Below are 54316 nucleotides of genomic sequence, written 5' to 3' on the forward strand. Positions count from 1 at the left end.
TGGTCGCCTGCGCCATGGCTTCGGCGCGGATATGCTCCTGCTCGGCCGTCCTGCGACGCTGTTCTTCCGACTGAGACCGCTGTGCATTTGCTTCCTGCTCCAGTCGACGATTTTCCAGCGCGTTGGTGCGAAAGACCTCCACGGCCGCGGCCATCTCGCCGATCTCGTCCGTGCGACCAGCATAGGGGATCACCGTATCAGCATCACCGCCTGCGAGCCTCTTCATTGACGCGGTAATCGCCTGAATCGGCCGGATCATAGTCGCCGAGAGCAGCACCAGCGACGTTGCTATAATAATGATGGTAGCCGTAATGCCGACAACAATGCTCCAGAAGGTCCGGCTGGCCGCATCCGCAGAAGCCGCGGCGCGCGCATCGAGCAGCGAGGCTTCTTCGTCGGAGATCTGCTTTGCGATTGCTCGGATAGAATCCATGTGTAGTTTGCCGGCACCTGATATCTCCATGGCGCGAGCCTGTTCAACAGTGGCGGCATTTCGCATCAAGGCGATTTCCTTGGCCAACACGTCTGTGCTCCAGGCCTTCACCTCGGCATCGAGGTCCGCAAGCCGCTGCTGTTGCTTGACATTGTCAGACGTCAAGCTTTTGGCCAGATTGAAGGCTGCCTGGAACTGCGCCTCTCCAGCCCTCTGAGGCTCGAGGAATTTCTCGTCTCCCGCCAACAAGTAGCCGCGCAGGCCGGTCTCCTGGTTGACCATTCCCGAGATCATGTCGTCGACCGCTCGAAGAACTCTGAATGTGTGCTCGGTCCAGCGAGTGGCCTCCTGCTGGTGGGTGGAGGAGTTGACGCTGATAAGGTTGACTGCAATGCCAACAAGAAGGATCACGCTGAACGTAATGACAAGTTTTGTCATCGTTCGAAGATTTGCAATTAGGCCGAGCACCGACTTTTCTCCTATGTCTGAAAGATGCTCTTTGAGAGCTTCAGAAGATCTGTCGGCAGACTACCTGCGAACCCTATTCCCCTCTTTGCGTTCAAAGACGCAGATAACCTATCTCGCGTGCATTAATTTATAGTTTAGTGGAGCGGCATATAGGCGAGCGCCGCTCCACGTGCCGGTGAGACGCTCCGAGACCTCCTCCGGAAGGGCGGCAAAGACCGAACTGCCGCCAGAGGCATGTGCGTGCCTGGCTTCATTGGCAGACAGGTCCACTTGCCGAAGCAGCGTAAACCGGACCCGGGTCGACAGAATCTTGAAGCACCGCAGCAACGAAGTCAGCCGTAGCCGGGCGCTCGGTGGAACGAGGCGGGGGGCGAAGGCGTATAGGTGGGGCGGAGAACGCGGCATGTCGCATTGCCGTGATCGGCAAGGCATGAATGCTCGGACCTCAGGGCCGACAGGTATGTCCAAGGCCTAGCTTGAGAGGACTGATAGATGACTGTCGTGCTTGCAACCGTGTGCCAAGATGGAGTGGTACTCGGCTCGGATTCCCAGATCACCGACAAGGGACGAGGTATGACCTATCCCGCCGAGAAGCTTCACCCACTGGGAAAGACGGCCGCATGGGGCGGCAGTGGCGCACGATCCGTGCTGACGGACGTAAAGCGGTGTTTCAATGAAAAAAGCGCTGCGATCCTGGAAGCCCCCGACATCGGTCGCGCCCTGCAGGAACAGGTCCTGCCCATCCTTCGTCATCACTACGAGACCTTTATCCCTGACGTGCCGGGCGAGGAGGGCGGCGGGACGCCATCGGCCTATGTGATGGCCGCCGGATGGCGAGATGGGGAGCCTTGGATCATCGAAATAACGCCCTCCGGCATGATCGGGCACTACGCCGATATCGGCTTCCACGCTATTGGAAGCGGCGCGCCTATGGCACAACAGGCTGGCTCGCTGCTGTCCCACTTCCACCTGGCCAAGCGGTCAGTGCGTTTCGGCTGCGCCGCGGTGCTGCGCGTCCTGCACGCGCTTGACCTCACCTCCGCCAGCGTCGGCAAGCCGTTCAGCTTGTGTCGGATCGACGCGGAAGGGGCCCACCACCTCAGTGAGGAAGAAATCAAGGAAGTGGGCGATGTGGTGAGCCGATGGGAAGACGCAGAACAGGCGGTCATCGCCAAGATATTCGATTGATCGCGACCGGCCGAGAACCGGCTGCGCCCCGTCGCATCTTCAGCGCCTGCGGCTTGAACCTCGGGGTGGGCTTTGCTGGTTTCATGGGAAAGGCCGCAAGTCCAAAGGCGCGCCCGCTTGCGGGCAGAGGCGGGTGATTACGCCGAGAATTCATCTGGACGAGATTCGCCCGGATCGAAACGCAGCGCAGGATGGACATTGGCGGTCATCAACAGGTTCCCATCCGGGTCGTTGAACGTGAAGAACGCACCATCGACTATCGGGGTGACGTTAGCAGCCCCTATGCTCAGGGCATGGCTGCGAGCTCCGCCGAGATCACTGGTGTTGAAATGGAAGATAGGTTTGCCGGCATGGGGTCCTTTGAAGTCCTTGCTATCCAGCAGCAACCCCGTGCTGCCTTTCATGGAGAGCACATATAGATGCCCAAAAAGGACATCTCCTGCGGGCGGCCGGCTCAAGAGACGGCAGTACCAGTCCCGTGCAGCTTCGATATCCCGGACCGGAATAAAAACACCGCCAATTTCACTCTCAATCACATAGCCCACGGACGACCTCCTTTCGAATCCAGCCCTCAAGCACAGCAGGCTCGCCTATAATAGATTATGAGGTGAGCGAAAACGGTATGACAGCTCGATGTGTGAACTGGAGGAGGTGTCAGCTCTCGCAAGCCTGAGACCTGTCTTTGGCCACAGCCGCGCCCCCAAGCCTTGCCCGGGTTTCGGCAGCTTTGACCGCCAGCCTTGGCATGGCGGCTCGAATGGTCGAAGGCAAACCACCTCAATTTCATGTTCTCGACCGAAGGACGCAGATCTGCCAGCCGATGGGATCATTGAGCTTGCGGTTGATATGGCCCATCTTGGGATAGATATTCTTATCCTGCGCTGGGGATGGAGCAGGTCTGGTGCGGCTCATCACTGATCGTATTGTGGGATGTAACCGATCCCGGCGGGCGAAAAGCAGCTCCTTCGGTGGTGGGCGGTCGCAATGTCGACCATATTTGCATAGCGACCACTCCTTTCGACCACGAAGCACTGCGTACGCATCTGGAAGACCACGGCGTCACGATAATTCAGGAAGCCTATCATGGTGGTGCTCGGGGTATGGGGCACTCGTTCTATATCCATGACCCTTTCGGCAATAAGATCGAGATCAAAGGTCCCGTGGATTACCCCGATGGACGTTCGAGAGATTGACACAACCCATCCCAAGACGGATCCGCCGGCACCATCCTGTCACCATCGATCCAGACATGGTTGGAGGTGTAGCATTGGGCGGCGATATTGATTTCGTCGACACCCATGTGTCGTGGGGAACAGGCGAAGGCAGACAGGCTCTCGCCGAACGGCACCGTCTGGATCGGAGGTGCCGCGGCTGACCTTGAAGCAATCGAGGTGATCACTCGCGTTGAACGGTAATCATGCTCGACCGCGATCAACAGGCCCAAGAGTGCCTGTCTCACACGAAATTCGCGGAATACTTCAAGGGTTGCAGTATGATGTCTATCAGCGCAGATTTCCCGACCTGGAAGGCGGCTTGATATTCCGGATCGTCGACCATCGCCTTGAAGGCTGTTCGGTTCGGATATTGCACCAGCAAGACCGTATCCCATCCCTTTGTATCGCCCACCGTCAGGACAGGAAGGCCGTCGCCACGGAAGAGGATTTTTGCACCGAAGCGATCCAAAATGGGTTCAGCCATTTCCAGATATTCAAGATGGCGTTCACGACCGCCATCGGGATCGAACCGCAACAGGTTCAGCATCACGATGGCGGAGTCATCGTTGGCGGTAAGGAAATCGGCGAACGCGGCAGGTGAAAATGCAATCATTGAATCATCCTCTGATATGGCACGGAAAGTGAGTGCTTCATCAAAGCTAGCGTCCCGTTGCGTCAGAATCTGTCAGCAGCGAACGCCAGTCACGATCCTGCTCTTGCCAGCGCTTCATGAGAGAATGGCGGCGCTCTGGATAGCGCTCCTCCAGTAGGTTGATACCCCGGACACGATCCACCCGGAAGTGGCGGAAAGCCGACCTGAGTTCGCACCAGGCTGCGAGAATGCGCACATCATCAAAATAGACGAGGGCAAACGGCCAGATGGTTCGGCTCGACAGGGAGCCAGACGCGTCCTCGTAGTCGATGATAGCCTTCCGTTGCCGACGGATAGCGTCTCTCATTGGCGTGACATGCCCTGGATCCTTTCGCTGGGACGCCGTGGCGGCCATCAACAGAGGCGGTGCTGCGGCACCGGACAAGGCGCCGCCAGCCCTTGCCGAAAAAATCTTGGCCAAAGCGCTGCTGCCGCTTTGAGCCAAAGCAGGATCGGCTCGCTGCTGCACCCATTCCAAACCGAGGACGAGGGCATCCAGTTCGTCTGCCGAAAAAGCAAAATGGGGAAGGAAAAATCCTTCCTTCAGACGATAGCCAACGCCCGCCTGTCCGTCGAGAGGCGCTCCGAGGAGCCGCAAGGTCTCGATATCTCGGTACACACTTCGCGGAGATATCCCAAGTTCCGACGCCAGGTCGGTGGCGGTTACCGGTACGCGTCTTGCGCGAAGCACACTCAGCATTTCAAAAAGTCGACTCGTTCTCGACATCTACAAGTCCTCACTCGACACCGTCGAAGGTTGATAGCCCGCCTCTCTCGAGTTCGCCGCTTGCAGGCAACGACGGCGATGGCGGTCGCCGGCAAGTGCGGCAGGCAATTCCCAGCCCACGACCGGCGACGGTGGACAGGAGTCATGGCTGCGACAACCCTCGCAAAGTCTGTCAGCAGCCATCCGATCGTGGCGTGCGCCCAAGGGTTCGCTTGAAGGCATGCGAAAAGGCGCTTTGCGAGTTATAGCCGACTGCGGTGGCAACTGACGCGACGGTCTGGCCCGTGTTCAGCTTTCGCTGCGCCAGAACCATGCGCCAGCGGGTCAGGTAGTCGAGAGGTGGGCGGCCGACACGCTCCGTGAAGCGCTGCGCGAAGGCCGAGCGTGACATGCCGACCTCCGACGCCAGCATTGGAACTGTCCAACGGTAAGCGACATCGGCGTGCAACAGTCTGAGGGCCTTGCCGATCCGTGGGTCGGCCAGTGCGGTGATCCACCCGACACTGGTGGTCGGACTGGTGGCGACGAAAGCTCGGACGGCTGCGATGACAAGGATTTCCGCCAGTCGCTCGGCCATGAGCGATCCGCCAAGTTCCGCGCTAGCGACCTCCGACCTCAGGACTTTCAGCGTCCTTGCGACAGCCTCGGCGGTGGACGAGGTCCGGTCGACGCGCAGAAAGCTCGGAAGCGCATCCAGAACGAACGCGGCGCTGCCATCCGCAAAGCCGCTGCCGCCGCCCATCAAGGCCGTCTCGTCTCCAGTGCCGAGGCGCACCATGTCGTGTCCTGGCAAAGCGTAGAGCGGCATGCCATCGATCGGTTCGATCGCCGGGTCACTCGCCACCGTGTAGCGCGTGTTGCTGATGAGAACGACATCGCCTTCCACAAGCACAGTCGGAGAATGATCCGGAAGCAGAAGCCAGCATCGGCCTTTCGTGACGGCGACGAACTTCAATCGCGTTCGCCCATCGAAGGCGAGTGCCCACTCTCCCGCCGCTTCGAGGCCGGTGCCGCGAACGCTTCGCGCGCCGAGCGCGGCAAGAACCTCGGAGAAGGGATCGGGAGTGATTTCGGCGGATTGCGACAAAGACATGGTCATTCAGGTATAGAACATCCGGCCTGCGTCCCATAGGTCTGGCTTTTCATTCAGAAGATGGAGCCATATCGTGACCATAGAGAACAAGATCGTTGCCATCACCGGAGCCGGGCGGGGCATCGGGCGGGCAACCGCTCTTCATCTGGCGGCGCGCGGTGCGCGGCTTGTGCTTGGTGCGCGAAGCGAAGCGGAGATCGCCGCTGTGGCAGGAGAGATCGAAGCGGCGGGCGGCGAAGCCATATATCTGGCAACCGACGTCACCAGACGCGCGGATCTGGACAGGCTGGTCAACTCTGCCTGCGAGCGTTTCGGGCGGCTCGATGTCATCATCAACAATGCGGGCATCGGGCCGCTCTCGCGTTTCGACGCTCTGAAGGTCGATGACTGGGAAGCCATGATCGACGTGAACCTGAAGGGCGCGCTCTACGGCATCGCTGCAGCCTTGCCCGTGTTTGGTCGTCAGACCAGCGGGCACGTCATCAACATCATATCAACGGCCGGCATCAAAATCGTACCGACGATGGGCGTCTACGCTGCGACCAAGAATGCGTTGCGGACAGCCACCGAAGCACTGCGGCAGGAATCGGGTCAGAACCTGCGCGTGACGGAAATATCGCCAGGTTTCATCGACACGACCTTCGCGGATGCCGCCATAGCCGATCCGGACATCAGGGCAGCGATCCTAAAGCGCAAGGAAGAGCTTGCCATTTCACCTGATGCGATTGCACGGGCGATAGCCTTCGCAATCGAACAACCCAACGGCGTCGAAATCGGCAGCATCGTCGTGCGCCCGACCGCACAGGATTGACGAATTATTCTTGCCGCTTGCCGAAGGCAATTGCAGTGCTGGCTCAACGCTGCCGTAGCCCGCTTTTGCACCCAAGCCGTGGTTAAATTATTGATCTGCATGTTGGAGATGGGGAAGAGCAGGCCGGAAGCTGAAGCCCGATATGCTTGTCCCCCTCCGACGCCAGCCACTCACTCAAACGTAGAATACAGACCGATCTTCCCAGACCCTGCCTTTGAGACAGAAGAAGGTCCGACGCATGCAGTCTCGAAGGGTTCACGAGGGCCCATGTCGGCATGAGCCTTGCCAGCGCGGTGAAGGCCGCATATATATGTGAAGCAAACGAAGGGTTGCTCGATGTTGAAGAACACGACCATGAACCTACCAGATGAATTGGTTGCCAAGGTTCGAGCTTACGCTGCGCAAAATCGAACAACTATGACGGCGATCGTGCGCGAGCATTTTGAAGCAATCACTGAACCAGACAGGGAAATCTCCGACGAGGACCCACTTCTGGCTTACTCAAAAGGGCTGCTCTCCAGACGAGAGGCTGTTCGCCGCCTCGGTCTGAGGGACTACGCCGACCTGCTCGTCGCGCTGGGTGATGCTGACCTTCCCATGCCGCTCCCTCCGGCACACGAAATCGAAAACCAGGCTGCCACCTTCGCGAAGCTTTGGAGGGCTGGATGAGGAGATGCACGATCATCCTACCCGATGCCGGTCCAATCAATAGCCTGTGGGTGGCTGGTCGACTTGATCTCCTACTCGAGCTGGACATGCAGATTGTTATCGTTGATGCAGTCTACGACGAACTCACCAGCGATCTTTCCTACCTCAAAGACGCCGAAGTGAAAGATTTCATCGATGGCAACTCTCCACCTTTCCTGATCGAGCGGACGGACATAGGTGAGGACGAACGGCAAAAGCGGCGGCTTGGCCAAAAGCTCAAGAAAAACGCAGGAGAACTCGCGATGGTCGACTTCGTCTCCGACGAAGGAGGCCTCGAACGCTATCTCAAGGCCAATGAACCTGTCGCGATCCTATTCGAGGACGCTGGCCTGAGGGTGTTCAACAGACCGCCGAATCTCCACCTGATCTCAACGGTGGGGCTGCTCCGTGGATTGGAAAATCTGGGCATCATCGCATCAGCTGACGAGGTGATCGAGGAAATGCTTCATCCCACCAAACCCGGCAGAAGGCTTGAGGATGCGCGAAGGTTCACCGATCTTCCTGACGGAGTCGATGAACCCGCAGCGATTGGCAGCTCTTGGAAACCGTGATTGAGAGCCCCCCGTGCTTTATCGCCACATTGCGGGTCAGCATTTTCGTTAATCTTGCTATCTTGCCTACCAATTCTCGGGTTATGCCTACTATGGAAGCAAGCTCGGATGGGTGACCGTTGTGTCACAACCCGACCCAGGAATGCCGCCTATGGGTCGTGCACGAGGGAGAAATGACGGCGGCGAAACAGGTTGCGGTGGGGGAGTTTCCCGACGCTGAGTCCTGCCTCAAAGCCGTTCCAGCCGATCTCTCGTCAGACGAGCGCCTCCTATGGATGAACTGGGAGCGAATACAGAAAGACGCCGAAGCGGAAGTCTGCATGTTCCGCCTGCTGGGCTCATACCAGGATTTATCGCATGCAACAGCATGGTTCGAAGTCCAAGGGTTTGAGGTCCATGAGCAGTTTAGCAGCGCCAATCCCAGTGTCGAGAGAGATGGCAAGAAGAGGGTGGCAGCCCAATATTCTATCCGCAAGAATGGTCCAAAGTTTCCGGCCCGAGGCGCCGTCCGGCGAATGTTTCGATCAATTTCTTACAGCATGAGCATCAATTCGACATGGTCACCGGACGGTAAGCAGCTATTGGGCGTAACCGTCAGTTACTTGACCCTTTAACGCCGGATGTCCGAACCGGGTCTATCTGCCGGCACTGGCGTTTGTCGCCGACAGTTGTCTGTTAGAAGCGGATATCAGGCTTCATCAGCATCAGCCATAATATCCCGGTCACTGCCAAGAATGCCGGAAAGCCGCAAGCAAACCAAATTCGATAGAGATGGTACCAGTGCTCCGGCAGACGCTCCCCACGGGCGGCAGCCACGCGAGCCATGTCCCGCAATCGGATTTGTATCAAGACGACTGGCAACCAGAAAAAACCGGTGACGATATAGAGGATGAGCGACAGTACGATCCACCCTTCCGTCAGCGACCAGCCGACCGACTGGGCCAGAAGATACCCGGTGATTGGCTGAACGATAACAGTCGTCGCTGTAAACACCGTGTCAGCGACGACAACGGTGCCAGAGACATGGGCGATCAGGGACGGGTCATTGGTTCGGCGTGCCATGACCATGAAAAAGGCAATGCCGGCCCCGGTACCGAGTAGCACCGTCGCTCCCAGAACGTGAATTAGGCGCAGCCATTCTCCAAACGCCATTACCGTTCGTCCAGTGTGGCAAGTGCAACGAGGCACAGGGGCAGGAATGGCAGGACTTTCACGAGAGGACCTAAGGGGTCGAGCCAGAGGTCGGGTTGCAACAGCGTGCCTCCAAGCAGGTACGACAACGCCACCGCAAGCATCCCGATCAGCGCGTTTCTGGTGAAGGGCCGGACAAGAACGAGCAGTCCCAGCGCGATGTCCACCGCGCACGTGGCGAGTGTCAGCGCTATGGACGTAGACGGCGTCATGAAAGGCAGGAAGTGCGCTGCAGCACGGGAAGCGTCTAGCAGCGGGATCAACCCTGAGAGCAGCCAAAACGCCGAAAGACTGGCGATAACGACCGGCTTCAATAGGTACAACCGAGCAAACCACAGGTCTTGGACACCGGCTGGGTGTGCATCAAGCGCCTGCCGAGCCGTCTGAAGCGTCGGCCCTGCGGTGGCGTCGCCAGTTCTTGGTTGGCTGATTACCCCCTGCTCCATAACCACCATTGCCGTCGAGCGCAGCGGGGATCGCCAACCGAGCCGACCTGCGAGATCGGCCAGCAGCGTGCAGACGCGGCCTATGCTTGATGGAACGCGGAAGACGGTCGCAGACGGGAGCCCAAGCCATTGGCGGTGTAGTTGCACCAGTTGCGCCAGTGTCAGGCGCTCCGATGCCGCCAAATCGACGTCGGCTCCGCTTGTGATATTGCCCTCAACCGCCTCGAGGACTTGTTGAGCGACGTCGTCAACAGCGACCGTTTGTACAAGGCTGTCGGCATGGATAAGCGGAAGGACGAAAGGCGCGCTGGCCAAAGCGCGGATCAGGGCGCTGCCCCCATGGGCGTTCCTTCCAAGGACAAGTGCTGGCCTCAGGATGACATATTCAACGCCGCTTGACTTCAAAGCATCATCAGCGCGGCGTTTGGTCGCCAAGAATGGCAGGTAGTCGAGCTTGGGGACGGCGGGGGCCGAGATTTGCACGATCCGTTTGCCGCCCGCCAATAAGGCACTCTCGTACAGCGCGCGCATGGACCTCTCCTGCGTCGCCGCAAGATCATCTGCAGGTCCGTCCTGGAGAGCGCCGGCGCAGTTGACGATGACGGCGTGGTCCTCAACCAGTTCTTGCCAGTCCGCGATGCCCGTCAAGGTGGCGAGATCGCGCTTCAGCCACCTCGCTGCGGGCCATCTGAGCGCTGCGCGATCTGGATTTCTCGAAAGCCCGGTAACCTCATGTCCAGCCGACATCAGGCGCATGAGGATCGAGGAGCCGATGAAGCCGTTCGCGCCCAAAAGGAGAATTTTCATCGACAAGCTTCAACTCTGTTACCGCATCCGCTGTATAGACCAAAGCCACCTCGGCACCGCAAGCGGAGAATGTCGCAAAGTCGACGGTTCGGCATCAGCTTGGTGGCGACCCCGTCAGGATGTGGCAGTTCCAACCGCCGGTTCCCCTTACGTTTGTTGCCGACCTTGCGGATGAATGTTTGTCGGCGCGTCGAAACCCGTTACAACATCGTACGATGGCAACGATCAACACAGCAACCACGTCTGCCGGCCCCATCATTCTGTTCGACGCCGAATGCGTGTTGTGCTCGGCCAACGCTCGTTTCGTTCTGGAGCGGGATCATGCCGCGATTTTCCGACTGGCATCTATGCAGGGCGACATCGGGCAGGCTCTCTATCGCAAGCACGGGATGGACCCGAACGAACCGACAAGCATGCTGGTTGTGGAGGGCGATCGAACGTCGCGACAGCGATGCCGTTATCAGCATCTATGAGCGGCTTGGGTTTCCTTGGTCGCTCGTCTGGATATTCCGCAGTGTGCCCCCCTCGCTACGTGATCCCATCTACCGCTTGGTGGCAAGAAACCGGTATCGTTTGTTCGGTCGACGCGACAGTTGCTGGATAGCCCCAGAGCAGTACAGAGACCGCATCCTTTGACCGGAACGGCTCATCAATCCGATGGTTACGTGGGACAGAAGCGTCCCCGGATGAGGGTCATGATCCTGGGTGGGTACGGTGTGTTCGGTGGGCGGCTGATCGAACTTCTGAGTGACATCGATGAACTCGTGCTTGTCGTCTGCGGCCGCAGCCTGGAGCCCGCACGGGAGTTCTGCGCCCTTTATGGAGGTGCGGCGCGGGTTGAGCCTCTGGCCCTCGACGATTCTAATCTCTCGAAGGCACCTCGGGCAAACGAGCGCAGACTTGGTCGCAGACGCCTCAAGACCATTAAGCTCCGCTTCGCGGGGTCGATCGCAAGGATATGCACCTGTGTCATCTGCCCTTCCTCCGTGAGCGCCACCATGGCTCTAGGCAGGCACCATAGGCCGATGCCGCCGGAGGGGGCATCCACCCCCTCAGTTCAGACCGTAGTCCTGGATCCTCTTAACAGAAGAGTCGCGAACAGCGTCGGCTTGTGATAGGTTACATGTAACCTGCTGTGATGGGGCCTGCCATGCCCTCTGTTTCCAATCCCAAGCCTTCCCGCGTGAAGGTGAGCGAGTATCGAGCGCGTCTGCGTGCGCAAGGCCTGCGCCCAATTCAAATCTGGGTGCCAGACGTCCGTGCACCGTCATTCAAGACGGAAGCACATCGGCAGTCGCTCGCCGTGGCGACAAGTGATGATGCATTGAGTGATCAGGCGTTTATTGATGCGGTGTCCGACATCGATTTCGAACATGGCGATGATGCATGAGGCGCGGCGACATATGGACTGTCTCTGGTGGCAAGGATTAGGCGGGCAAACCTCGCCCTGTTGTCGTTGTGCAAGACGAGGCATTTGACGCCACGGATTCCATCACTGTCTGCGCCTTCACCACGGACGAGACTGACGCGCCCCTGTTCCGTCTGCCCGTGGAGCCGAACGAGCGCAATAGCTTGCATTCGCCGCGCCGGTTGATGGTGGACAAGATCACGACGGTTCCCAAATCCAAGCTGGGAACAAGAGTCGGCCGGCTGGACGATGAGGATATCGTACGGCTCAATCAGGCGGTTCTCGTGTTTCTTGGTCTGGCAGGTTCACCAAAGGCGAAGACGTAGCAGGCGAAGATTTCCGCCGTCCCTTCGACGCTTCGCGACAGGCTGCGACAGTCGATAATTTCCTGCTTTTCCTCGTCTTGTCTCCGGTTCTTATGGTCTTTCCATCCTGGAAAGGCAGGTCAACATGGACGGAGCGAGAAAGAGCAGGGAGCGGCAAACGGCAATGAACGCCCTGCGGACGCTGGATGCGGTGCCGAAGAGCCGCGCCGCTCTACGGGCGACCACCTCGATCGAGTTGGCGGTTGCGTCGTGAACCTCATTGGTAAGAGCAGGAGACTTGTAACGCACTTACGCCAGTCGGCCCAAGGAGAGGGACAACCCACTAAGCGCCAGGCGCTTCGAGCGCGGGCTATTGACCGGGACCTGATCCGCGGAGAGCATTTTGGCCAGCGGCGTATTTCTGCGCCGCATCCAAAGGCGGGACACAGGGCAGCTCCGACCAGCAACCTGCACAAAGTCGAAACCTCTTGCCAAACCGGAGCCGTCCAAACATGGCGCTTGTGACCCATGACGGAGCCGGCCCAAAGGCGGTTCAAAGTTTGAGTGGCTCAAACACGGTGGATGGCTGTACCAATTCGTCCTGGGCCTCCACCATCAACAATTCTTTCGAAGAGGCCTCGAAGGTGCGCCGGAGCAGTCCGTAGACGGAGGATCCCGCGGCCCGGAGCGCTGCCGCCGCCGAGCCCGTCCGCTTCAAGTGCAGGAAGAACAGGGCGGCGATAGCATCCCCGGCTCCATTTAGCGATACATCTAGACGCGGTGTGCGTAGCAGGAAGCGGCCGTCCGGTCCGGAGGCGACAAGATCGATAGAGGCTACAGGCGTCTCGTCCGTGAGAACAGAGGTGACGAGAATCACCTTCGGCCCCTTGGCGTGCAGGCGCTCGCAGGCAGCCAGAACATCCGTTTGCGAGACGACGGTATGTCCCGTGAGGAATTCCAGCTCGAACTGGTTGGGTGTCACGATGTCGGCCGCCGGGACCGCTGCATCACGCATAAATTCGGGGATGCCGGGACGTACGAAGACGCCGCGACCCACATCCCCGATCACCGGATCGCAGCAATAATCCGCACGTGGATTCGCCACCCGCACTCGCCCCACTGCGTTGAGGATTGCGGCGCCGGTTTCCGCCGAGCCCATATAGCCCGACAGCACTCCGTCGCAGGCGACGAGACGCCCGCGATCCTCAATTCCCTCGACCAGTTCTCCGATCAATGAGGCCTCGAACACCTGGCCGCGCCATGCCCCATAGCCGGTATGGTTGGAGAACTGCACCGTATGGATTGGCCAAACCTCCACCCCGAGCCGCTGGAGCGGGAAGACGGCGGACGAATTGCCCACATGCCCGTAGGCAACATGCGACTGGATCGACAAAAGGTTCATGGTCGACCGTATAGCATCCGTTCGGGCGTGACGAAAGCGATGGCTTGTGGGAGAAACGTCTTAGCGAGTTGCTCCTAACCCCGAGGTTTTTCTGCTCTTGTTGCAACCGCTCGCGGCCGGCGCCCGGCGTTATCGGCTCGTGGCCATGAGGGGGCTGGGCCGGTTGGCTTCGATCATTTTTCCAACCGGCTTGCCCGTAGAAGCGCACCGCCTCGCAGGCGGCGTAAACTTCTGATGTCTTTATGTGGCGCGTCCGGGCAGTCCACTCGACAGCGTGCGTGATAGTTCGCTCCAGCCCTTGCTGCTGTCGCTTTGGGACAATCGCAACCATGCGGACCACGGGACGCCAGTTTTCGACGTTGTCGAGACGAACTGCGCCAACGGGATGCGTCTTGCCGACAAAGGATCAAAGGAGGGTTCGACGGTCGACGGTCATCAAGGTGCAGGTCGTCGGACCAGCCACTCCGGAAATTTCAAACGATCCGTGCCGCCACATCTGATGACAGGCCTCTCTTCAGATTGGTTTGATAGCGGTGCGAGCTCCATGAGCAGCTGATGGCATGAGGGTGATCATAAGGATCGCCGGCGCTGTTTGCACTATCACGGCTGGCGCTGTCCAGCGGAGGCAGCTGTCGACGCAACTTCAGCTTTCTGCCGTCCGTATAGGAATGCAATCACCGCCAGAAACTGGATCGCTGCCGCGACTATGAAGACGGCGGGATCAGAGACCGTTCGGACAAGCCCGAAAATTGCCGGTGCAAGGGCATATGTCGCCTGGCTGAGGGCCACGATCAGCGGCACCACGCGGGAGACATCGGCTTTGTCGAATTCCACCTGGGCGATGAGAGGCGGAAGCGACGTGGCGTTGCCAATGCCGAGCCCGAAAAGCAGCACCCCGCCGATCATGGCAGCGGCACTGTCTCCACCCGCTACCAGCAGCATCAGGGCGCCGATGATCTGAACGCCGTAGCTTGCAGACGCAATCAGGCGGCGGTCTGCCGAGATCGGCATCAGCCAGCCGATGCCGGTGCGCCCGACGATTGCCGAGAGGGTAGCACCACCCATCAGCAGGCCCGTTGTCTGCGATCCGAAGGCCGGAACCATGATCGAAAACAGATGAGCGAGCAGTCCGATCTGCGCAAACAAACCGGCCGCCATGCCTGCTGCGAGCGTGAGGAAGCGGCGGTCGTGCCATAGCGAACCGCGTCGTGCGGGCGCCGCGAGTGCGGGAGGCGTCAGTGGCGCCGCTGAATCTGGCTGTGCTCCGTCCGGAGATTGTCCCAAGCCCTCGGGAGATTTGGAAAATGCCACAACAGACAGAGCGACCACGGTGGTGACCATCGTGATACCGATGAGGGTGGCTGCCTGTGAGAACCCGCTCGTGGCAATGAGCATGACCCATAGGGGCGAAAAGACCACGCCACCCACACTCGCCCCATTGTAGGCCATGGACAGTGCTGCCGGGCGGGCGCGAACAAACCAGGGCGCGATAATTGTATTCACCGCCGCCGCGCCCATCGCGACCCAGCCCGTTCCACTCAGGAGAGCGGCGGTAAACAGCTGCCAGGGCTGATCAGCGAGAGACCACGCGGCGACACCGATGGCGAGAAGAACCGCACCAGTGATGGTGACATACGGGATCCCCGCAACCCGATAGAGTCGAGGAAGATTGGCAACCGCTGCCGCGCCGACAAGAAAATGCAGCGTCACGGCAGTCGAGACGAGCGCAACGGACCATCCCGTCCGCTGGACCACCATTTGCAGGTAGATCGGCGGTCCATAAAACCCCACGCCCCAGCCAAACACGGCCAGCACAAAGGTTGCAGCGACCACATGCCAGCCGAAGAAGGCGGCCGTCCTGAATGATGGGCAAGATGTCAAGACTCGGAGCTCCGATGGCGATACGCCGTTATGACAGCTGGCTGGGAGCAAAGCTTCGGTTACGATCGAAGTGTGGGCGTTTTGGCTCTTCCGCAGCCGCGCCGGCGATGGTGGCTATGGCAAGCACCATCGAACAGGGGGTGAACCCGGTCATGCCGGGGATGGCAAGGAATGCCTCTCCTGCGCAGATGAAACTATTGAGCTATCGCCGCTTCCAGGAAAGACCTGTAGTACCTAAAGGGCGTTCGAATGACTGCCCGGTCGGGCGCAATTCATTTGCCGCTTGCAACAAACTCGGGGTTGTCTCGTTACGGCTGCACTACAGAAGTTCACATTGAACAGGATCCGAGACTTCAGTTTCACCGCGACGCGAGAATGCACATGTTCAAACCCGGCGGGGGCAAAGGCCGGCGCAAGAGCCTCAGCGAGGCCCGGCTTGCCGCGATTGTCGACAGCTCGTCAGATGCCATCATCAGTCTGGATCTGACTGGCGCCATCGTCAGTTGGAACTTGGCCGCGCAAAAGCTGTTTGGCCACACCGCCGATCAGATGATTGGAAATTTGATCTTCATTCTCATTCCAGAAGAGCGGCATGCAGACGAGGTGAAGATCCTTCGACGCCTGGAGTTGGGTGAGAGGATTGAGACTTTCGAGACGACACGCCGCACCCGCGACGGCACTCTGGTTCATGTCTCCATCACCATCTCACCCATCAGGGACAAGCGAGGCGGCATCATCGGTGCTTCAAATATCGCGCGAGAAATCACCGAGAGCAGGGAAAAGGAACGGCGTCTGAAGCTGTTGCTGAGGGAGATCAATCACCGGGTCAAGAACCAGTATGCGGTCATACTTGCTGTCATTGGCCAGACAGCTGCGCGCGAGCAGGACATCAAGATATTCGAGACGCGTGTCCGCGAAAGGATCATGGCGCTGTCGCACTCGCAGGACCTGCTGTCATCCGTCGATTGGGCCGGGGTTGACCTGAGGCATCTGATCTCCCATCAGCTCAAGGGAGCTGGTTCGGACGAACTGGTTTCGATGTCAGGTCCTGAAATTCTGCTTAACGCCAACGCCGTTTTGAACCTCGGCATGGCGCTGCATGAACTGGTGGTAAATCGCATTAAGTTCTCTGGACCGCACCAATCTGATGTTGAGCTGTCGTGGGCGATAGACCCTCTGTCCGACGGCGCGCAATTTCAGATCACCTGGAGCGAGACCTGCATGAAAGAGCCTGACCTTCTCGCGCACGAAAATGGATTTGGTGCGCTGGTCTTGAAGCGCATCGTTGCTGCAGCTCTGCGGGGCTCAAGCTCCTGGACCGCGCGTGAAGGACGGATCGTCTGGACATTGGCCGCACCGCTGTCGCACGTTCAATTCTGACCAGGCTCACCACCCGGCTACCCCGACGGGCACACCGGGCATCTAGGCGCCCTGGATGGGCGCCGTTACCACTGTCCTCAGCCCAGGATGGTTGTCTTCCTCATCGATGTGCCCACCCAATCGCTCCACGATGGCCGCCAGCATCCGAGATCCAAAGCCATAACCTGCGGCCGTCTCGACGGCCTTGCCATTGCCACGATCGGAGACGCTCAGTCGCAGCGATGCTCTATGCTGCTCCAGATCAATGGCAAGGGGTCCGGGATTTCCATCATAGGCGTATTTGTTGGCATTGATGATGAGTTCGGTAAGGATCAACCCAATATTGATGGCGCGGTCCGTGGCAACGAGAATGGGTGCCAGATTAAGTTCAATTTGGTGTGCCCAACCGTCGTCCATGGTTGACAGTGTTTCGTTGCAGAGATCCGCGAGATACCGGCCGAGATCAATGACTTCCGAGCTGTCGTCCTTGTAGAGCCTGCGGTGGACAAGCGCGACAGCAGTCAGGCGTTTTTGCGCTTCATCCAGATGTGCCTTTGACGGCGCGTCGTTTGCGCTTCTTGCCTGAAGGCGCAGGAACGCCGATACAAGTTGCAGGCTGTTCTGCACCCGGTGGTTGACCTCCTTCAAAAGGAAGTCCTTCTGAAGCATCAGCGCCTCGTTCTCTTTCAGCGTCGTCGCCAACTCGCGGTTCAGCTCGCGCATGCGACGATTGTTGCGATAGTCCAGCATGAGGCGAACGACGCGCGCGGCGGCTTCGGTTTCAGCGAGCGTCCAGGGTCTTGACTTGCCTTTGACCGTTTCCGTCCAATCCGCAAATGACGTCCGTGGCGTAAGCGGTGATCCATCGCCCGGATTGCCCTTGTGGGGGTTGCCCGCCCATGTGACCACCTCGAGATGCTCGGCCCTGAACCATAGCAAAATCGTTGGCACCTCGGTCGACATCGTCACGGCCAGCAGCCCGCTGGCAAGGTTGGCGTAGACGGCCGCCTCTGGATAGCTGGTCTGCAGAGACTGTGTGGCCATGGGCTGGACAGCCGCCGGGACACGGACATGCTCAGCAATCGCTCTGATATCGATCTTGTCGGGCACTTTGCCGAATGTGTAGAGATCCTGCCCCTGAATCGCTGCAAAGCCGTCGGCGCTGACGAGCCGGGCAAGCTCACCCCCACTTCTTTCAAAGAACGCCATCAAAGACTTGTCCGTGCCGAGGCGGCTCATGACAGCATCTTCCTGAGACCGCAGTCGCAGACGCTCTCGATAGAATTCGCCGTCCGTTTTTCCCTTGATCTGCCGGGCAAGCGAGGAAGCGAGCGCCTGTACTGCCACCTGGACACTGCGGGGAATGTGCTTGGGGGTCGGGTTGTGGCAGGCAATCAGTCCCCACAGGATCCCGTCCCTGACAATGGAGATCGATGCCGAGGCTCCAACCCCCATATTCCTCAGATACTGGATATGGATCGGCGAGACGCTCCGCAGTGTGGAGTCGCTGAGATCGAGAGCAGCGAGCTCTTCCTTGAACGGCCTGATCGGTGCCGGCTGATAGTCGACATCAGCAATCACACGCACTCGGTTGCGAATGTAGAGCGCCCTGGCCTGACGGGGGATATCGGAGGCCGGGAAGTGATGGTTCAGAAAACTGTCGGACTGCACGTCCGTGCTCTCGGCAATGACCACGCCGGAGTCATCATCGAGAAACCTGTAGACCATGATCCGCGCATACCCGGTCATCTCCCGGAACCGATGCGCCGCTGTAAAACACAGGTCCGACAGCGTCGACGCGCGCTCAAACTCGGTGGCGGCCATATCAAGGTCGTAGACATAGGTGAAGTCGATGTCGTCTTCGCGCGTGCGCGGCTCCAGCTCGATGATCACGTAGTCACCGCTGCGATAGGCTACCGCGTTCATCTCTCGGGTCTTGCCTTGCACGCGGCCGAGCGATGTCAGCCTGCCCGTGGTGATCGTTTCCCACAGGTCATCAAGGTTCACCCCCAGGAGACCGCCTGCAGACGCCCCCTGCCAGCTGCCGCCAAAATGGTCTTCGACCGGACCTGCGCCCGCGACGATCGTCCTGCTATCGCTGGCTGTGACCAGCATCACGCCGTAGGGCTGTATCGAGCCGGGTGTGTGGATAGGCTCTCTTTCACACGCAGCAAGCGCCGGATCAATGCTCATCAGGGTCTCATCTAACAAATCGCGTTCCTTCCCTGGGGCAAGTGGCCCACCCGATCGCCCAGAACATTAAAGGAACACGGCAGAGATCTCAACACCCGCGGATCGGTGAATACCGGTCTGCGGCTGAGGGCTGCGTCCCCCGCGCCCGGTCATTGGCTGCATGGCGCCGCAAAGGCAGGCGAAGCTGTGAAGCTGTTGGGTCGTAGTTCCCCCTGGGGCGGGTCACAGACGCGTGCCTGAATATACTTGATAGCGGCCAGAAAACCGTTATGCGACAGGGGCTTCGGAATCACACCATGTGCTCCGCCGAAATCCTCGGGGATGATCTTGGGATTTGCGGTGACAAAGACAATGATCGTCTCCGGCCAGCGCTGCTGGATGAGCTTGGAGACGTCAAGGCCACTGGTCTTGCGGCCAAGCTGGATGTCGACGAAGGCGACATCGGGTTCCAGCCCATTGTCCCAATCCTCCGCGTCATAGAGAGAGGCTGCCTCGGCAATCACCTTGTGACCGGCCTCTTCCACCATCATTTCCATGTCCATGGCAATCAGCGGTTCATCTTCAACAATCATGATCTTGAGCGGGGGCGTGGGTCGGTTCATGCGAAACTCACAGGGATCGTTAGGGTTGCGGTGAGGCCTGTCAAGGAATGGTCCCACGCCACCTTGGCGTCGAGTTGCGCGCTCAGGCGCGAAACCAGCTTGAGACTCAAAGGGGGGAGCGTGTTTTGGGGGGGCTTGTGCGAAAGTTCGTTGCCCACCACGATCGTTATGTGGTCATCGCTGGCCGCGCATCGAAGACGCACCGACTTGATCGGCGTAGGGGGGTTGAACAGGTGCAGAAGGATTTCGTTGAGCAACAGGCCAAAAGAGGTGGCTTGCCCTGCCGGGAGAAGAGCCGTTTGAACATCGGAATGGAGAAAGACGTGCTTGAAGCGGCTGGCGCTGATGGCGTCTTGAACGATGTTTGACGCGAATGACGACACGTCAAAATAACGTACATCGTCCGCCTGGTAGAGCCTGCGGTGTACTGCCGCCATGGCGTCGACCCGTTCCATGGTCAACCGCAGTGCCTTGCGCACGTTCGGATCGTCGGAATCCCTGATCTGCATGCGCAGCAAGGAGCCGATCACCGAAAGATTGTTCTTCACCCGGTGATCAACCTCGTGCAGCAGCATGGCTTGCGCCTCGACCGATGCTTCCAGATCGGCCGTTCGAACCCGCACCTCATGCTCGACCTGCTCCTTTTGATCGATCACACGCTGCTGGGCATCGACGCGCTGGCTGACATCGAGCTGGGAGGCGAAGAAGAACTGGATGTCTCCGTTGCCGCCGCGCACGGGGCTCAGGTACAGCGCGTTCCAGAACGGAGTGCCGTCCTTGCGGTAATTGAGAATGTCGTCGGAAAAGTCATCGCCGCGTTTCACGGCATCACGGATCCTCGCAACCGTCGCGGGATCCGTTTCGGCACCCTGAAGGAAGCGGCAGTTTCGGCCGATGCATTCTTCGCGACTGTAGCCAGTCAGGGCCTGGAATGCTTCGTTGACGAAAACAATGGGATTGTCAGCTTGGCCCGGATCTGTGACCACCATTGGCATGCGGGTAGCGCGAACGGCAGCTGCAAAAGGATCGCCGCGACCCTGCTCGTTGTGCAGCACGTCGGTGAGCTGCCAGTCATGTCTTTGTTCCATACCAACCTGATAGTTCGGCTGCGCTTGATTTTCTTGAGAACGAAGGCCGGAGAAGAATGTTCCCCGTTGCATTGATAGGCAAGAGGCGCACGCACGCAGGCAAGACTCAGTGGCACTTCATTATGGTAGTCAGACCTAAAATTCCAGCGGTTGCTGCTGTGCTTCGGTCATATAGGCGCCAATTGTCATCTGCAGGCGACCGAAGCTGGAGAGAAGCGCCGTCCACCTGAATTTCGGCCTGAAGCTCTCTCCGGCCCAGAAATGGACGCCCGAAGATGGCGTCGAGGCTCTGCTTCTTCATACTGGCTGCGTTTCCGCGTGGCTGTCGCGACGCGGAACAATGCGTGCCGCCAGACATTGTATAGGCAAGCGGACGTTTAAGCGGCTGATGATGGACTTTCCCGGCGTTTTGACCGGATAGCGACTTCGATGCCGCGCGTAACCGCGAGACAAGGAGAATGATCATGGGTTCGACATCCGACAAGATTTCCGGCAAAGCCAATGAGTTGACCGGCCAGGCCAATCAGGCTGTAGGCGACGCCACGGACAACCACAGCATGGAAAACAAAGGTGCCGCGCAGGAAGCCAAGGGCGATGCGCAGCAGGCCAAGGGCAAAGCCAAAGACGCCGCCAAGAACATTGTCGACAAGACCTGAACCACCCATCGTGTCTGATCTTGAGGCCCGCCATTGCGCGGGCCTTTTTGTTGTCCGATGAGGACGCCAGCCGCAAAGACACTGTCGCGCCAGGAGACGCCTGTCCGAGGGTTTCGCGCAGCCGCTCTCGACTTGGGCAGAGGCGTGAGGCCTGCAGTCTGCACGATGGCCGCGTTGACGGGTCGGGATTTCTCCTGCCAAGCTCACAGGATCGGCGTCCGGATTTCATCGATGATCCCGGCGATCGCGGCTACCAGGTCCCTGATCTGCTGTTGTGAATGGTCGCTCGTCAGGCAGATACGAAGCCCCGCCTCGCCACGGGCGACGGTGGGAAAGAAGATGGCCGAGGTGTAAAAGCCCTGCTCCAGCAGTTGTCGCGCCGCGGCAACCGCAAGCAGTTCATCGCCGATCCGCACGGTGCGAATGGGCAGGATGGACGAAGCCTGGTCTGTCGGCAGGAGCGTGTCCAGCAGGACAAGATTGTTTCGCAGCGACTGTTGGCGCTTCCAAAGTTCCGCTGTCCGGTGGATGGCCGCAGACGCCAACGCGGCCCCAATTGCGGCCGTGTTGAGTGACGCGGAAAAGGCATAGGCGATGGCAAAGCGGCGAAACAGTAACTCCTGGCGGGCGGTGCCGAGCATGACCATTCCTCCCGAAGCACCAAATCCCTTCCCCAGAGAGGCGGCAACGATCGTCCGCTCGCCAAGCGGCCCCAGAGCGCTGCGGGCAAAGCCGGCCCCGTGCCGGCCTTCGATCGAAATGCCGTGCGCGTCGTCGACGTAGAGGAACAGCCCATATTTGTCCTGCAGGGATCGCAGCGCCTCCAGGGGCGCATGACCGCCCATCGAATAGACGCCGTCACAGATGTAGGCGACCTGCTGATGGCTCTTGCACAGGGCTTCCAGTGCGTCGAGATCGTTGTGGACAATCGTTTCGACAGGGGTTTCCTCGGCGACAACGGCCTTGTGGTGCGCCAGCGTCGCATGAGCCAGTCGATCAAAAACCATCACCGGCTTGCGCCCGCTCGTCATGTGACCGGACGCCAGAAGCGGCAGCGCGCTCATGTTGGCGGCCAGTACGGTGGTAAAGGTGACGACCTTGGCGTCGAACAGGCTCGAAAGCTCCGCCTCCAGATCCCCCAGGACGCTGAAGTTCAGTCGTGTGCGGGCGCAGGACCAGTGCAGGGCACCACTGTCTTGCACGGTCCTGGCGGCGCCCTCGGTGATGGATGGATGATTGTCGAGGCCAAGGTAGGAGCAGCGGACGAAGTCGACGACGGTCTTGCCGGTGGCCGGCAGATGGACGTAGCGCCCTGTCATCGGAGCGGCGTAGAGTGCCATGATGCCCTGATAGTGCGCGGCCTCAAAGGACCTGCTGGCCGCGTCGATCATCGCCGCTGTGTTGCGCCCGCTCCGATGTTGCGCGCTCATTTGCTCTTTTCGCATGGCTTGCCTCCCAATGGCTCTGCAAGCCGGGAGTTGGTCATGGCAAACCGGCGCTGACCACGAAGACACCCCTAAGAATTCGACAAGACTTCAGCAGGGCTCGTCGTTGCAGTCTGCAACGCCCGGCAGCTCGGCGACAAAGCCGCTGGAGCGGATCGTCCGGATCACCCGCCGTCCCGTCGTCATCACCAGCGCCTGCCGGAGCTTGCCGATATGGACGTCGACGGTGCGCGGTTCGACATGGCGCGCCGCGGGCCAGGCCGCTTCGATCAGTTGACCGCGGGAGACAACCTGTCCGGGGCTGGCAAGCAGCCGCTTCAGGAGCCTGTACTCGGTCGGGGTGAGGTGGATGCTGCCACCGTGGCCGATCAGCTGCCGTGTATCATCCCTGGTGGTGAGGGTATCGGGCTGCCGACCGTCGGGAGCCTTCCGGACCAGCGGTCGACCTGATCTCTGGATCACGCTGATCAGGCAGGAGATGATCAGGTCCGGCGCGACGGGGCGCAAGATGCATTGGTCGACGCCACATTTGACCAGCGACAGGTAGTGTTGCTCATGGCGCGCCGAAATCAACGCCAGCAGCGGCATCGGCTGGGGCGAGGGCACCGCCCGAACCCGTCGGCAGAAGGCCAGGATGGCGTCCATGTCGTCATTGCTGGCGACGATGATGGCCTGGATCGTGCGCAGGGCGTCGTCATCGATCCCGTCGGCTGGATCGATGACACTGGATCGAAAGCCGCTCTGCGCCAGGACATGGCCGATGAAGACGCAGAAATCCGCGTCACTGGAGACGATGAGGACCTTATCTTCCATGGTACCCTCTTCAACGGGACTTCGCATGTTCCGAGGCGCAGGCTCTGCTGCCGATGCCGTTGCAGTCAATCGCGCCCTGCTCGGCTTGGACGGGGGCGGCAAGCTTGCAAGGCCTGCCGTTCCTCGCGCGCAAGGCTCTGTCAGCGAACCCAGTTGTTCCAGCGCTGCAGCAGCATGGCCGCATTCGCATTGATCCATTCGGCATCGGGGACGATGACATGCTGGCTGATCTCATCGGTGGTCGGCATCGACTGGCGCGCCTCCTCAGACATCAAGGCGATCGCGTCGGCGCTGGGCGGCGTGCACGACAATGTGCTGCATGCCTGTGCCTGGACCGACGGGTTGTCGAGCCAATAGGCAATCAGCTTCAGGGCATTGTCGCGGTTCGGCGCGCCCTTGATCAGGGCAATGCGATCGCCGACCAGAAAGGCAGCCTTGTAGGACCAGGCGATGGGCAGGCCCTCGTCTTTCATCGACCTGGCCCGCGTCAGCCAGATCTGGCCCAGATCATAGTCGCCGTTGCGAAAGCCCTGAACGCTCTGGTCGCCGGTTTTCCACCACAGCGTGACGTGGTCGCGGATGGTGTCGAGTTTCCCAAAGGCACGGTCGACATCGAGCGGAAACAGCTTGTCCTTGTCGACGCCGTCGGCGAGCAGGGCTGCGGCAAGCACCCGCCATGGGTCGTCGAAATTGGGAAAGGCACGACCGCCGGGAAACGTCTGCGTGTCCCACATGTCGGCCCAGGTCTCCGGCTGCGCCGGCCGATTTCCATCCGTGCGATAGGCCAGAAGGGTTGCCGTCGATTGCAGGAGCGCGCCGCCCGGCGCACAGGCATTGCCGACCAGTCCGGCCTTGGAGGCATAACCGGCGCAGAACGGCGACAGGTCTTCCGTCACCTGCCGGTGGGCATCGGAGGCTGCCTGGATCTCGCCTTCCAGGTAGAGGTCCCAGGTGACATTTCCGGCCCGGACCATGGCTGACGCCTTGGCCCGCATCTCGGCATTGGTGGCAGACACCACCTGTACCGCGATCCCGGTCGCTTGCGTAAAGGGGTCGAACCAGGCTTCCTTCAGCGCGCGGTCATAGGCGCCGCCGGTGGAGGCGATGATCACCTGCTCTTGCGCGGCGGCACCGGTGTGGCCGGTGGCGAGCGTGACGGCGAGGGTCAGGCCTGCGATGGCGTGTTTGATCGATCTGGTGGTCATTCCGGTCGTCCTTCCTTGCTGTTGATACGGCGGGCACTGGAGATGAGGTGGGCAATGCCGATGAGGCACAGCGAGGCCGAGACGATCACCGTCGAGGCGGCTGCAATCACCGGGGTGAGGTTGAAGTCGATGTCTTCAAACATCTTGCGGCCGATCGGTTTTCCGCCCGCGTCGGAGAGAAAGAAGGCGACGGTCGCTTCGTCAAAGGAGGCAATGAAGGCAAACACGGCGCCGGCCGCAATGCCCGTCGCGATATTCGGCATGGTGATCAGGGCGAAGGCCTGGGCCCTGGAGGCACCGCAATTGAGCGCCGCCAGTTCCAGGGCCGGGTCGAGGCGCTGGAGGGCCGCGGTGACGGTAATGACGACGAAGGGGACGGCAAGCACCGTATGGGCCACCAGGAACCCGACGAAGGTCCCCGTCAGGTGCAGCGGCGAAAAGACGAGGTAAAGGGCGACACCGAGCACGACGTGCGGAACGATCATCGGTCCCAGGGCCATCGCCTGCACCAGGCCCTTGAACGGCAGGTCTCCCTTGCCGATCGCCAGCGCCGTCAGGGTTCCCACGACGGTTGCCGTCAGAGAGGTGGCCAGGGCGATCTGGAGGCTGAACCAGGTCGATGCCATCCAGTCGGCATCGGAAAAATACGCGCCATACCAGTCAAGCGTCAGTCCTTGCGGCGGAAACTGCAGGTAGGCGGTCTCGCTCAGCGACATCGGTACAATGATCAGCGTCGGCAACACGAGGAACACGAGGATGGCGGCAACCACGGTGGCCGCGAGGGTTTTGGCGACCGTCGGGCCGCCCCCGTGCCTTGGTGACCGGGCCGATGCGGTTGCTTCGCCGGCAGCGGCAATCGGAAGGCTGGATGTCCCTTCAGTGACCATTGGAAAACCCCTTGCTGAGTGCGACGACGCGCTGGGACGCCAGGACGATCAAAAGCGTGATGGCGAGCAGGACGGTGGACAGGGCCGCAGCGAAGGGCCAGTCGAGAACGACCGTCGTCTGCTGACCGATCAAGGTTGCCATCAGCATGGAGCCCGGACCGCCCACCAGCGCCGGCGTGATGTAAAATCCCAAAGCCAGCACGAAGCAGAGGACGGCGCCGGCAAACACGCCGGGAAGGCTCAGCGGCAATGTCACCGAGAGAAAGGCCCGCACCGGTCCCGCTCCCAGGTTGGCCGCGGCGCGCGTCAGATCTGCCGGCAGCATCCTAAGGGTCGAGTGGATCGGCAGGATGGCGAAGGGCAGCAGCACATGGGTCATCGCCAGGATCACCGCACCCTGGGTGTAGAGAAGGGTGAGGGGACCATCGCTCAGACCGGAGGCTTGCAGGAGCGTGTTGACGATCCCGTTGCGCTGGAGCAGCACGATCCAGGCATAGGAGCGGATCAGCACCGAGGTCCACAGCGGAATCAGCACGCATGCGGCGGTGATCAGGGCTGCCTTGCCACCGCGGCGCGCCATGGCATAGGCGACCGGGTAGCCCAGCAGCAGGCATAGCAGGGCGACCGCACCGGCTGTCACCACCGTTGTCCCCAGGACGTCCAGGTAGAGGCTCTCCTCGACGAGCCGCCGATAGGGCGCAAGCCCGGTGGAGAAACTGAGATCGACCAGCATGGCCACCGGATAGAGGAACCCGATGGCGAAGGTCACAAACAGCGGCAGGACGAGCAACAGCGAGGTCAGCGGTGCATAGCGTCTGGCGGAACGGCCGCGAACGAAAATGGAGACCCGGGACGTGCGAGGGATGGATGCGCCCGTGCTCATGCTTCACCCCCTCTGTCGCCGCCAAAGGCCTTGACGGTCGTGGCCGACAGGGTGAGCGCCACGGTGCTGCTCTTGTCGGGCAGGGACAGGTCGAGAGAGGGAACCTGAACCCGCACCGTCTGGCCGGTGGCGCAAAGGCGCACGAAGACCATGACGGTGGCGCCGGCGAAGACCACGTTTTCCAGCCGCCCCTCAAGCGTCACCGCGTTTTCGGCCGCGGCTGCGTTGAAGCCGATGTGTTCCGGGCGCACGGCCAGCTGCAGGGCGTCACCGGCCTCGAGGCCGGCAGCATCCTCGCGCGACAGGCGCGCGGTGACGATCTGGCCCGAACCGATTTGCGCGGTCACGACATCGCCAGCCCGGGACAGGAGGCGGGCCGGGATGAAGTTAATGGAGCCGAGAAAATCGGCGACGAAGGCGGTCTTCGGATCGGAATAGAGTTCGCTGGGGCGGCCGATCTGCTCGATGCGGCCATCGCGCATCACCGCCACCCGGTCCGACATCGTCAGGGCCTCGTCCTGGTCATGCGTCACATAGACGACCGTGGTTCCGAGGCTTTCCTGCAGCCGCTTGATCTCAAACTGCATCGATTCCCGCAGCTTCTTGTCGAGAGCGCCCAGCGGTTCGTCCATCAGGATCACCGGGGGGCCAAAGATCAGCGCCCGCGCCACGGCAACCCTTTGCTGCTGCCCGCCTGACAGCTCATGCGGAAAGCGGTCGGCGAAGGGCCGCAGCTGGACCAGATCCAGCATATCGTCGACCCGGGCCCTGGCGGAGCCCGACTGCGAGCGGTTGCGCATGCGCAGTGGAAACTCGATGTTCTGCCGCACCGACAAGTGCGGGAAGAGCGCGTACTTCTGGAACACCATGCCGATGTCGCGCCGATTGGGTGCCAGGAAGGTGATGTCCTTGCCGCCCACCCGGATCGTGCCTCGGGTGGGCATCTCGAAGCCGGCGATCATCGTCAGAAGGGTCGTCTTGCCGGACCCCGACGGACCGACGATCGAGATGAATTCGCCTGCCGCCACCTCGACGCTGGCGTCACGCACGGCCCAGGCAAGGCCGTATTGCTTCTGGATGTCCTGAAGTGTCAGTCGTTCACCGATCACACTGTTCCCCCGCTTGTTCTTGGGTTGACTGCCGCGTCGCAGGAGCATCCTGATTCCGTCGCTGACGGCACCCGCCGCTGTGATGACTAGCGGGGCCCGTTCAGGTAGAGAAATGGCGCGACAAACTTTGCAAAATCTTCGTATTTCATTTTTTGTTGCATCAAAATAGGCGCGTGTCAACGCAGAAGGAGGCAAAATGGCGTCGACGACAGCGGCAGACTGGAAAACAGGGCAGACCGTGCGGCTCGGAGAAGCGGCCTACGGCGAATTGCGGGACCGTCTGACGCGCGGCGGCTACCGACCGGGCGACAAGATGACGGTGCGCTCGCTTGCCGATGCGCTGGGCGTCAGCTCGACGCCGGCGCGCGATGCCATCAACAGGCTCACGGCGGAAGGCGCCCTAGTCTATGCCGGACCCAAGACGGTGATCGTGCCGTTCCTGAGCGAAGACGACCTGCGCGAGGTGACGCTGATCCGCCTGGCGCTGGAAGGGTTGGCGGCAGAGCAGGCGGCAGCCCACTGCCAGGATCATCACATCGAAAAGCTGCTCGAGATCCAGATCGACATCAACAAAAGCCTGGAAACAAAGGCCTACAGCGAGGCGCTGTGGCACAACAAGGAATTTCACTTCCTGGTCTACAGACTGTCGGGCATGCCGCATCTGATCGCGCTGATCGAGGCGCAGTGGCTGCGCGTCGGGCCATCGTTCTACGGCCTCTATCCGGAATTTGCAGAGGCCCGTCACGGGGTGCGCAACCACCAGATGGCGATCGAAGCCCTGCAGGACCGGGACGCCAAGGCGCTGCGCGCCGCGTTCGAGAACGACATTCGCGACGGCTATCGGCGCCTGCGCGCCTCGTTGCGCCAGGACAGCGGCGGCTGATCTGGTAATTTTGTTATGACGTCTTGACCTCCAGCATTTTTGTTGCAACAAAATACAAAGCCAACGCAAAGCTTTGGTATCGCCAGCAACAGGGGTCATCAACATGTCCATAGCAATGGCAGGGGTGGCGGACACATCCCGTCCGCGCTCGAGGGAACTCTATCGCCGCGGCCAGGCCGTGTTTCCGGGCGGCGTGACGCGCGCCACCATCGAGCGGGATCCTCATCCCATCTATGTCGCCAGGGGAGAGGGCGCGTTTGTCGTCGACGTCGACGGTCACCGGCTTCTCGACCTCAACAACAACTTCACGACCTTGCTGCACGGGCATGCCTTCGAGCCTGTCGTCGAGGCGGCGGCGCAATTGCTGCGGTCGGGCTCCTGCTTTGCCAATCCCACCATCCACGAGATCGCCCTGGCCGAGCTCCTGGTATCGCGCATTCCGGCGCTCGAAAAGATCCGCTTCGTCAACACCGGGACGGAAGCGGTGATGTTCGCCGTCAAGGCGGTGCGGGCCTTTACCGGCCGGCCGGCGGTGGCGCGGTTCGAAGGTGCCTATCACGGCGCCTACGACTGGGCGGAAGGGGAGCAATATCGCCCGGCGCCACGCGACGGCAACCACGAGAGCGACGTGCTTCATCTCCGCTTCAACGATGTGGCAGGCACGCAAGCTGCACTCACCGCCCATGCCGATCGGCTTGCGGCCGTTTTGATCGACCCGATGCCGAGCCGGGCAGGGCTGATTGCGCCGACCCGTGAGTTCATCACCGGATTGATGACGGTGGCCAGACAGCACGGCATCCTGATCATCGCCGATGAGGTTCTCAATCTGCGGCAGGGCTTTCGCGGCGCCTCGCACCGCTACGGGCTACAGCCGGATCTGCTGACCGGCGGCAAGATCATCGGCGGCGGCTTCCCGATCGGTGCCGTCGGTGGTCGTGGCGACGTGATGGCCGTCTTTGGCACCGGAGCAAACGCCGCGACCGTGTCCCAAGGCGGAACGTTTTCGGCCAATCCGGTTTCCATGCGCGCCGGCCTGGTGGCCATGGAGGCGGCCGACGAGCGCTGCTTTGAAGACCTGGAGAGAAAGGGCGACGCGCTGCGGGCCCGGCTTTCCAGCATCGCGGCGCAGGCGCAGGCACCGTTTTCGGTCACCGGCGCAGCCTCGCTGTTTCGCATCCATGGCAAGCGGCAGGCGCCGCGGACCTACGCCGAAACCCTGACCTGCGCGGAAGAGGAAAAACGCCTTGTGGCGCTGACGCGGTTCTTCCGCGCCCAGGACATCCTCTTGCCGCTGGGGGCTGCAGCCAGTCTCTCGACGGCGATGACGAACGACGACCTGGATCACGTTGCAAAGACCTTTGCGGCCTTTGTGGCCGAGGCCGGCACCGACACACAGGAGGCACAGCAATGACCCTCAATCCGCGATCCGAAACCGTCGCCGAGCGCGTGGCTGCGGGCCTGCAACGTCATGGCGTCGACCTCATCTTCGCCCAGAGCCTGCCGTCGGCGGTGATCCTGGCTGCCGAAGCGCTCGGCATCCGCCAGATCGCCTACCGGCAGGAGAACATGGGCGGAGCAATGGCGGACGGTTATGCGCGAATGTCCCACAAGGTGGCCGTCGTCGCGGCCCAGAACGGACCGGCCGCCACGCTGCTTGTGGCGCCACTGGCAGAAGCGCTGAAAGCGAGCATTCCGATCGTTGCGCTGGTGCAGGACGTCGAGCGCCATCAGACCGACAAGAACGCATTTCAGGACCTGGATCAGATCGCGCTGTTTCAGTCCTGCACCAAATGGGTCCGGCGGGTGAACCTGCCCGAGCGCATCGACGATTATCTCGATGCCGCCTTTACGGCAGCGGCCTCCGGCCGGCCGGGGCCGGTGGCACTGCTGCTGCCGGCCGATCTCCTACGCGAGACGATGGACGGCATCCCTTCGGGACGCCGGGCCAACCTCGGCCACTGGCCGCTCGACCGCATGCGCCCGGCCGATGGCGTGATCGAGCAGGCGGCGCAATGGATTGCCGGCGCGCAGGCGCCCGTGGTGCTGGCCGGTGGCGGCGTGCATGCCTCCGGCGCCGCTGCGATGCTGGCGCGGCTGCAGGAGACGGCCTGCGTCCCGATCGCCACGACGAACATGGGCAAGGGGGCCGTCGACGAGCATCATGCGCTGTCGCTCGGGGTCCTGGGGGCATTGACCGGTCCGCGCGCCCTCGGCCACCAGACCAAGGCCTTCATCGAGAACGCCGACCTTGTCGTTCTTGTCGGCACGCGCACCAACCAGAACGGCACAGACAGCTGGCGACAGATCCCGCCGACCGCCCGGGTGATCCACATCGACATCGATCCGGCAGAAATCGGCCGCACCTACGAAGCGCTGCGTCTGGCCGGCGATGCGGCCGAGACGCTCGCAGCGCTTTGCCGCGTCCTTGAGTCCATCGACCTGACGCACAGGCGCAGCGAGCGGCGACATCTGGAGCTCCGCATTGCCGAATGCTGGCAGCGATTTGAAACGGCGCGCGCGGATGTCTGGAACGCTGCAACATCGCCGCTGCGGCCGGAGAGGATCATGCGCGAGCTGCAGCCCTGGCTCAGCCACGGCCTGACGGTCGTTGCGGATGCGAGCTATTCGTCGATGTGGGTGGCGGGACAACTGCGGGCCGGACCAGGCGGCGGGCGGTTCATCACCCCCAGGGGGCTGGCCGGGCTTGGCTGGGGATTGCCGCTGGCGATTGGCGCCAAACTTGCCGATCCGCACAAGCCGGTGGTGGCCCTGGTGGGCGATGGCGGCTTTGCCCACAGCTGGGCGGAGCTGGAGACCATGGTCCGGCTTGACATCCCGGTGGTGACGATCGTGCTGAACAATGGCATCCTCGGCTATCAGCGCGATGCGGAAACCGTCAAGTTCGGCAGCTATACCTCCGCCTGCCACTTTTCGCCGGTGGATCACACGCAGATTGCCAGGGCTTGCGGGTGCCAGGCAGTCCGCGTCGCCGAGCCGGACGATCTGGCCGCCCAGATCGACAGCGCCATCACCTCGCGGGCTCCCTGGGTGATCGAGGTGATGACCGACCCGGAGGCGCATCCACCGCTGTCCCTGTTTGCGGCGATGGACGAACAGCGATGACAGGCCGGCACCCCGACCCCAGACGGGTGGCCGTGGTCAGCGGGGGCAGCAGCGGGATCGGGCTTGCGACGGTGAGACAGTTGCTCGGGGAGGGTTACCGGGTGGCCTTCTTCGCCTCGCATGCCGACCAGGTGGAGGAGATCAGCGGCAGACTGCAGCAGGAGTTCGGCGACGGCCGCGTGCTCGGCCGCTGCCTCGACGTTCGCACCGCTGCTGCCGTTGCAGACTTCTTCGAAACCGTCGCAGACATCTGGCGGCAGCCCGATACGCTGATCTGCAATGCCGGCATTTCGCCCAAGGGCGTTGCGGGAGCGACGAGCCTGGAGACCCTCCCGCTTTCGGACTGGAATGACGTGCTTGCCGTCAACCTGACCGGATCGCTGCTGTGCTGCCAGTCGGTATTGCCGGGAATGAAGGCGGCACGGTTCGGACGCATCATCCTGATCGGCTCGATTGCTGCCCGCACGACGCCAAAGATTGCCGGCCCGGCCTATGTCGCCTCCAAGGCCGCGCTTTCGGGCCTTGCGCGTTCCATCCTGACGGCCTGCGCGGGGACCGGCGTGACGGTGAATGTCATTGCTCCGGGCCGGATCCTGACGCCGATGACCGGATCGGCTCAAAACGCGCAAAACCAGGCGGCGTTGCAGCGTATCCCGGTCGGCAGATTGGGGCGTCCCGCTGATGTCGCCGCGGCGGCCGCCTTTCTAGCGTCGGAGGCCGCCGGCTTCGTCAACGGCGCCATCCTCGACGTCAACGGTGGCGAATTCGCGCCCGTTTGAGCGGGGGATCCTTGCGATGCAAACAGCCTTGGTCGGCACCGGCGATGTCCAGCTCTTCCTGTTCCTGCGCCATATCCTCGCCAGCGAAGGTTTCGATGCGGCGCTGTGCAGCGACGTCGAGGAGATGTCGGCGCAGGCGAGCCATCGTGACGTCGGTGCTGTGGTGCTGGAATGGCAACCGCACGCTACGCGGTCCCTGGACCCGTTCAGGCGCGCCCTGCCAGGCGTGCCGCTGATCGTGTTTGCCAGGAATGCCGAGGCCGGGGCAGACGGGCTTGCGGCACCGGATCTGCTGCTATCGCGGCCGTTTGATCCTGCGGCCTTGATCGGCTTTCTGTCACGGCTTCGCCAGCGCAACAGGAGCAATCTTGTCGACTGCGGCACAACGCTTCGATGGGATGACCTTCGCATGGATGTCGCCGGCATGAAGGTCCAGCGCGCCGGGCAGCCCGTGCCGCTGACGGCGCTGCAGTTTCGCCTGTTGCGCTGCCTGCTGGAACGGCCGACCGGGGTGTGCGACCGCGAGGCGCTGGTCGCGCGCTGCTGGCCGGCCGGCGCGGAGGTGGAGCCGAGGACTGTCGACATCCACATCGGCCACATCCGACGAAAGCTGCTCAGGTTCGGACCGGACCTGATCCGCACCGTGCGGGGCGCCGGCTATGCGCTCGATTCCCCGAGCAGACCGGAGACAGGCTCGTGCTAATTCTGGAGCCGTCGAAGGATATTGGCCCACCGCCGGGTTTCGGCCGTGTTGCCGTCGAACCAGGCATCGAGGCCGCAGAAGGCCACGGCGGTCGTTGCCTGGTCGGCAAACAGGGCTCTCGCCTCTGCGGCGATCTCGCCCTCCCGTTGGCGGCTGACCGCATCGTCCTGATCAACGCGCCGCGGATCGGCGGCGTCCAGGGTTTTGGCTGTAAGACGCGACACGACATTCTCCCCGCGTCCGGCGCAGGAGATTGCTTGAATTGGCTGCCGGACGTTGGTGCACGCGGACCTTTGCAAAAGCGAAGATCGTGCCGTCCCTGGCAGGGTCACGATGACATCAGACTAGGGGGATTTGCGGCGGGCCGCAAGGGCGTCAACGCCCTGTCTGTGCAGCGCAAGGCGGCGGATGGCCCGGCAGGGGCGCAGCGAGCGACCGCCGATGCCGCTTCCGTCCACCGGCTCCCTTACCAAACGGCACGATCATCACTCTGGCTACATCTCATGCATTGAAAGGATTTTCCCATGCACTTGCAAAACCCCGCCCTGTTCCGACAGGCCGCCTGCGTCGGCACCGATTGGCTCGACGCAACAGCGCACCAGCCGATTGCCGTGACCAATCCCGCAACCGGCGAGGTGATCGGCCAGGTTCCCAATCTCGGCGCGGCAGAAACGCGCGCCGCCATCGAAGCCGCAGAGACGGCGCAGAAGGTGTGGGCGGTACGCACCGCTGCAGACCGGTGTGCGGTTCTGCGGCGGTGGTTTGATCTGATCCTCGCCAACAAGAGCGACCTTGCCGCGATCCTGACCTGTGAGCAGGGCAAGCCGCTCCTGGAAGCCGCAGGCGAAATCGAATATGGCGCAAGCTTCATCGAGTGGTTTGCCGAAGAGGGCAAGCGGGTCTACGGCGACATGATCCCCGGCCATCAGCCGGACAAGCGCATCATGGTGTTGAAGCAGCCGGTCGGCGTGGTCGCCGCCATCACGCCGTGGAATTTCCCCATGGCGATGATCACCCGCAAGGCTGCCCCGGCGCTTGCCGCCGGCTGTGCCATGGTGCTGAAACCGGCCGAGCAGACGCCGTTCTCGGCCATTGCGCTGGCGGTTTTGGCCGAAGAGGCCGGACTGCCGAAGGGGCTGTTCAGCGTGTTGACCGGGTCGGCGCGCGAGATCGGTGGCGAGATGACGGCCAATGCGCGGGTGCGCAAGCTCACCTTCACCGGCTCGACTGAAGTCGGTGCCAAGCTCTACAGGCAGTCGGCGGCGACCATCAAGAAACTCGCTCTCGAGCTCGGGGGCAATGCCCCCTTCATCGTCTTTGACGATGCCGATCTGGAGGCGGCGGTCGAGGGTGCCATCCTCGCCAAGTTCCGCAACAACGGACAGACCTGCGTCTGCGCCAACCGCATCTACGTCCAGGATGCCGTCTATGACGCCTTCGCCGACAGGCTCGCGAGCGCCGTTGCGCGGCTCGTGACCGGCAATGGCTGCGACGAGGGCGTGGTGCTGGGGCCGCTGATCGACGCGGCGGCCCTGGAGAAAGTGGAAGCGCATGTTGCTGACGCGGTGCGCAGGGGTGCACGGGTGCTCGTCGGCGCCAGGCGCCACAGCCTCGGAGGCACCTTCTATGAGGCCACCGTTCTGGCCGACGTCACCGCAGGCATGGCGGTTGCGCGCGAAGAGACCTTTGGTCCGGTGGCGGCGCTGTTTCGCTTCCGCGACGAGGCGGACGTCATTGCGCAGGCCAATGATACGGAATTCGGCCTGGCGTCCTACATTTACGCGCGCGACCTGTCGCGGGTGTTCAGGGTCGCCGAGGCGCTGGAATATGGCATGGTCGGCGTCAACACCGGTCTGATCTCGACGGCGGCGGCGCCCTTCGGGGGCACCAAACAGTCCGGGCTCGGGCGTGAAGGGTCGCGCTATGGACTGGAGGAGTTTCTCGAGCTGAAATACGTCTGCCTCGGTGGCATCGCCTGACGACCGTGGGGGAGCACGCCGATCAAGATGCGCTGCGATATCAGGGTTTTGCCTGATCGTGCCGCGATCGACTATGCTTGGGCGGCGATCACGAGAAAGTCAGAAGCCTGCCTGAAACAGCCACTCGACAGTGTCACTCGCATGGCTGACAACGGCAGCATTTGCATAAGGAAGATTGCGATGACCGACTTTGATCACCCAGCTGCGAGACCGCGCCTGATAGCCCCCTCGCTTGGCAGGCTTTACCGTCCGCTCGAGCCGGTGGGCGAAACCGTACTGCGCTTTGCCGCTGGCGCTCTGCTGGTCACCCACGGCTATGGAAAGATCATCAACCCATTCGGCGCCGCCGGAATGGTGGAAAGCCTCGGGTTCTACCCCGGCAACCTGTGGTCCCTCCTGCTGGCGTGCACCGAGTTCTTTGGCGGGATCTTCGTCGCAGTTGGTTTCCTGACCCGTCCGGCAAGCTTTGCGGCAATGATCGTGCTGCTGGTCACGGTCTATTTCCACGGCGTCGTCCAAGGCGAAGGCCTCGCCGGCGCAGAGAAATCCATCCTCTGGACGGCGATCTTCCTGTTCTTTGCTGTGCGTGGGTCCAATCGCTATTCGGTCGATGGAGTGCTCGGACGCCAGATCTAGCCTGTGCCTTGCGGGCGGCCAGCGGCAGGCATCTTTCGATACCGACCGCATGGCCGTCCGTCATCCCGGCGCGGCCGCATTGCAACCGCCTCCTTCGGGCGCCGGTACCAGAGGCCGGTCGCCAGGCCATGGGCCACAAGCACATCCGCGGTCTTTGCCATCTCCCGCCGACGAAGACCGTAAGATCTTGTTCGGCGAATGTCGCGGGCGCTTCGCGTGCGAGCATTTCATCGCTGCGGATGTGCAAGGTGCGGCAACGGTCTATTGCCCGCCTTTGTCATCGCCGCCGGCATCACGCTCGTGCGTGCAAGTGGTGCGGCTGGGTGGTCAGGTCCGTCCGGCAGCACGTTCTATCCAGCTTATCTTCCTTTCGGTATAAAGCCCACGCTGAAGCCGAATAGTCGACCAATCTTCTCCAGCGTTTCCAAGGTTGGATTCGCCACCCCCGCCTCGATTTCTGCTACTTGACGCCTCGTAAGTGCAAGCGTCTTGGCAAACTCCTCCTGCGTCATGCCAAACCCCTTACGGATCTCTGATACAGCGCCGGGTAGCCTTAGATCACCTGTTCGAGCACGCTCTGCCAGCGTCTGCCGGTTTTCCAAGATCTCGTCTTTCGTGGGCTTCTTCCAGCGAGCCATTTAGCTGCCCTTCGCCATCAGCGGCATACCGCCAGCACGCTATCTGCAATTTCACTGCAGCGTCCCATCGCACGCTCGAGAATATCCGTAGACGCTCCCATCTCTTTCGCCATGGCCGGAGCCCGGTGCAGGTGTTCGGCAAACATGGCAAGCGTGGCCGCGGACCCACTGTGCTCATCAGGATCAGGCATCAGTTCGCCGCAAATGTGCTTCCAATCGGGAAGATGGTCGCGACCTGCGTCACGCATCATCGCCCATCGGGTGGAGCGAACAACCCCCTCCCTGGCAAGCCGCATTGGCGCGAAATCAAAGAGCGGAGACAGGCGGATCGTGCCGTCCTGGTGTTTGCTCAATGCGGAATTCCGGCCGTGATTATCGGGATTGCCGAGCGCCAGGTTGGCGATGTCGCGCTTCAGGTATTCAACAATGTCTGCGAAGGGATCAGCCGAATACTGGCGCAGAACGTCTATGTAGGCCTCGTGCGTGCCGACATGACCGAAATCGGCAACGCCGATCGCGGACACGAGGCTTTCCTGCCCCAGTCGGACGGTTGCGCCGCTTTGTGTCTTCTTCCGGTCGAACCGGGGAATGATCAGGACGCCTTCGGCATGGGTCGAAGGTTCGTTGACATCAAGACCGATCTCTTGAGCGAGCCGCGAATAGAGCGCTTCGCCTTCGAGAATCAGACGGTCTACAGGCTCGTTGCTGCGGACCAGTTTTACGATAACGTGGCGCACGGCCTCATCGTCGGTCACGAAGCTGTCGGGATAATAGAGCCCGTCATTCGCCTGGGTCATCGAGACCTTTGGCCATTCGCCTTGCAGGCCGCTTGAGCCAGAGGCCAGCATTCCAAAGCGGTCGGCGACTTCCATGAAACGATCGGACCGCTCAAGGATTTCCGCCTCTGTCACCCCTTGGCGATCAACAGCGCGCAGGCGTTGCGCTTCGGCGTCCGCCGCTTCTTTGATGCGGATATTGCCGATGCCGCCAGTCGCCGATCGGAGAAGCAGTGGCAGGTCGGACGCCCGCGAGCCTTCAGCAATATTGAGATGCTCGGCAAGCTTTCGCCTCGCATGCCCCTGGGGCATAAGATCCAACAGGAAGGGCGGCCAGCTGCGGCTATAGCGATTTTCGAGATCAACGGGACAACGGACTGACAAGGCGCGATGGTCGCGGACCGTTCTTCCGGCCGCGAATTCCGCCGATGCCACGGTGACGAAATAGTCGAGATCGTAATCGACGATCGACGCGCCCTGAAAGCCGGCCGCGTCGTCCTTGAGTTCCAGTGTCGCGGCGTCATGCCACTCACCATCAAAATGAGTCTGGAGCGTCAAACGCATTAATTGACCCTTTCAATGGTTCAAATAATGCACTTCTTCAGTTCATTCAACCCATCAAAGTGGGTTGAATAAATGTCATCAGACCTGCGCCGGGTCTTTCCTTTGGCAGCATGGCAAACCGCTGCGGACTTCACTGCAATACACCGCAACCCATTCGCAAGGAAAATCAATTGCCACCGGGGTCGCCGCCTTCAGTCCGGCGTCTCCGGTGCGGCGGGATCGGGCACCGTTTCAGCAAGGATCTCGGCGACGCTGCGTCGTACCGCCGGGGCCAGACCTGCCGGGGCTTCCTCGACCAGGGTCCGCAGCCGCTTTTCAGATCGCTCCAGCTGCATCTCCAGCACCCTTTGCCGCTCCGACAGGTCCAGCTCCTCGACATCCGTGGTGGCACAACGCTCTTGCGGCCACGCCTCGGGTCCAGAATCGCTGTCGTTTTGAACGGTCACCGGCGGCGGGCGCGTAAAGTTCGCATCCGCAGTGGCGACGGCACGCCCGTAGCCCTGATCGGCCGCCGGCACCGGCAGGCGCGGTGCAAACTCGGTGGCGGGGACATCGGGCTGGTGTGCCACAGCGTAGGCGACCTGCGTCTTGAAGGATCTGTGCTCGTAGCTGCGAAGCTTGGAGGCGAGGATCGGTTTCTGCCCCTCGACCAGCACCACCATTTTGTCAGATGGCATCTGCCGGACCTCCTGCGGCATCATCAGATCGCGTTCACGCACCTGCTCCACCCGGGTGCGGCGGGGAGCGGCAAGAAGGCCGAGGCTGCGGGTTTCGGAACTGTATCGCAGCGTGCGCTTGCCGAGCGCCCGCGATGCGTAGTCAGCAGTTGCCTGGTCATTGGCGCCGAGGATCAATTGCAGCCCGCAGTTGCCCAGGAGCGAATGGCGGGCAGTCTCGCCATAGAGCCCGTCGATGTTTTTCAGATCCTGAATGATGAAAGCGATTTTGATGTTGTAGCCAGCAACATAGGGCAGCTTGTTCATGAGCTCCTCCATCTTCTTCAACTGCCGGAACTCATCCAGGAGGAAGAAGGCGGGCACCGCCCGTGGATCATGGTCAAGCGTAAGCAGCTCCATGCTCTGCTGCACGAACAGCGTCAGCAGCGGGCGAAGGATGGTCATGTCGTTGATACGCGGCGCCAGATAGATCGACACCGGCCGGCGACGCATCGCCGCCAGATCGATGTCGGTGACGCTGGTGGCGGCCAGAACCCGCTCGTTGCGAAACGGCAGCATGGCCTTCTGGATGTCGAGCAGCGCGGAGCGGGCGGCCCGTTCGTTGAGCGCGATATAGGCGTTGAAACTGTCGACGGTAAAGCGTGACAGATCCGGTTCCGCCTCCTTGATCCGGCGCATCAGCTCCTGCAGATCGACGCCGCAATTGAAGATTGCGTTGACCTCGCCGAGATTGCGCCGGTCGCGATAATACGGGCTTTCCAGGACATAGCTGATCACCCCGGCGATCACCTGCTGCGCGGTGGCCTGCCAGACGGCATTTTCGGAACCGGCAGTCTCCGGCACGAGAATGCTGGCCATGTTTTGCAGATCGATGCTGCGACTGCCGCGGTCGCTGCGTACGAAATCGAGCGGGTTCCACCGGTGGCTGCGCGCGTCTCCCGGTGCAAACAGGAAGACGGAGTGGCCCATGGCCTTGCGGTAACCGGCCGTGTGCTGGAAAATCTCGCCCTTCAGGTCGGTGATGATCATCGAGCCTGGAAAGGTCAGGGCGTTGGGGATGACGTAACCGACGCTCTTGCCCGAGCGTGTCGGCCCGATCACCAGGTGATGACGGTCATCGTCGCGGCGCAGGATGCGCCGCCCCATGCAGCCGACAATGATGCCGCGCCGGCGAAACCAGTGCCCGCGCCGCAGGTCAGCCAGATCCTGGAAGGCCGCGTCGCCGAGCGGGTTTGACGGGCGCCGTAGACCGAGGGCGATCGCCGTGGCGCTGACAGCCACGGCCGGCACCAGCGCCAGCACGGCGGTGACCTGCAGCGACCGGCTGCCCCAGAAGCGCATGAGCTGCTGAAACGGTGCCAGCGGATTGGCAGCCAGCGTCAGCTGGAGAATGCGCGCGTCCTGGTAGATCACCTGCAGGACGATGCCGTAGCTGATCGCCCAGACGCTGCAGCCGATGCTGCAGCAGAGCAGGAGGTAGGCGAAACGATAGGGGCCGCTCACGGCGCCTGCCTCGCAAAATAGATTTCCGACACGCCACGGCGCCCGCCCGCGCGATGCAGCTGGATGACCACCGGGATCACCATCTGGATGTAGGACATCAGATCCTGCTTCGAATAAGCCGATCCGAGCCCCGCCTGCTGCGTCATCATCGCCAGCTGCTCGTAGGCGCCGAGCGGCGTGTCGGCGTGAACCGTCGACATGCTGCCGGGATGACCGGTGTTGATCGCCCGCAGCAGGGCAAAGGCTTCCGGCCCCCTGACCTCGCCGACGAACAATCGGTCGGGCCGCATGCGCAAGGCCGCTTCCAGCAGGGACTGAACCGTGACCGCTGCGGTGCCCTGGTCGCCGCGCGAGGCCACGAGATGCACCGCGTTGGCCTGCGGCGGGAACAGCTCGCGGGTGTCCTCCAGGGTGATGATGCGCTCGCGCGCATCGACGATCTTCAGGCAGGCATTCAGCAGCGTCGTCTTGCCCGTCGAGGTGCCGCCGCTGATCAGCATCGACACCCGTTTGCGCACCGCCGTGCAAATGAACTCGTAGATCTGCCCGGTGCGCAGCAGGTCGATGAGCAGGCGGTCGGTCTCACTCAGGCCGCCGACGCAGACCGAGACCTTGTCGAGAGCGCCGCCATCGCGGAACTGTTCCAGCGTCAGCGCGCTGATCACCTGCTTGCGGATTGACAGTGCGCCGCCGTCGACGGCCGCCGGCGGCAGGATGACCTGCACCCGTTCGCCCGTCGGCAAGGCGGTGCTGAGCAGCGGATGGGCGCGACTGACGAACTGATGGCTGGCGCCGGCAAGGCGCTCGGCGAGGTTCTGGATCTCCAGGGCCGTCAGCGCCGGGATCGGATGATGCTCCATCACGGCCATGCCGCGGCGCTCGACGAAGGCGTGGCCGGGCCGATTGACCGAGATCTCGACAACGGCGGGATCGTCGAGCAGCGGCCGCAGCGGCTCGAGCGCCCGCTGCAGGAAATAGAAGGCGCTGGTGTCAACGGTGGCGGGCTTTTGCCCCTTTGCGCTCATGCTGGATCTCCCTGAGGGCTTCGTCGAGCGGATCGGGATAAAGGCTTGAGAAGTCGAGGTCCTGGCGGACATAGACGAAGATCCGCTCGCCCTGGTGAACATGGATCGTCGGCGGGATCTGCAGATTTTCGGAGAGCACCTGATTGGCCATATCGGAAAAGGTTTCGGCAATGGTCTGCCGTGCGAGTTCGGCGCCGCGCGCGGCGTCGTCGCGATCGTCACCGCCATCATATTGGCTGGCACCGTAGCCGGTGAGATAGCTCGAGCCGGCGCCGATCACCGACAGCAGGATCGCCGATCCGAACCGCTCGCGCCACTTGTTGTCAACCTGCCCCGTCAGTCCGGAGCGACCGAGACCGTCGGCGCCGATGCTGGCAAGCCGCACGGAGACGCCGTCGTCGCGCAACAGCCGTGCCCAGACCACGAAGATGCGCCTCTGGCCGCGGGTGGTATCGGCCTGGTATTCGCCGATCAGGCGCGTCCCGGCCGGGATCAGCACCCGGCGACCGTCGAAGGAATAGACATCCCGGGAGACGATGGCGCGGATCTGTCCCGGCAGGTCGCTGTTGATGGCCGTTTCCAGGATTCCGGGGATCAGCGTGCCCTCCGCAACCAGGGCATCGAGCCGCTCCAGGCGGCGCGCCACGGCGGTGCGATCCCGCAGGGCCTGTGCAGAGGCCAGAAACCGGCTGTGGCGGTCGTCGCCGGCAACGGCCGCAGCATCGTCGCCGCCAAGACCGTTGGTGTCATCGACGGCGCCGGCGCCGGTGTCGAGGACGATCTGCTTTGACAGAAACCGGCTGGGGAAATCCTCCTGCTGGAGTGGCGCGACGGCGGCGTCAGGCGTCGGCAGCGGTTGGTCGGGAGGCGGGGGGACCTCGAACCGGCTCGGTTCCGGGACCGTTTCGACGGGGTCTTCGACCGGCGGCTCAGGCAGGCGCAGGATGTCCGGTTCGGTTTGCCGCTCGGGTTCGGCCTGGCGCAGGAACGACGGCGGCCGGAACTGCGTTGTCGTGAACTCCTCGTCACTCCGGAGACTTTCCACGGTTGGGTTCCGGGGCACCAGCAGCAGGCCATAGGCGAGGGCCGCACCCAGGCTCAGCAGGGCGGCGACCGTCAGCCGGCGCCGGCGTCGGGCGCGCTTGTCTTCGATTGCGGCTGCGTCGCCGGCCAGCATCGCCTGCAGTTCGGGTGAGCGCTGCATCAGTTGCCACTCCCGCGACGGAGGACTGCCTTGACCTCTCGGTCGGGTGCCATGATGTCGGCATCGGCTGCGCCAAAATCCGGCTTCCTCAGATTGAAGATGCAGATCCAGTCGCTGCCGTCGCGCAAGGTGTATTGCGTCGCCGTGCCGTCGACGACGAGATAGTCGCCTTCCCGGCGCGCATTTGTCAGGGTTTCGCTGAAATCGGCCTTCACCGCGAAGATCGCGGGCACGGTTGCGGGAAACCGGAAGAAGGTCTTCTTGCCGTCGTCGAAGACCACGGACGGCTTCAGTCGGTCATTGCCCGAGAAGGAGTAGGCGAGGTTGACATTGGCCTTGTCGATGCCGGCGATATTGGGATAGGCGGTGCGCGCCTGCGCCTCGAGGCGCAGGGCGGCATCGCGCTGTTGATCGGGATAGACGAAGCGGATCGAAAAGACGTGGCTGGCGGCGTCCGGCCCCTGGTCGTTGAGTTCCAGGAGATAAAGGCGTTTCGTCGTCACGACGTTCATGTTGGTCGTGACGTTGCGGGCTTTCGGCTTGACGAACAGAATGTTGCCGCGCTCGGTGGGAACCACGTCCCAGCTGTCGCTGTCGCCCAGCGCGATGGTCTCGAAGGCCTCGTCGGGATCAAAGACGATCATGGTGGAAAAACCATAGGTGGCAAACACCCGCACCACGTCGTTGTCCCGGTAGACCACGGTGGTGACCCGCGGGTCGCGCTGTCCGACCGCAGGGGTTTGCGCCGCCAGCGCGCTGACGCTCAACTGGGCCAGAAGGACACAAGTCAGCCATGGTCGCCGTGCCCTCATGGCGCGCCCTCCGTGACCGTCTCCTGGTCGCGGCGATAGTCATAGACCTGGAAGCCGAGCGGGTTTTCAAAGCGCCAGGCGTTGGTGGCAGGTGTGTCGGTATAGCGAAAGCGCACCACCGCGATCCAGTGCCGGGGAACCACCTGGGTGTCGGATTCCTCCACCGTGCTGAACCGGACGATCCCGGTGCTGGCATTGGGAAAGGTCACCGAGGCGATCTGGGTGGTGACGCGGGTGCTTGTGCCGTACAGGCGCGCCGGGTTGTTGGGGTTGGTGGCGCTGTAGAGCTCCTGGAGCGCCCGGGCGGCGCGGCCGGTCGACAACAGCGCCGCAAGCGCGAAGTTGTCTTCGATGGCAAACGGGTCGTAGCCTTCGCGGGCCCGGATGTAGCGCACGATATTGGCCTGGGTGACGGCCTGCTGTTCGGTGAGATTGGTCGGTCGTGTCAGACCGGATTTCACCTCGACGTAGCCGGTGTTCCGGTCCACCACCACCAGATAGGGTTCAAATCCCTTCAGCGGCACGAGCAGGGCAAGCGTCACCAGGCTGACGAGTGCAATGGCACCAAACAGGGCGGTGACCAGCCAGGCGAAGGCCTGCGATCGCCTGGCCTTGTTGACGACCTCCTGCTCCCAGATATGTCCGCTCTGGTAGTAGGTCACCAGGCGTCCATCGTCTGCTTCTTTCATCGCCATGCCCCCTGCGGTCGAACCCCTGTGGTTCAGGCCGGTGTGCTTTGCCGTATGATCTTGTCCTGCATCACCGATCGCTGCTCGCTGGCATCGCCTGCGCTGCGCTCGCGCCGCAGGCGGCGAAACGGCGAGCTGGTGCGCCCGGCCCGCCCGGCAAACCCGGCCGCGGCCCGTGCAGGCCCGAAGGCGGCCGAGCGTGTCAGGCCGGCTGAGACGGCGCCAACTGCGCCGGTGAGACCGCCGGCAATGCCCTGGCTGATCGACTGGATGTAGAGCATGACGAAACCACCGGCGGCGCACAGAAGCAGGAAACCGGCGGTATCGGCCAGTGTCAGCGTCCGGGCGCCGCTGGCGGCGTCGATCTTCGACAGTTCCGGGTCCATGGCGGCGATCAGGAAAGAGGCCACCACGTAGACGAACAGGGGAATGAGGGCGTAGGTCAGAACCTGGTTGAACCAGCCGACGCCATAGCCGCGCGTGCGTTCAAACAGCATGCAGGCGATGAAGATCGGGGCGGTGGCGATCAGCACCCACAGCATGACCTTGGCCAGGATCAGGATGGCAAGCGCCACGGCGATGAAGACGCCGGCGCCGGCCATGACCAGCACGCCGATCATGCTCGGCAGGATCGAGAAATAGCCCGACTGTTCGGCAAAGGCCGAGGCGGCGCCGTTGGCGGTCTGCCAGATCTGCGACAGTCCGTTGGTGGGTTCGGTAATCCCGGTCCCGGAGGCGGCGAGGATAGCGCGGCCGACATCCTCGGGCGTCTCATTGATCCACTGGTAGATCAGCGCGTCGAAGCCGGGCCAGGCGCTGACCAGAGCCAGGATCACCATCATCCGGGCCAGTCGCGCGACGACCTCGCCGACGGCAATCCTTGCCGTGCCGGTGACCAGCTGCAGCCCGTAGAAGGCGACATAGGCAACCAGCATGACCTGCAGCACCGGCATGACCTGCTCACCGACCACCGTATAGCCTTGCTGGGAAAAGCTGCTGCCGGAATTTTCAATCCGCTGCACCAGCGCACCGAGAAAGTCCTCCATCCGCTAGTCCCCTATCAACCTTGCGAAGCGGGCGTCCGGCGCAAGCACCAGGCGCATGGCACCACACTCCTGCCGTGGATCGTTTGCGAACGCCGTCAGCGCCGCCGGGCGCTTGCATGGCGCCGTCTTCTCTTTCACCGTGGCGCAGCCGCCCAGGCCGGCCACGGCGACAAGGCCGGCGCAAAGTGCGGCGGCAAAGCGCTCAGTCGTCATAGGACAGCGTCTTCCGGCTGTTGGAGATATCGGTCAGGCGGCGCTGGTTCTGCGCCTGCAGCGAGGTGACGGCGCCGTTCATCACCCCGATCATTTCATTCAGCGTCAGCCCGGATTGCACCTGCAACTGCGTGTTCTGGTCGATCGAGCCCTTGATGTCGGCGGCCTCGCCAACCGTCCGCCCGGCGCTCTCGAAGGCGCTGCGCCGCAAGGCGGTGGCGGTCTGGGCGCCATGGATCAGGGCGGAGACGCTTGCAACGCTCCTGATCAGTTCCTCGTAGGAGCGGTCGCCCGGCAGGTTGCTGTCGGCCTGGCCCGACAGCGACCGCACCAGCTGCAGGCTGTTGATGAAGCGGGTTGCCGCGCGCGCGACCTCGCCATTGCCGGTGCCAAGATCGAGCCTACCCCCCGTGAGCACACCGTCGAGCGGCGGCATTGCCGAGACGCTGAAGCCTTGACCGATCGCCAGATCCTGCAACGGAGTGACGACGGTGGTGCGATCGCCCGACACCGCCTTCAGGGTGTCTTCGACCGCGGCAAGGATGTCCTTGTTGGTATCGAGAATTCGCTCTGTGGTCTCGGCCGTCTGTTTGGCAATCTTCTCATTGGCCCGGTCGATCACCGGCACCTGTGCCGCGGCAGACCCGACGGCCACCGCGATCAATACCCATGGCAGGGTGCAATCGAATACAAGGCGTTGCATGTGCATTCCTCCTAGTGTGCCTGCAGAAACAGCCGCAGGTCGGCTTCGCTCTCCCGTGCCGCGACACAGGCCTGTTTCTGCTCATCCCACACAAGTCCCGGCCTGCCCTCGCAAGGGCTTGTCCCCTCCGCGAGCCGATCGTCGGCTGCCGGACGCGACGACGAGCGCGCCGATCCTGACAGGCTGGAGGCGGTGATGGCGGTTTCGGCGCCGATCAGATCCGCCATGCTCGCCGCAAGCGCGACGATCTGGTTCATCATCGCGAGATTGCCATTGCGTGCCGTCAGGTTGAGGTCCCAGCTGTCGAGCACCGTGGCGCTCCCCTGCCGGCCTTGCGTCTCGTACCATGTGCGGGCGCCGGTCAGGCTTGCGCCGGTCGCGGCGCTGACGCCCATGGCCGCCAGGGTTTTGTCGCGCATCGCCACGAACCCGGCGCCGCTATCGCCAAAGCTTCGCGGCAGTGCCGCGGTGTCGGAGCCGCCAAAGGCCGGCAACCACCGCTGGGTAATGCTGTGGACGTAGTTTTGTGTTTCCTTGAACGGTGGAATGCCGCCGTGCTTGCTGACATTTCCGGGCCCGGCGTTATAGGCGGCAAGCGCCAGCGCAATATTGCCGCCGTGCCGATCGAGCTGCCGGCGGTAATAGCGCGCGCCACCGCGCAGGTTGTCTTCGATGTCGTAGATCTCGACGCCCAGCAACGCCGCGGTGGCCGGCATCAGCTGCGCCAGCCCGATGGCTCCGGCGCTCGACCGGGCGCAGGGGTTGAAGCGGCTTTCCTGATAGACGAGCGCCAGAAACTCGTTCCCATCGGCCCCTTCTTCGCGCGCGATCCGGCGCACGAGAGCGCTGATCTGCGGGTTTAAGCGGGCAGCGGCGACGGGGTCCTGGCGGCGCGCCGGCCGGTACAGCGCGCAGGTCACCGCAGCACGGGTGCCGGAGCGGCTGGTGTCGGCCCTGCTGATCTCGTCGGCAAGCGCGCTGCGGCCGGTGTCGACGGCAAGGATGTCCCGGTCGAGCACGGGAACCTGCGCGCGTCCCGTCGCCGGTAAGGACAGCGTCACAAGCAGCGCCAGCGCCGGCGCGACCGGCCTCATGGCCAGCCCTCCCAGCCGCAAAACCGCGGCAGCCAGGCGGCCGGATCATCGCCGAAGGCCTCGCGCAGCCGGGCGCATTCCTCGACCGTCTCGCGGCGACCCGACAGGACCTTGACCAGGTCGGGCATGGCCTGGAGGTCGAGCCGGGCGATGACGCTGTCGTTGCCGTGCTTGATCAGGAAGGTGCGCTTTTCCGCCGGCGTCGTGCGTATGAAATGATACTCCTTCACCGTCAGGCCGAAGCGGCGCACGTAGCTGTCCTCGTCGGCGCGGGGATTGGGGAAGTGGATGTGGGTTGCCGATTGTTCGATGAGGGTGTGGGAGATTGGCGCCCGGGCGATATCGGCTGCCGATTGCGTGCCGAAACCGACGATGCCGTTCAACTTGCGGATGGTCTTCATCTTGTCGACGATGAAGTCGCTGAAGGCAGGATCGCGCAGGAGGCGCCAGCCTTCATCCATGAAGATCATCAGCGGATGGCCATTGAGAAGTTCGTCGAGGCGATGAAAGAGGTACATCAGCGCCGGCGTTCTCAACTCCTCGCTGTCGAGGAGGCTGGTCATGTCGAAGCCGTAGATCCGATGCGCGTCGAAGCTGAGGACATCGCGTTCGGCATTGAACAGCCATGCCTTCTCGCCCTCGATCCAGGGTCGCAGCCGCGCGTTGAGATCCTGTGGCCCGGCGCGGGCGCGTCCCGATAGCAGGCCGGCAAGGTTGGCGAGATTGCGGTGTTGGGCCGGCTCGGCCATCAGCCGCACAAGAGCCTGCGCGAGGATATCCTCCTCCTCCGGGTCGACGTTCGGTGCGCCGCCGCCCGGGCGCACCATCGCCTTGAGCAGGCGCAGCAGGAACTCCCGGTTGCTGCCGGTGTCGTCGAGCTGAAGCGGGTTGAAGCCGCTGGCGATGCCGGGCGTCAGCACCTCATAGGCGCCACCCATGGCGCGCAGGAAGATCTCGGCGCCGCGATCCTTGTCGAAGAAGACGGCGCGCGGGGTCGGCCGCACCCGCATCGCCTGCGCCAGGAGAAAGCCGAGCGCCACCGTCTTGCCCGACCCGGTCGGACCGGTGACCAGGAAGTGGCCGATATCGCGCTGGTGAAAGTTGAAGCAGTAGGGCGTCTGGCTGGTGGTCTCCAAAAGGGTGATCGGGACCTTCCAGTGCAGCCCGTCCCTTTGCCCGGCGGCAAAGTTATGCATCGATGAGAGGCCGGAGAAATTGGCGCTGGAGAGCAGGCATTTGCGGGCGATATAGGCGTGATTGCCGGGAAGCTGGGCCCAGAAGGCGGCTTCCAGGTTGAGATCCTCGCGGATCCAGTTGACGTTGACGTCGGTCAGGCAGGCCCCGAGATCGGCGACGCAGGCATTGAGACTGCCAAGGTCACGCGTCAGGCACAAAAGGGTCAGATGGTGAAGCCCGAACACCGCCTCCTGGTTCAGCAGGCTGTTGAGGGCAAAATCGATGTCGTCCTCGACGTCGCTTCCGGCCTCGTCGGAGGCCGCGATCTGCCGCTTGAGCCGAGACATCCGCTCCTGGGCAATCGGCTTGTCGGCAAGGGTGAAGGACTGGGTGAGGATGAACTCGTGGTCGATCTGAAGCAGGCCGTCGAGCAGTCCAGGTCCGGTAAACGGCGGATACTCCTTGATCGACAACATGGCGCCGAAGCGGTCCTCGGCCGGGACCGCACCCTGCACCTGCATCGTGCGCCTGGAAAAATGCAGCCGGGCGCTGCCCAAGGCGCCGGCGATGCGCATGCGCGGGAGCGCCATGTCGCGGTGGACCCCGCCGCTCAGCAGGCTGTTGAAGAATGCGCAGGGTTCCGACACGAGAGCCCCCTCGCGCCATTTGATCGTCAGCGGCCGGGCGCCGTATTTGCGCAGGTCGCGGCAGATGTTGGCGGTCAGTTCCTCGATTTCGTCGATTGCCTGGCGCTGATGCTCCTCTGCCGCATCGGGCGCGCCGAACCGCACGGCAAGGCGCCGAGCCCTGTCTCCCGCAGCCAGCGCCCCCTGCACGCCGGAGCGCAGCAAGGTGAGATAGAGTTCATTGGTGAACATGCGCTTGTGACCGAGTTGCGCCATGTATTTCCGGTTGAGCAGGTCGCAGAACCGGTCGTCGAACGTCCCCTCCAGAGCGCTGCTGACCTGCCGGCGCACGACGGTCGACCAGAGCGAAAAGCGGCTTGAGCCGAGCGCGCGGATCATCGTGTTCTGCACGGTGGCGCGCATGTTGAGCTCGGCCTGATCGTCGGTCTGGAAGAACAGGCCATCGAGCTTGATGACGCACAGCAGCGTGCCGCCTTCGAGCTGGATCACGCCATCGGCGACATGGCGTGTGTAGGGGATATGCGTTGAGATCGGCCGGTCCCGGCCTGCCGCGCGTCCAAATCCCAGACCGTCTCTGATGTGTGTCAGCATCGCGTCATGGCCCGTAAGAGGTGGCGCCCCAGAACCACCTGTTTGGCGTCGGCGGCGTCATGCGCGCCCACACCTGCAGGACATCGAGGATGCGAGGATCCCAGGAGCACAGGGTAAACAGGGTGACATAGGCAACGGGGGTGGCGACCAGCGCCCACAGACTGGCCGTCGCCAGCCATGCGATAATCGTCAGGCCGGCGATCACCACCACGGCCATATAGGGTACGCCCCACAGCGTCGGCGAGCGGGTCAGGCCGACAACCAGAGGCGTCATGGCGGGCTTGTCGTCGGCAAACTCGCGCATGGCTTAATTCCCCACGCTGGCCATCAGCTGGTCGACGATGGCGGGCGCGCCAAACACCAGTCCGATGCCCAGAACGACGGCGCCGGCCGTAAACCAGCTGAGCCGGCCGGCAAAGGCGAGGAAGCCAAGGCCGATGACGGCGATAATGGCGACCAGGCGGCCAAATGGCCCGGTGATGAAGTCGACGACCGCCTGAACCACCGTCTGGAGCGGCGCAAAGGCCTGATTGGTCGCCTGCGCGGCTGCCGGCTCGGCTGCGGCGACGATGGCAATGGCGCAAAGCGCAGCGATCGCCTTGATCCTGGCGTGACGCCGTGGTCTGCGGGCAGACGGTCTGGTCATCGAAGTCCTCCTTGGCCTGGCAGGTGCATGACGCCGTCGATGAACCGATGGGACACGGCTCCAAGCACATGCCCTTGTTCGTCCATCGGCGGCGGGGACGGGAAGGTTTCAGGGGCAAGCGCCGCATGGCGCGGAACCGGGAAGGGGCCAATCTGCCGGCTGACGACGCGTGCCACAAAGCCAAGGGTCTCCGCAAAAGGCGGGATGCCGTTGTTGTCGATGACGGCGCCGCTTCCGGCATTGTAGGCGGCGACCGCCAAAAGCGGATTGCCGAACTGCATCAGGAGCTGCTTGAGGTGACGCACGCCGCCGTCGATATTGGCATGCGGGTCGCAAATGTCGGTGACGCCCAGCTGCAAGGCCGTGGCTGGCATCAGTTGCATGGGGCCACGCGCGCCCTGCGGACTGTTGCGCACCCGGTCGAAGCGACTTTCCGCCCAGGCAACCGCCTTTGCCAGCTGCGGGTCGACCCCCTGCGCCGTGGCGATGCGCTCCACCAGCGTCTCGATTTCGGTGGCCAAAAGCGGGGAGGGACCACAGGGGCGGGCGAAGGCCACCGTGCCCGTTTCTGAGCGTTCGGCCACACGGTGCATATCCCGTTTGGTTCGACCAGGGAGAGGCGCAGCCGCCGACGTGTCGTCCCGGTCCTCACAGGATAATGAACACCTCATGTTCGGTATGCGGGCAGGTGACGCCAGGGGAAGAGGGGCGCGCGCATCGGTCACCTGTCGTGCAGCTGGCGACCGATGGGGCGCCGGCGGGGTGATCGCTGCCGGGACGTCGCTGGCTGTGCTCAGGCTTGAAAGCTGGTGCGGAAGGCCGAAACCGTCGGCCATGCCTGCGGTCGACGCGAGGAGCAGTGGCAATGCGACAATCAACGGCTTGTGCATCATGCGATCTCTCCGCTCAGGCCAGATCGCGGCGGTGAGCAGCAGACGGCCCCTCGCGTCACAACCTGAAAATACTCTGGCGTTGTTACCGAGTATGTTCTAGTCTACGACAAAACAGACCGCTGGGGAAGGCAAAAATCGCGCCGAGGGCAGTTTCATGCGAACACGTTCGGTAATGTATTCGGCAACGGTTGCCGCCGTTGTGCTGGTGACGAATGTTGCGGCCGCTCCGGCGCGGGCAGGCGGTGCGGTCGATCCTGCCTATGTCCGCTCCCTGGCAGCGCCTGGAAAAACCGTCCTGGTGATCGAATACTACGACGCAGCCCGCAAGCCGGTGGCGCGAACAGGGTTTGCTGCGGCCGACGGGTTTCAATCACGGTCCCCGGTCGACATCGCCGTCGGCTCTGCCGTGACGCTTCACCTGTTCGGCGTGGAGCCGTGCCGGGGTGAGATGGTCAACCCGCGCGAAGGCTTTGCCGGCAGCTGCGACGCTTACGCCCGCGAGCAGCTCGACATCCTGTTGAAGCCTGCCAAGGTGATCTTCTGCCGGGCATTTTTGACCGAGCGTGATGCGCCGCGCCAGGATGTCACCTGCTTCATCCATACCCATTATCCCGGTGCTCTTGATGCCGTGACCAATGTTGAAGAGCAGCTTTTGTCCGTGGGCGCGCTTCGCCTGTCGAAGAACCAGGTCGGCGTGCCCCTGCGGCCGGACCTGGAAGAGGCCGAGCGCATTGGCCGCGCCGGCTACGGCATGTGGGCAGATCCGAGGGTGCAGGCGCAATGATTGTGGGATCATGTTGCAAGGCGGTCAGGCGCCGGGTCCGGGGCTGTCACGGCGAAGGCTCCGCCTGCGGCCGCGCGGCCGTACGCAGAGCCTGTGACATCCTCCTGGTGGTGGTTCTGCTGCTTCCCGGGAGCCTGTCGGCTGCCGATGCGAACGGTCTGCCTGCCGCCACTGAAGACACCGTCCGATCGGCACGGGTTGCGGGGCGTGCGACGGTCGTGGATGGGCGTACGCTTTGGCTGCCAGGCCCGCGGATCCTGGTGCGGCTTTCGGGCATCGACACCTGCGATCTGCCGCAGTGGTCGTTTGATCCGCATGCGGCCACGGCGGGACCGTCGCCGGCCCCGGTGCCCTGCGGCGCGCTGGCCATGGCGTGGCTCAAGCGTCTCGTCGGCGACCGGAGGGTGACCTGCCGTCTGGACCCGGGTGCCGCCGGCACGGTCCACGTCGGCGTCTGCCGGGTGGGCTCCGTTGATCTCGGCCGCGAGATGCTGCGTGTCGGCTGGGCGAGACGTGCCGCCGGCGGGGCAAGCCGGCCCGCCGATCGCGCCGTGCAATCACGGGCCGTCGACGGGCGCCGTGGGATCTGGGGGACCTATGTCCTCGACATGGAGGAATGGCGAAAGAAAGCGATCGACCGCACGCTTGGCCGCCGGCCCGTCGCCGACTGGAACCTTCTCTCCACGCGCCAGCGGGAAATCTCGCCGGCCTTTCAGGACGCCCACCGCCAGCCGCGGCGCCGCGATCGCTGATTAGGCCTTCTCATTCGGAGATAGGGCGATGATCAGTTGGCGCCGAAAGCCCCATTGAGGTCGCTGCTTGCCATTTACCGCTGTCGACGCCGACGCGGCTTTGAGGCAAATGAGCTCGGCGCAGCAGACGGCGTTTCAGTCCCACCACATGATCTCCTCGGCCAGCTGGTTTCTGGCGCGGTTGACCCGGCTTTTGATGGTGCCCAGTGCGCAGCCTGATCGTCTCGCTGCATCCTCATAGCTGACGCCATCGATGAGCACCCATTGGACGGCGAGACGGTAGTGATGCGGAAGCGCTGAGAGCGCGTGTTCGAAATCCGCCGCACAGACCGCCCACTCCTGCGCCGGCTTGACGGCGACCTGAAGAGCTGCCGGATCGTTGCTGCCGACGACCTGGCGTCTGGATTGACCGTAGATGTTGCAAAAGGCGTTGTACTCGATGGTGAAGAGCCATGACCTCAAGCTCGTGCCCGCCTGAAACCTGTCAGCGTTGGCAAATGCCTTGAGCAAGGTCTCCTGCACCAGGTCCTCCTGGTCGCTCTGGCCCCGGCAGAACCGCCTGGAAAACGCCCTGAGGGCGGGCAAAAGCGCGATTACCTCTGCGCTGAAAGTCGATAGGTCGTTCGCCTCTGGCATGAAATGTCTCCCCGGGCGTGGGCGTATTTTGGGCGGAGATGGGCGGGTTTTCAGCACGGGGACGCGCGGGTCGCGCCCTGCGCTCAGTCGTCTACAGCTTTGGCTGTGAGGAATGCGGCGCCGCCTGCTGCAGGACAGGGCGCCAATCATCCTTGTGGCAACCAGCCTCGTCGACGGCGCCCCGGAACAGGTCCCTTGCGGTCTCCAGACTGGTGTGTCCGGCCAGAGCGCCGCGACAGGCGCTGCGTGCCCTGACAAACTGGATGCCGCGCTGGTAAGGCCAGCAATCGGTCAGCCAGACCAGCGCCTCAAAGGGGCCATTGATCTCCTGTTTTCCGGTGGTGATCAGGTCAATCTCGACCGGCGCGCTCCACCGGTCTCTGGGGCTGGTCATGCTTTTCTCCTCCCGCGGCGAGTTCGGCCGTGCCGAAAAACGCGGCAGCGACCGACTTGGTTCCTCTTCATCCTCATCCGGAGATTGATCGTCGATCGGCCTTTGCGGCGGATCGGGACACAAGAGCCAAGGGGGGCTGCGATGATCGTGCAGGGCCGTTGCTGCCAGCGATGGCGTGACGCATGACAGAACGGGGCGCCGCGAAGGGCGAACAAGAAGGTCCAAGCAGGTCATCTTCCTGCTTTGCCGGTCGGGAACCGGATGAATCCCGCAGCGTTTCATGCGAGGATAACCAGCAAGGAGGTTCACATGTCGACGACTTCGCGAGGACGCGCACAGGACCGGGCACGCGTGGCAGGCGGGCAGGATTACGAAGTGCGTTACGAAGCACGCAAGGAAGGTGTTTCCCAGGACGCGGTGAAGGAAGCGATCAGAAGCGTCGGCAACAGTCGCGAGAAGGTCGAGGCCGACCTGGAGAAGAAGGCGTGAGCCGGCACGTCGTTTCGATCCCTCATGACCGCGGCATTGGCCTTGAGAGGGACGTCGACGATCGGCGCGAGGAGGCAATACCCAACCGATGGCGCTCCCTGCTGGCGCAGCGGCAGCAGGCCGAAGTGTCGCTGATGTTGAACAAGCACGCCGGCTTGAAGGCGAAGGCCGAGATCACCAACGGCGGCCTGCTGTCGATCGCAGCGCTCGTGTCGAGCATCCTGTTGACCACGACCGTCCTCGTCCATGTCGCTGTGCGCGATGGCAAGCGCAGACGCTTCTCTGCTGTAGCGGTCGAGCGTTCGCCTGGAGCAGATCCTGAGAGTGCTTCACATAGATCTCGGGATCGAAGTTAACCCGCTTTGTCTTGCCGTCCGGCATCTTCAAGACAAGCTCGACACCGCCTCCAATGGAGTGCATGTAACGTACGATCGCGGAGATGAGCATGTCGCTGGCACGCTCGATCTTCGAGACGGTGTTCTGCGTCATGGCGCGCGGGTGGCCAAGTCCCGCTGTGTTGCGTTCATCGCCTTGCCGACATCAGGCAGAGCCTTGCCCACCCGTGAATCACAAGCGAACGACCTCGCCAGGATAGTTGGCAGCCTGTCAGGTCGGCGGTAAGCTTTACCGCCAAAAGACAGTGGAGAGGTGCTCCATGGCCAATGTTGAAAAGATCAGCGTCTCGATGACGCCCAAGCAAGCGGATCTGCTGCGCGACGCGGTGCAAAGTGGCGCC

At 62.5% G+C, this 54316-nt stretch carries 58 protein-coding genes and 3 pseudogenes (1 of these 61 cut by a window edge); 24 read left to right on the top strand and 37 right to left on the bottom strand.

Annotated features, from left to right (window positions below; translation table 11 throughout):
- On the bottom strand, positions 1 to 901 hold a 901-nt coding region (locus EO99_RS0119335), incomplete at its 3' end, for a CHASE3 domain-containing protein (RefSeq protein WP_156034906.1).
- A 492-nt stretch (positions 902 to 1393) separates the two neighbouring features.
- Here EO99_RS0119335 and EO99_RS0119340 point away from each other — a divergent pair.
- Positions 1394 to 2089, top strand: a complete 696-nt coding sequence (locus tag EO99_RS0119340) for an Ntn hydrolase family protein (protein WP_029620237.1) — start codon at positions 1394 to 1396, stop codon at positions 2087 to 2089.
- A 137-nt stretch (positions 2090 to 2226) separates the two neighbouring features.
- Here the strand turns inward: EO99_RS0119340 and EO99_RS0119345 are convergent, their stop codons facing one another.
- On the bottom strand, positions 2227 to 2634 hold the full coding sequence (locus tag EO99_RS0119345; protein ID WP_210165090.1) for a VOC family protein: 408 nt from the start codon (positions 2632 to 2634) through the stop codon (positions 2227 to 2229).
- A gap of 342 nt (positions 2635 to 2976) precedes the next feature.
- On the opposite strand from EO99_RS0119345, the gene EO99_RS26865 reads away from it, so the two are divergent.
- Positions 2977 to 3282: a VOC family protein gene (locus EO99_RS26865; RefSeq protein WP_235776874.1), complete on the top strand. Its 306-nt coding sequence runs from the start codon at positions 2977 to 2979 to the stop codon at positions 3280 to 3282.
- 262 nt (positions 3283 to 3544) lie between these two features.
- Here the strand turns inward: EO99_RS26865 and EO99_RS0119355 are convergent, their stop codons facing one another.
- From EO99_RS0119355 to EO99_RS0119365, 3 genes are all read right to left on the bottom strand, one after another.
- Entirely contained in the window at positions 3545 to 3916 is a 372-nt protein-coding gene (locus EO99_RS0119355) for a DUF1330 domain-containing protein (protein ID WP_029620240.1), read from the bottom strand.
- A 46-nt stretch (positions 3917 to 3962) separates the two neighbouring features.
- On the bottom strand, positions 3963 to 4682 hold the full coding sequence (locus EO99_RS0119360) for a helix-turn-helix transcriptional regulator (protein ID WP_029620241.1): 720 nt from the start codon (positions 4680 to 4682) through the stop codon (positions 3963 to 3965).
- A 172-nt stretch (positions 4683 to 4854) separates the two neighbouring features.
- Positions 4855 to 5781: an AraC family transcriptional regulator gene (locus EO99_RS0119365; RefSeq protein WP_235776875.1), complete on the bottom strand. Its 927-nt coding sequence runs from the start codon at positions 5779 to 5781 to the stop codon at positions 4855 to 4857.
- Between the two features lie 67 nt (positions 5782 to 5848).
- On the opposite strand from EO99_RS0119365, the gene EO99_RS0119370 reads away from it, so the two are divergent.
- From EO99_RS0119370 to EO99_RS25925, 4 genes are all read left to right on the top strand, one after another.
- Complete coding sequence (locus EO99_RS0119370; RefSeq protein WP_029620243.1) at positions 5849 to 6586, top strand: SDR family oxidoreductase; 738 nt, start codon at positions 5849 to 5851, stop codon at positions 6584 to 6586.
- Between the two features lie 336 nt (positions 6587 to 6922).
- The gene (locus EO99_RS0119375; RefSeq protein WP_029620244.1) at positions 6923 to 7255 is read left to right on the top strand and encodes a hypothetical protein; all 333 of its coding nucleotides are present in this window, start codon (positions 6923 to 6925) and stop codon (positions 7253 to 7255) included.
- 86 nt (positions 7256 to 7341) lie between these two features.
- Entirely contained in the window at positions 7342 to 7845 is a 504-nt protein-coding gene (locus tag EO99_RS0119380) for a hypothetical protein (RefSeq protein WP_235776876.1), read from the top strand.
- 173 nt (positions 7846 to 8018) lie between these two features.
- Positions 8019 to 8459 (top strand): hypothetical protein, encoded by a 441-nt coding sequence (locus EO99_RS25925; protein WP_051679964.1) that lies wholly within the window; start codon positions 8019 to 8021, stop codon positions 8457 to 8459.
- A 61-nt stretch (positions 8460 to 8520) separates the two neighbouring features.
- Here EO99_RS25925 and EO99_RS0119390 read toward each other — a convergent pair whose 3' ends face one another.
- Positions 8521 to 8997 (bottom strand): DUF2269 family protein, encoded by a 477-nt coding sequence (locus tag EO99_RS0119390; protein WP_029620246.1) that lies wholly within the window; start codon positions 8995 to 8997, stop codon positions 8521 to 8523.
- Positions 8997 to 10289, bottom strand: coding sequence for an SDR family oxidoreductase (locus EO99_RS0119395; protein WP_029620247.1), 1293 nt, complete (start codon positions 10287 to 10289; stop codon positions 8997 to 8999). The genes EO99_RS0119390 and EO99_RS0119395 overlap by 1 nt, the downstream gene beginning before the upstream one ends.
- A gap of 215 nt (positions 10290 to 10504) precedes the next feature.
- Here EO99_RS0119395 and EO99_RS25930 point away from each other — a divergent pair.
- The 4 genes and pseudogenes from EO99_RS25930 (at position 10505) to EO99_RS28500 (ending at position 12276) form a co-directional block, all read left to right on the top strand.
- A pseudogene (locus EO99_RS25930) lies at positions 10505 to 10925 on the top strand (thiol-disulfide oxidoreductase DCC family protein).
- Between the two features lie 514 nt (positions 10926 to 11439).
- A complete protein-coding gene (locus EO99_RS26870; protein WP_077067126.1) occupies positions 11440 to 11679 on the top strand; it encodes an antitoxin MazE family protein in 240 nt (79 codons plus the stop codon).
- Positions 11676 to 12023 (top strand): annotated as a pseudogene (locus EO99_RS25935) (type II toxin-antitoxin system PemK/MazF family toxin). Before EO99_RS26870 ends, EO99_RS25935 begins: the two are co-directional and overlap by 4 nt.
- 124 nt (positions 12024 to 12147) lie before the next feature.
- The gene (locus EO99_RS28500) at positions 12148 to 12276 is read left to right on the top strand and encodes a hypothetical protein (protein WP_268871309.1); all 129 of its coding nucleotides are present in this window, start codon (positions 12148 to 12150) and stop codon (positions 12274 to 12276) included.
- Between the two features lie 279 nt (positions 12277 to 12555).
- Here EO99_RS28500 and pdxY read toward each other — a convergent pair whose 3' ends face one another.
- The 3 genes and pseudogenes from pdxY to EO99_RS0119425 all read right to left on the bottom strand — a co-directional run bounded on the left by pdxY (position 12556) and on the right by EO99_RS0119425 (position 15285).
- A complete protein-coding gene (gene pdxY, locus EO99_RS0119420) occupies positions 12556 to 13404 on the bottom strand; it encodes a pyridoxal kinase PdxY (protein WP_029620249.1) in 849 nt (282 codons plus the stop codon).
- Positions 13405 to 13585: 181 nt separating this feature from the next.
- Positions 13586 to 13783, bottom strand: a pseudogene (locus tag EO99_RS28690) (GNAT family N-acetyltransferase); the annotation flags it as partial.
- A gap of 221 nt (positions 13784 to 14004) precedes the next feature.
- Positions 14005 to 15285 carry an MFS transporter gene (locus EO99_RS0119425; RefSeq protein ID WP_029620250.1) on the bottom strand — a complete coding sequence of 427 codons (1281 nt, stop codon included), beginning with the start codon at positions 15283 to 15285 and terminating at the stop codon, positions 14005 to 14007.
- Between the two features lie 381 nt (positions 15286 to 15666).
- On the opposite strand from EO99_RS0119425, the gene EO99_RS0119430 reads away from it, so the two are divergent.
- Entirely contained in the window at positions 15667 to 16665 is a 999-nt protein-coding gene (locus tag EO99_RS0119430) for a sensor histidine kinase (RefSeq protein WP_051679980.1), read from the top strand.
- A gap of 42 nt (positions 16666 to 16707) precedes the next feature.
- Here the strand turns inward: EO99_RS0119430 and EO99_RS0119435 are convergent, their stop codons facing one another.
- The 3 genes from EO99_RS0119435 to EO99_RS0119445 all read right to left on the bottom strand — a co-directional run bounded on the left by EO99_RS0119435 (position 16708) and on the right by EO99_RS0119445 (position 20527).
- Positions 16708 to 18837 carry a histidine kinase dimerization/phosphoacceptor domain -containing protein gene (locus EO99_RS0119435; RefSeq protein WP_029620252.1) on the bottom strand — a complete coding sequence of 710 codons (2130 nt, stop codon included), beginning with the start codon at positions 18835 to 18837 and terminating at the stop codon, positions 16708 to 16710.
- A 149-nt stretch (positions 18838 to 18986) separates the two neighbouring features.
- Positions 18987 to 19439: a response regulator gene (locus tag EO99_RS0119440; protein ID WP_029620253.1), complete on the bottom strand. Its 453-nt coding sequence runs from the start codon at positions 19437 to 19439 to the stop codon at positions 18987 to 18989.
- The gene (locus EO99_RS0119445; protein WP_029620254.1) at positions 19436 to 20527 is read right to left on the bottom strand and encodes a histidine kinase dimerization/phosphoacceptor domain -containing protein; all 1092 of its coding nucleotides are present in this window, start codon (positions 20525 to 20527) and stop codon (positions 19436 to 19438) included. Before EO99_RS0119445 ends, EO99_RS0119440 begins: the two co-directional genes overlap by 4 nt.
- 464 nt (positions 20528 to 20991) lie before the next feature.
- Here EO99_RS0119445 and EO99_RS0119455 point away from each other — a divergent pair, with 464 nt between their 5' ends.
- Complete coding sequence (locus tag EO99_RS0119455; protein WP_029620256.1) at positions 20992 to 21183, top strand: CsbD family protein; 192 nt, start codon at positions 20992 to 20994, stop codon at positions 21181 to 21183.
- A 203-nt stretch (positions 21184 to 21386) separates the two neighbouring features.
- On the opposite strand, the gene EO99_RS0119460 is transcribed toward EO99_RS0119455, so the two are convergent.
- The 6 genes from EO99_RS0119460 to EO99_RS0119485 all read right to left on the bottom strand — a co-directional run bounded on the left by EO99_RS0119460 (position 21387) and on the right by EO99_RS0119485 (position 27525).
- Positions 21387 to 22613: an aminotransferase class I/II-fold pyridoxal phosphate-dependent enzyme gene (locus tag EO99_RS0119460; RefSeq protein ID WP_235776877.1), complete on the bottom strand. Its 1227-nt coding sequence runs from the start codon at positions 22611 to 22613 to the stop codon at positions 21387 to 21389.
- A gap of 105 nt (positions 22614 to 22718) precedes the next feature.
- Positions 22719 to 23441, bottom strand: a complete 723-nt coding sequence (locus tag EO99_RS0119465; RefSeq protein WP_029620258.1) for a winged helix-turn-helix domain-containing protein — start codon at positions 23439 to 23441, stop codon at positions 22719 to 22721.
- A gap of 140 nt (positions 23442 to 23581) precedes the next feature.
- The gene (locus tag EO99_RS0119470; protein ID WP_029620259.1) at positions 23582 to 24646 is read right to left on the bottom strand and encodes an ABC transporter substrate-binding protein; all 1065 of its coding nucleotides are present in this window, start codon (positions 24644 to 24646) and stop codon (positions 23582 to 23584) included.
- Positions 24643 to 25362, bottom strand: coding sequence for an ABC transporter permease (locus EO99_RS0119475; protein WP_408002882.1), 720 nt, complete (start codon positions 25360 to 25362; stop codon positions 24643 to 24645). The genes EO99_RS0119470 and EO99_RS0119475 overlap by 4 nt, the downstream gene beginning before the upstream one ends.
- 160 nt (positions 25363 to 25522) lie before the next feature.
- Positions 25523 to 26416, bottom strand: coding sequence for an ABC transporter permease (locus EO99_RS0119480; RefSeq protein WP_029620261.1), 894 nt, complete (start codon positions 26414 to 26416; stop codon positions 25523 to 25525).
- Positions 26413 to 27525 carry an ABC transporter ATP-binding protein gene (locus tag EO99_RS0119485; RefSeq protein WP_051679982.1) on the bottom strand — a complete coding sequence of 371 codons (1113 nt, stop codon included), beginning with the start codon at positions 27523 to 27525 and terminating at the stop codon, positions 26413 to 26415. The genes EO99_RS0119480 and EO99_RS0119485 overlap by 4 nt, the downstream gene beginning before the upstream one ends.
- 196 nt (positions 27526 to 27721) lie before the next feature.
- Between EO99_RS0119485 and EO99_RS0119490 the strand changes: the two genes are divergently transcribed.
- The 5 genes from EO99_RS0119490 to EO99_RS0119510 all read left to right on the top strand — a co-directional run bounded on the left by EO99_RS0119490 (position 27722) and on the right by EO99_RS0119510 (position 33013).
- Positions 27722 to 28408 (top strand): GntR family transcriptional regulator, encoded by a 687-nt coding sequence (locus EO99_RS0119490; RefSeq protein WP_029620263.1) that lies wholly within the window; start codon positions 27722 to 27724, stop codon positions 28406 to 28408.
- Between the two features lie 103 nt (positions 28409 to 28511).
- Positions 28512 to 29819: an aspartate aminotransferase family protein gene (locus EO99_RS0119495; protein WP_029620264.1), complete on the top strand. Its 1308-nt coding sequence runs from the start codon at positions 28512 to 28514 to the stop codon at positions 29817 to 29819.
- Entirely contained in the window at positions 29816 to 31531 is a 1716-nt protein-coding gene (locus tag EO99_RS0119500; RefSeq protein WP_029620265.1) for an acetolactate synthase catalytic subunit, read from the top strand. The genes EO99_RS0119495 and EO99_RS0119500 overlap by 4 nt, the downstream gene beginning before the upstream one ends.
- Positions 31528 to 32310 (top strand): 3-oxoacyl-ACP reductase FabG, encoded by a 783-nt coding sequence (fabG, locus tag EO99_RS0119505; protein WP_029620266.1) that lies wholly within the window; start codon positions 31528 to 31530, stop codon positions 32308 to 32310. Before EO99_RS0119500 ends, fabG begins: the two co-directional genes overlap by 4 nt.
- A gap of 16 nt (positions 32311 to 32326) precedes the next feature.
- Positions 32327 to 33013: a winged helix-turn-helix transcriptional regulator gene (locus EO99_RS0119510; protein ID WP_029620267.1), complete on the top strand. Its 687-nt coding sequence runs from the start codon at positions 32327 to 32329 to the stop codon at positions 33011 to 33013.
- Here the strand turns inward: EO99_RS0119510 and EO99_RS0119515 are convergent.
- Entirely contained in the window at positions 33010 to 33237 is a 228-nt protein-coding gene (locus EO99_RS0119515; RefSeq protein WP_029620268.1) for a hypothetical protein, read from the bottom strand. The two genes, EO99_RS0119510 and EO99_RS0119515, sit on opposite strands and share 4 nt — an antisense overlap.
- Before the next feature lie 300 nt (positions 33238 to 33537).
- Here EO99_RS0119515 and EO99_RS0119520 point away from each other — a divergent pair, with 300 nt between their 5' ends.
- Together EO99_RS0119520 and EO99_RS0119525 are read left to right on the top strand one after the other, a co-directional pair.
- A complete protein-coding gene (locus tag EO99_RS0119520) occupies positions 33538 to 34992 on the top strand; it encodes an NAD-dependent succinate-semialdehyde dehydrogenase (RefSeq protein WP_029620269.1) in 1455 nt (484 codons plus the stop codon).
- A gap of 180 nt (positions 34993 to 35172) precedes the next feature.
- Positions 35173 to 35628: a DoxX family protein gene (locus EO99_RS0119525; RefSeq protein WP_029620270.1), complete on the top strand. Its 456-nt coding sequence runs from the start codon at positions 35173 to 35175 to the stop codon at positions 35626 to 35628.
- 359 nt (positions 35629 to 35987) lie between these two features.
- On the opposite strand, the gene EO99_RS0119530 is transcribed toward EO99_RS0119525, so the two are convergent.
- The 15 genes from EO99_RS0119530 to EO99_RS0119600 form a co-directional block, all read right to left on the bottom strand.
- On the bottom strand, positions 35988 to 36266 hold the full coding sequence (locus EO99_RS0119530) for a helix-turn-helix transcriptional regulator (RefSeq protein ID WP_029620271.1): 279 nt from the start codon (positions 36264 to 36266) through the stop codon (positions 35988 to 35990).
- A gap of 17 nt (positions 36267 to 36283) precedes the next feature.
- Complete coding sequence (locus tag EO99_RS0119535) at positions 36284 to 37606, bottom strand: type II toxin-antitoxin system HipA family toxin (RefSeq protein ID WP_029620272.1); 1323 nt, start codon at positions 37604 to 37606, stop codon at positions 36284 to 36286.
- 191 nt (positions 37607 to 37797) lie between these two features.
- On the bottom strand, positions 37798 to 39786 hold the full coding sequence (locus EO99_RS0119540; protein WP_029620273.1) for a type IV secretory system conjugative DNA transfer family protein: 1989 nt from the start codon (positions 39784 to 39786) through the stop codon (positions 37798 to 37800).
- On the bottom strand, positions 39783 to 40811 hold the full coding sequence (gene virB11, locus EO99_RS0119545; RefSeq protein WP_029620274.1) for a P-type DNA transfer ATPase VirB11: 1029 nt from the start codon (positions 40809 to 40811) through the stop codon (positions 39783 to 39785). The genes EO99_RS0119540 and virB11 overlap by 4 nt, the downstream gene beginning before the upstream one ends.
- Positions 40777 to 42015 carry a type IV secretion system protein VirB10 gene (virB10, locus tag EO99_RS0119550; RefSeq protein WP_029620275.1) on the bottom strand — a complete coding sequence of 413 codons (1239 nt, stop codon included), beginning with the start codon at positions 42013 to 42015 and terminating at the stop codon, positions 40777 to 40779. Before virB10 ends, virB11 begins: the two co-directional genes overlap by 35 nt.
- Entirely contained in the window at positions 42015 to 42827 is an 813-nt protein-coding gene (locus tag EO99_RS0119555) for a TrbG/VirB9 family P-type conjugative transfer protein (protein ID WP_051679967.1), read from the bottom strand. The genes virB10 and EO99_RS0119555 overlap by 1 nt, the downstream gene beginning before the upstream one ends.
- On the bottom strand, positions 42824 to 43516 hold the full coding sequence (locus tag EO99_RS0119560) for a virB8 family protein (RefSeq protein ID WP_029620277.1): 693 nt from the start codon (positions 43514 to 43516) through the stop codon (positions 42824 to 42826). The genes EO99_RS0119555 and EO99_RS0119560 overlap by 4 nt, the downstream gene beginning before the upstream one ends.
- Positions 43517 to 43548: 32 nt before the next feature.
- Positions 43549 to 44562: a type IV secretion system protein gene (locus EO99_RS0119565; protein ID WP_029620278.1), complete on the bottom strand. Its 1014-nt coding sequence runs from the start codon at positions 44560 to 44562 to the stop codon at positions 43549 to 43551.
- Positions 44563 to 44565: 3 nt separating this feature from the next.
- The gene (locus EO99_RS25940; protein WP_051679968.1) at positions 44566 to 44775 is read right to left on the bottom strand and encodes a hypothetical protein; all 210 of its coding nucleotides are present in this window, start codon (positions 44773 to 44775) and stop codon (positions 44566 to 44568) included.
- Positions 44765 to 45478 (bottom strand): type IV secretion system protein, encoded by a 714-nt coding sequence (locus EO99_RS0119575; RefSeq protein WP_029620279.1) that lies wholly within the window; start codon positions 45476 to 45478, stop codon positions 44765 to 44767. Before EO99_RS0119575 ends, EO99_RS25940 begins: the two co-directional genes overlap by 11 nt.
- 11 nt (positions 45479 to 45489) lie before the next feature.
- The gene (locus EO99_RS0119580; protein ID WP_029620280.1) at positions 45490 to 46572 is read right to left on the bottom strand and encodes a lytic transglycosylase domain-containing protein; all 1083 of its coding nucleotides are present in this window, start codon (positions 46570 to 46572) and stop codon (positions 45490 to 45492) included.
- Positions 46569 to 48986: a VirB4 family type IV secretion system protein gene (locus EO99_RS0119585; protein ID WP_029620281.1), complete on the bottom strand. Its 2418-nt coding sequence runs from the start codon at positions 48984 to 48986 to the stop codon at positions 46569 to 46571. The genes EO99_RS0119580 and EO99_RS0119585 overlap by 4 nt, the downstream gene beginning before the upstream one ends.
- A 4-nt stretch (positions 48987 to 48990) precedes the next feature.
- Entirely contained in the window at positions 48991 to 49290 is a 300-nt protein-coding gene (locus EO99_RS0119590) for a type IV secretion system protein VirB3 (protein WP_029620282.1), read from the bottom strand.
- 3 nt (positions 49291 to 49293) lie between these two features.
- Positions 49294 to 49632, bottom strand: coding sequence for a TrbC/VirB2 family protein (locus EO99_RS0119595; protein WP_029620283.1), 339 nt, complete (start codon positions 49630 to 49632; stop codon positions 49294 to 49296).
- Positions 49629 to 50216: a lytic transglycosylase domain-containing protein gene (locus EO99_RS0119600; RefSeq protein ID WP_162179326.1), complete on the bottom strand. Its 588-nt coding sequence runs from the start codon at positions 50214 to 50216 to the stop codon at positions 49629 to 49631. The genes EO99_RS0119595 and EO99_RS0119600 overlap by 4 nt, the downstream gene beginning before the upstream one ends.
- 463 nt (positions 50217 to 50679) lie before the next feature.
- Between EO99_RS0119600 and EO99_RS0119605 the strand changes: the two genes are divergently transcribed.
- Positions 50680 to 51309, top strand: coding sequence for a hypothetical protein (locus EO99_RS0119605; protein WP_235776878.1), 630 nt, complete (start codon positions 50680 to 50682; stop codon positions 51307 to 51309).
- Between the two features lie 107 nt (positions 51310 to 51416).
- Positions 51417 to 52061, top strand: coding sequence for a thermonuclease family protein (locus EO99_RS0119610; RefSeq protein ID WP_051679970.1), 645 nt, complete (start codon positions 51417 to 51419; stop codon positions 52059 to 52061).
- 135 nt (positions 52062 to 52196) lie between these two features.
- Here EO99_RS0119610 and EO99_RS0119615 read toward each other — a convergent pair whose 3' ends face one another.
- The gene (locus tag EO99_RS0119615; RefSeq protein WP_029620287.1) at positions 52197 to 52697 is read right to left on the bottom strand and encodes a sigma-70 family RNA polymerase sigma factor; all 501 of its coding nucleotides are present in this window, start codon (positions 52695 to 52697) and stop codon (positions 52197 to 52199) included.
- Between the two features lie 91 nt (positions 52698 to 52788).
- Positions 52789 to 53091 carry a DUF982 domain-containing protein gene (locus EO99_RS0119620; RefSeq protein ID WP_051679971.1) on the bottom strand — a complete coding sequence of 101 codons (303 nt, stop codon included), beginning with the start codon at positions 53089 to 53091 and terminating at the stop codon, positions 52789 to 52791.
- Positions 53092 to 53400: 309 nt separating this feature from the next.
- Here EO99_RS0119620 and EO99_RS0119625 point away from each other — a divergent pair, with 309 nt between their 5' ends.
- The 3 genes from EO99_RS0119625 to EO99_RS0119635 form a co-directional block, all read left to right on the top strand.
- Positions 53401 to 53580 carry a DUF3606 domain-containing protein gene (locus tag EO99_RS0119625; protein WP_029620289.1) on the top strand — a complete coding sequence of 60 codons (180 nt, stop codon included), beginning with the start codon at positions 53401 to 53403 and terminating at the stop codon, positions 53578 to 53580.
- A complete protein-coding gene (locus EO99_RS27615) occupies positions 53577 to 53936 on the top strand; it encodes a hypothetical protein (protein ID WP_029620290.1) in 360 nt (119 codons plus the stop codon). Before EO99_RS0119625 ends, EO99_RS27615 begins: the two co-directional genes overlap by 4 nt.
- 299 nt (positions 53937 to 54235) lie before the next feature.
- Positions 54236 to 54316, top strand: partial view of a ribbon-helix-helix domain-containing protein gene (locus tag EO99_RS0119635; RefSeq protein WP_029620291.1) — the 5' end (the start) only. It continues 201 nt past the right edge of the window; 81 of the gene's 282 nt are visible here — the first part of the coding sequence; the start codon lies at positions 54236 to 54238; its stop codon lies beyond the right edge, outside the window.

This window comes from Pseudorhizobium marinum (assembly GCF_000705355.1).
Lineage (GTDB): Bacteria > Pseudomonadota > Alphaproteobacteria > Rhizobiales > Rhizobiaceae > Neorhizobium > Neorhizobium pelagicum.

Excerpts from the sequence above, each read along its gene's own strand:
- EO99_RS0119390 (WP_029620246.1), bottom strand. The coding sequence starts at position 8,997 with ATGGCGTTTGGAGAATGGCTGCGCCTAATTCACGTTCTGGGAGCGACG.
- EO99_RS0119475 (WP_408002882.1), bottom strand. The coding sequence starts at position 25,362 with ATGTCGCTGAGCGAGACCGCCTACCTGCAGTTTCCGCCGCAAGGACTG.
- EO99_RS0119435 (WP_029620252.1), bottom strand. The coding sequence starts at position 18,837 with ATGAGCATTGATCCGGCGCTTGCTGCGTGTGAAAGAGAGCCTATCCAC.
- EO99_RS0119340 (WP_029620237.1), top strand. The coding sequence starts at position 1,394 with ATGACTGTCGTGCTTGCAACCGTGTGCCAAGATGGAGTGGTACTCGGC.
- virB10 (WP_029620275.1), bottom strand. The coding sequence starts at position 42,015 with ATGCAGCGCTCACCCGAACTGCAGGCGATGCTGGCCGGCGACGCAGCC.
- EO99_RS0119585 (WP_029620281.1), bottom strand. The coding sequence starts at position 48,986 with ATGCTGACACACATCAGAGACGGTCTGGGATTTGGACGCGCGGCAGGC.
- EO99_RS0119520 (WP_029620269.1), top strand. The coding sequence starts at position 33,538 with ATGCACTTGCAAAACCCCGCCCTGTTCCGACAGGCCGCCTGCGTCGGC.
- EO99_RS0119365 (WP_235776875.1), bottom strand. The coding sequence starts at position 5,781 with ATGACCATGTCTTTGTCGCAATCCGCCGAAATCACTCCCGATCCCTTC.
- EO99_RS28500 (WP_268871309.1), top strand. The coding sequence starts at position 12,148 with ATGGACGGAGCGAGAAAGAGCAGGGAGCGGCAAACGGCAATGAACGCC.
- EO99_RS0119530 (WP_029620271.1), bottom strand. The coding sequence starts at position 36,266 with ATGGCTCGCTGGAAGAAGCCCACGAAAGACGAGATCTTGGAAAACCGG.
- pdxY (WP_029620249.1), bottom strand. The coding sequence starts at position 13,404 with ATGAACCTTTTGTCGATCCAGTCGCATGTTGCCTACGGGCATGTGGGC.
- virB11 (WP_029620274.1), bottom strand. The coding sequence starts at position 40,811 with ATGAGCGCAAAGGGGCAAAAGCCCGCCACCGTTGACACCAGCGCCTTC.
- EO99_RS0119490 (WP_029620263.1), top strand. The coding sequence starts at position 27,722 with ATGGCGTCGACGACAGCGGCAGACTGGAAAACAGGGCAGACCGTGCGG.
- EO99_RS0119440 (WP_029620253.1), bottom strand. The coding sequence starts at position 19,439 with ATGAACCGACCCACGCCCCCGCTCAAGATCATGATTGTTGAAGATGAA.
- EO99_RS0119355 (WP_029620240.1), bottom strand. The coding sequence starts at position 3,916 with ATGATTGCATTTTCACCTGCCGCGTTCGCCGATTTCCTTACCGCCAAC.
- EO99_RS26870 (WP_077067126.1), top strand. The coding sequence starts at position 11,440 with ATGCCCTCTGTTTCCAATCCCAAGCCTTCCCGCGTGAAGGTGAGCGAG.
- EO99_RS0119470 (WP_029620259.1), bottom strand. The coding sequence starts at position 24,646 with ATGACCACCAGATCGATCAAACACGCCATCGCAGGCCTGACCCTCGCC.
- EO99_RS25940 (WP_051679968.1), bottom strand. The coding sequence starts at position 44,775 with ATGACGACTGAGCGCTTTGCCGCCGCACTTTGCGCCGGCCTTGTCGCC.
- EO99_RS0119575 (WP_029620279.1), bottom strand. The coding sequence starts at position 45,478 with ATGCAACGCCTTGTATTCGATTGCACCCTGCCATGGGTATTGATCGCG.
- EO99_RS0119460 (WP_235776877.1), bottom strand. The coding sequence starts at position 22,613 with ATGAGCGCGCAACATCGGAGCGGGCGCAACACAGCGGCGATGATCGAC.
- EO99_RS26865 (WP_235776874.1), top strand. The coding sequence starts at position 2,977 with ATGGAGCAGGTCTGGTGCGGCTCATCACTGATCGTATTGTGGGATGTA.
- EO99_RS0119555 (WP_051679967.1), bottom strand. The coding sequence starts at position 42,827 with ATGAGGGCACGGCGACCATGGCTGACTTGTGTCCTTCTGGCCCAGTTG.
- EO99_RS0119620 (WP_051679971.1), bottom strand. The coding sequence starts at position 53,091 with ATGACCAGCCCCAGAGACCGGTGGAGCGCGCCGGTCGAGATTGACCTG.
- EO99_RS0119495 (WP_029620264.1), top strand. The coding sequence starts at position 28,512 with ATGTCCATAGCAATGGCAGGGGTGGCGGACACATCCCGTCCGCGCTCG.
- EO99_RS0119510 (WP_029620267.1), top strand. The coding sequence starts at position 32,327 with ATGCAAACAGCCTTGGTCGGCACCGGCGATGTCCAGCTCTTCCTGTTC.
- EO99_RS0119605 (WP_235776878.1), top strand. The coding sequence starts at position 50,680 with ATGCGAACACGTTCGGTAATGTATTCGGCAACGGTTGCCGCCGTTGTG.
- EO99_RS0119465 (WP_029620258.1), bottom strand. The coding sequence starts at position 23,441 with ATGGAAGATAAGGTCCTCATCGTCTCCAGTGACGCGGATTTCTGCGTC.
- EO99_RS0119395 (WP_029620247.1), bottom strand. The coding sequence starts at position 10,289 with ATGAAAATTCTCCTTTTGGGCGCGAACGGCTTCATCGGCTCCTCGATC.
- EO99_RS0119590 (WP_029620282.1), bottom strand. The coding sequence starts at position 49,290 with ATGCGCGAGTTTGCCGACGACAAGCCCGCCATGACGCCTCTGGTTGTC.
- EO99_RS0119500 (WP_029620265.1), top strand. The coding sequence starts at position 29,816 with ATGACCCTCAATCCGCGATCCGAAACCGTCGCCGAGCGCGTGGCTGCG.
- EO99_RS0119525 (WP_029620270.1), top strand. The coding sequence starts at position 35,173 with ATGACCGACTTTGATCACCCAGCTGCGAGACCGCGCCTGATAGCCCCC.
- EO99_RS0119535 (WP_029620272.1), bottom strand. The coding sequence starts at position 37,606 with ATGCGTTTGACGCTCCAGACTCATTTTGATGGTGAGTGGCATGACGCC.
- EO99_RS0119595 (WP_029620283.1), bottom strand. The coding sequence starts at position 49,632 with ATGACCAGACCGTCTGCCCGCAGACCACGGCGTCACGCCAGGATCAAG.
- EO99_RS0119445 (WP_029620254.1), bottom strand. The coding sequence starts at position 20,527 with ATGGAACAAAGACATGACTGGCAGCTCACCGACGTGCTGCACAACGAG.
- EO99_RS0119615 (WP_029620287.1), bottom strand. The coding sequence starts at position 52,697 with ATGCCAGAGGCGAACGACCTATCGACTTTCAGCGCAGAGGTAATCGCG.
- EO99_RS0119625 (WP_029620289.1), top strand. The coding sequence starts at position 53,401 with ATGTCGACGACTTCGCGAGGACGCGCACAGGACCGGGCACGCGTGGCA.
- EO99_RS0119565 (WP_029620278.1), bottom strand. The coding sequence starts at position 44,562 with ATGGAGGACTTTCTCGGTGCGCTGGTGCAGCGGATTGAAAATTCCGGC.
- EO99_RS0119480 (WP_029620261.1), bottom strand. The coding sequence starts at position 26,416 with ATGAGCACGGGCGCATCCATCCCTCGCACGTCCCGGGTCTCCATTTTC.
- EO99_RS0119380 (WP_235776876.1), top strand. The coding sequence starts at position 7,342 with ATGCAGATTGTTATCGTTGATGCAGTCTACGACGAACTCACCAGCGAT.
- EO99_RS0119455 (WP_029620256.1), top strand. The coding sequence starts at position 20,992 with ATGGGTTCGACATCCGACAAGATTTCCGGCAAAGCCAATGAGTTGACC.
- fabG (WP_029620266.1), top strand. The coding sequence starts at position 31,528 with ATGACAGGCCGGCACCCCGACCCCAGACGGGTGGCCGTGGTCAGCGGG.
- EO99_RS0119580 (WP_029620280.1), bottom strand. The coding sequence starts at position 46,572 with ATGAGGCCGGTCGCGCCGGCGCTGGCGCTGCTTGTGACGCTGTCCTTA.
- EO99_RS0119430 (WP_051679980.1), top strand. The coding sequence starts at position 15,667 with ATGTTCAAACCCGGCGGGGGCAAAGGCCGGCGCAAGAGCCTCAGCGAG.
- EO99_RS0119560 (WP_029620277.1), bottom strand. The coding sequence starts at position 43,516 with ATGAAAGAAGCAGACGATGGACGCCTGGTGACCTACTACCAGAGCGGA.
- EO99_RS0119360 (WP_029620241.1), bottom strand. The coding sequence starts at position 4,682 with ATGTCGAGAACGAGTCGACTTTTTGAAATGCTGAGTGTGCTTCGCGCA.
- EO99_RS0119375 (WP_029620244.1), top strand. The coding sequence starts at position 6,923 with ATGTTGAAGAACACGACCATGAACCTACCAGATGAATTGGTTGCCAAG.
- EO99_RS25925 (WP_051679964.1), top strand. The coding sequence starts at position 8,019 with ATGACGGCGGCGAAACAGGTTGCGGTGGGGGAGTTTCCCGACGCTGAG.